Source organism: Castellaniella sp. (assembly GCF_034675905.1).
Taxonomy (GTDB): Bacteria; Pseudomonadota; Gammaproteobacteria; order Burkholderiales; family Burkholderiaceae_B; genus Castellaniella.
The window spans coordinates 115,344-173,014 of sequence record NZ_JAUCCV010000004.1; the positions used below are offsets into that span (position 1 = coordinate 115,344).

The 57,671-nt window shown below is 63.7% G+C and carries 43 protein-coding genes and 5 pseudogenes (2 of these 48 cut by a window edge); 28 read left to right on the forward strand and 20 right to left on the reverse strand.

What is annotated here, in order from left to right:
- The 3 genes from VDP79_RS05415 to VDP79_RS05425 form a co-directional block, all read left to right on the forward strand.
- Positions 1 to 189, forward strand: partial view of an ABC transporter substrate-binding protein gene (locus VDP79_RS05415; protein WP_323017206.1) — the 3' portion only. It extends 855 nt beyond the left edge of the window; only the last 189 of its 1,044 coding nucleotides appear in the window; its start codon lies beyond the left edge, outside the window; the stop codon is at positions 187 to 189.
- Positions 190 to 247: 58 nt separating this feature from the next.
- On the forward strand, positions 248 to 1,483 hold the full coding sequence (locus tag VDP79_RS05420) for an ABC transporter permease (protein ID WP_323017207.1): 1,236 nt from the start codon (positions 248 to 250) through the stop codon (positions 1,481 to 1,483).
- Positions 1,484 to 1,560: 77 nt separating this feature from the next.
- On the forward strand, positions 1,561 to 2,403 hold the full coding sequence (locus VDP79_RS05425; RefSeq protein ID WP_323017208.1) for an ABC transporter permease: 843 nt from the start codon (positions 1,561 to 1,563) through the stop codon (positions 2,401 to 2,403).
- Positions 2,404 to 2,438: 35 nt separating this feature from the next.
- Here VDP79_RS05425 and VDP79_RS05430 read toward each other — a convergent pair whose 3' ends face one another.
- From VDP79_RS05430 to VDP79_RS05450, 5 genes are all read right to left on the reverse strand, one after another.
- Positions 2,439 to 3,788, reverse strand: coding sequence for a tryptophan--tRNA ligase (locus tag VDP79_RS05430; RefSeq protein WP_323017209.1), 1,350 nt, complete (start codon positions 3,786 to 3,788; stop codon positions 2,439 to 2,441).
- 44 nt (positions 3,789 to 3,832) lie between these two features.
- Complete coding sequence (gene zapE, locus VDP79_RS05435) at positions 3,833 to 4,924, reverse strand: cell division protein ZapE (RefSeq protein ID WP_323017210.1); 1,092 nt, start codon at positions 4,922 to 4,924, stop codon at positions 3,833 to 3,835.
- A gap of 7 nt (positions 4,925 to 4,931) precedes the next feature.
- Complete coding sequence (gene lpdA / locus VDP79_RS05440) at positions 4,932 to 6,359, reverse strand: dihydrolipoyl dehydrogenase (protein WP_323017211.1); 1,428 nt, start codon at positions 6,357 to 6,359, stop codon at positions 4,932 to 4,934.
- A gap of 61 nt (positions 6,360 to 6,420) precedes the next feature.
- Positions 6,421 to 7,614, reverse strand: a complete 1,194-nt coding sequence (odhB, locus tag VDP79_RS05445; RefSeq protein WP_323017212.1) for a 2-oxoglutarate dehydrogenase complex dihydrolipoyllysine-residue succinyltransferase — start codon at positions 7,612 to 7,614, stop codon at positions 6,421 to 6,423.
- A 37-nt stretch (positions 7,615 to 7,651) separates the two neighbouring features.
- Positions 7,652 to 10,531 carry a 2-oxoglutarate dehydrogenase E1 component gene (locus VDP79_RS05450; protein WP_323017213.1) on the reverse strand — a complete coding sequence of 960 codons (2,880 nt, stop codon included), beginning with the start codon at positions 10,529 to 10,531 and terminating at the stop codon, positions 7,652 to 7,654.
- 308 nt (positions 10,532 to 10,839) lie between these two features.
- Between VDP79_RS05450 and VDP79_RS05455 the strand changes: the two genes are divergently transcribed.
- Positions 10,840 to 13,134: an NADP-dependent malic enzyme gene (locus VDP79_RS05455; RefSeq protein WP_323017214.1), complete on the forward strand. Its 2,295-nt coding sequence runs from the start codon at positions 10,840 to 10,842 to the stop codon at positions 13,132 to 13,134.
- Positions 13,135 to 13,223: 89 nt separating this feature from the next.
- Here the strand turns inward: VDP79_RS05455 and VDP79_RS05460 are convergent, their stop codons facing one another.
- From VDP79_RS05460 to VDP79_RS05495, 8 genes are all read right to left on the reverse strand, one after another.
- Positions 13,224 to 14,237, reverse strand: a complete 1,014-nt coding sequence (locus VDP79_RS05460) for an Ldh family oxidoreductase (RefSeq protein WP_323017215.1) — start codon at positions 14,235 to 14,237, stop codon at positions 13,224 to 13,226.
- A gap of 178 nt (positions 14,238 to 14,415) precedes the next feature.
- The gene (gltA, locus tag VDP79_RS05465) at positions 14,416 to 15,711 is read right to left on the reverse strand and encodes a citrate synthase (RefSeq protein WP_323017216.1); all 1,296 of its coding nucleotides are present in this window, start codon (positions 15,709 to 15,711) and stop codon (positions 14,416 to 14,418) included.
- Between the two features lie 16 nt (positions 15,712 to 15,727).
- Positions 15,728 to 15,991, reverse strand: coding sequence for a succinate dehydrogenase assembly factor 2 (locus tag VDP79_RS05470; protein WP_323017217.1), 264 nt, complete (start codon positions 15,989 to 15,991; stop codon positions 15,728 to 15,730).
- Positions 15,992 to 16,000: 9 nt separating this feature from the next.
- Positions 16,001 to 16,714, reverse strand: a complete 714-nt coding sequence (locus VDP79_RS05475) for a succinate dehydrogenase iron-sulfur subunit (RefSeq protein WP_322999653.1) — start codon at positions 16,712 to 16,714, stop codon at positions 16,001 to 16,003.
- A 13-nt stretch (positions 16,715 to 16,727) separates the two neighbouring features.
- On the reverse strand, positions 16,728 to 18,503 hold the full coding sequence (gene sdhA, locus VDP79_RS05480; protein ID WP_323017218.1) for a succinate dehydrogenase flavoprotein subunit: 1,776 nt from the start codon (positions 18,501 to 18,503) through the stop codon (positions 16,728 to 16,730).
- A 1-nt stretch (position 18,504) separates the two neighbouring features.
- Entirely contained in the window at positions 18,505 to 18,885 is a 381-nt protein-coding gene (gene sdhD, locus VDP79_RS05485; RefSeq protein ID WP_323017219.1) for a succinate dehydrogenase, hydrophobic membrane anchor protein, read from the reverse strand.
- Complete coding sequence (gene sdhC / locus VDP79_RS05490) at positions 18,885 to 19,298, reverse strand: succinate dehydrogenase, cytochrome b556 subunit (RefSeq protein WP_323017220.1); 414 nt, start codon at positions 19,296 to 19,298, stop codon at positions 18,885 to 18,887. Before sdhC ends, sdhD begins: the two co-directional genes overlap by 1 nt.
- A 69-nt stretch (positions 19,299 to 19,367) precedes the next feature.
- Positions 19,368 to 20,138 (reverse strand): GntR family transcriptional regulator, encoded by a 771-nt coding sequence (locus tag VDP79_RS05495; RefSeq protein WP_323017221.1) that lies wholly within the window; start codon positions 20,136 to 20,138, stop codon positions 19,368 to 19,370.
- 196 nt (positions 20,139 to 20,334) lie between these two features.
- On the opposite strand from VDP79_RS05495, the gene VDP79_RS05500 reads away from it, so the two are divergent.
- The 11 genes from VDP79_RS05500 (at position 20,335) to efp (ending at position 35,519) form a co-directional block, all read left to right on the forward strand.
- A complete protein-coding gene (locus tag VDP79_RS05500; protein ID WP_323017222.1) occupies positions 20,335 to 21,324 on the forward strand; it encodes a malate dehydrogenase in 990 nt (329 codons plus the stop codon).
- 190 nt (positions 21,325 to 21,514) lie between these two features.
- Positions 21,515 to 22,414, forward strand: coding sequence for a methylisocitrate lyase (prpB, locus tag VDP79_RS05505; protein ID WP_323017223.1), 900 nt, complete (start codon positions 21,515 to 21,517; stop codon positions 22,412 to 22,414).
- A 49-nt stretch (positions 22,415 to 22,463) separates the two neighbouring features.
- Positions 22,464 to 23,702, forward strand: a complete 1,239-nt coding sequence (prpC, locus tag VDP79_RS05510; protein WP_323017224.1) for a 2-methylcitrate synthase — start codon at positions 22,464 to 22,466, stop codon at positions 23,700 to 23,702.
- 88 nt (positions 23,703 to 23,790) lie between these two features.
- Positions 23,791 to 26,385 carry a Fe/S-dependent 2-methylisocitrate dehydratase AcnD gene (gene acnD, locus VDP79_RS05515; RefSeq protein ID WP_323017225.1) on the forward strand — a complete coding sequence of 865 codons (2,595 nt, stop codon included), beginning with the start codon at positions 23,791 to 23,793 and terminating at the stop codon, positions 26,383 to 26,385.
- Between the two features lie 17 nt (positions 26,386 to 26,402).
- Entirely contained in the window at positions 26,403 to 27,593 is a 1,191-nt protein-coding gene (gene prpF / locus VDP79_RS05520) for a 2-methylaconitate cis-trans isomerase PrpF (RefSeq protein ID WP_323017226.1), read from the forward strand.
- 76 nt (positions 27,594 to 27,669) lie between these two features.
- On the forward strand, positions 27,670 to 29,112 hold the full coding sequence (locus VDP79_RS05525; protein ID WP_323017227.1) for a bifunctional 2-methylcitrate dehydratase/aconitate hydratase: 1,443 nt from the start codon (positions 27,670 to 27,672) through the stop codon (positions 29,110 to 29,112).
- A complete protein-coding gene (locus tag VDP79_RS05530; RefSeq protein ID WP_323017228.1) occupies positions 29,102 to 29,416 on the forward strand; it encodes a GNAT family N-acetyltransferase in 315 nt (104 codons plus the stop codon). The genes VDP79_RS05525 and VDP79_RS05530 overlap by 11 nt, the downstream gene beginning before the upstream one ends.
- A 371-nt stretch (positions 29,417 to 29,787) precedes the next feature.
- Positions 29,788 to 32,373: a bifunctional aconitate hydratase 2/2-methylisocitrate dehydratase gene (gene acnB, locus VDP79_RS05535; RefSeq protein ID WP_323017229.1), complete on the forward strand. Its 2,586-nt coding sequence runs from the start codon at positions 29,788 to 29,790 to the stop codon at positions 32,371 to 32,373.
- 152 nt (positions 32,374 to 32,525) lie between these two features.
- On the forward strand, positions 32,526 to 33,728 hold the full coding sequence (locus VDP79_RS05540) for a DUF2863 family protein (protein ID WP_323017230.1): 1,203 nt from the start codon (positions 32,526 to 32,528) through the stop codon (positions 33,726 to 33,728).
- Between the two features lie 55 nt (positions 33,729 to 33,783).
- Positions 33,784 to 34,878 carry an elongation factor P maturation arginine rhamnosyltransferase EarP gene (earP, locus tag VDP79_RS05545; RefSeq protein ID WP_323017231.1) on the forward strand — a complete coding sequence of 365 codons (1,095 nt, stop codon included), beginning with the start codon at positions 33,784 to 33,786 and terminating at the stop codon, positions 34,876 to 34,878.
- 83 nt (positions 34,879 to 34,961) lie between these two features.
- Positions 34,962 to 35,519 carry an elongation factor P gene (gene efp, locus VDP79_RS05550; RefSeq protein ID WP_323017232.1) on the forward strand — a complete coding sequence of 186 codons (558 nt, stop codon included), beginning with the start codon at positions 34,962 to 34,964 and terminating at the stop codon, positions 35,517 to 35,519.
- A 4,503-nt stretch (positions 35,520 to 40,022) separates the two neighbouring features.
- Here the strand turns inward: efp and VDP79_RS05555 are convergent.
- The 4 genes and pseudogenes from VDP79_RS05555 to VDP79_RS05570 all read right to left on the reverse strand — a co-directional run bounded on the left by VDP79_RS05555 (position 40,023) and on the right by VDP79_RS05570 (position 41,854).
- A complete protein-coding gene (locus VDP79_RS05555) occupies positions 40,023 to 40,562 on the reverse strand; it encodes a hypothetical protein (RefSeq protein WP_323017233.1) in 540 nt (179 codons plus the stop codon).
- A gap of 100 nt (positions 40,563 to 40,662) precedes the next feature.
- A pseudogene (locus VDP79_RS05560) lies at positions 40,663 to 41,132 on the reverse strand (arsenate reductase ArsC).
- A gap of 10 nt (positions 41,133 to 41,142) precedes the next feature.
- Positions 41,143 to 41,520: pseudogene (locus tag VDP79_RS05565) on the reverse strand (glyoxalase/bleomycin resistance/dioxygenase family protein).
- Between the two features lie 6 nt (positions 41,521 to 41,526).
- Positions 41,527 to 41,854, reverse strand: a pseudogene (locus VDP79_RS05570) (ArsR/SmtB family transcription factor).
- A gap of 477 nt (positions 41,855 to 42,331) precedes the next feature.
- On the opposite strand from VDP79_RS05570, the pseudogene VDP79_RS05575 reads away from it, so the two are divergent.
- The 3 genes and pseudogenes from VDP79_RS05575 to VDP79_RS05585 form a co-directional block, all read left to right on the forward strand.
- Positions 42,332 to 42,662: pseudogene (locus VDP79_RS05575) on the forward strand (TrbG/VirB9 family P-type conjugative transfer protein); the annotation flags it as partial.
- Positions 42,659 to 43,896, forward strand: a pseudogene (locus tag VDP79_RS05580) (TrbI/VirB10 family protein). The pseudogenes VDP79_RS05575 and VDP79_RS05580, both read left to right, overlap by 4 nt.
- Positions 43,893 to 44,369, forward strand: coding sequence for a DUF2274 domain-containing protein (locus VDP79_RS05585; RefSeq protein WP_323017234.1), 477 nt, complete (start codon positions 43,893 to 43,895; stop codon positions 44,367 to 44,369). Before VDP79_RS05580 ends, VDP79_RS05585 begins: the two are co-directional and overlap by 4 nt.
- Before the next feature lie 37 nt (positions 44,370 to 44,406).
- Here the strand turns inward: VDP79_RS05585 and VDP79_RS05590 are convergent, their stop codons facing one another.
- The 3 genes from VDP79_RS05590 to VDP79_RS05600 all read right to left on the reverse strand — a co-directional run bounded on the left by VDP79_RS05590 (position 44,407) and on the right by VDP79_RS05600 (position 47,224).
- A complete protein-coding gene (locus VDP79_RS05590) occupies positions 44,407 to 44,904 on the reverse strand; it encodes a DUF1178 family protein (RefSeq protein ID WP_323017235.1) in 498 nt (165 codons plus the stop codon).
- Positions 44,905 to 44,906: 2 nt separating this feature from the next.
- A complete protein-coding gene (locus VDP79_RS05595) occupies positions 44,907 to 45,485 on the reverse strand; it encodes a thermonuclease family protein (RefSeq protein ID WP_323017236.1) in 579 nt (192 codons plus the stop codon).
- Between the two features lie 95 nt (positions 45,486 to 45,580).
- Positions 45,581 to 47,224: an isovaleryl-CoA dehydrogenase gene (locus VDP79_RS05600; protein WP_323017237.1), complete on the reverse strand. Its 1,644-nt coding sequence runs from the start codon at positions 47,222 to 47,224 to the stop codon at positions 45,581 to 45,583.
- 111 nt (positions 47,225 to 47,335) lie between these two features.
- Between VDP79_RS05600 and VDP79_RS05605 the strand changes: the two genes are divergently transcribed.
- From VDP79_RS05605 to VDP79_RS05650, 10 genes are all read left to right on the forward strand, one after another.
- Positions 47,336 to 47,716: a DUF423 domain-containing protein gene (locus VDP79_RS05605; protein WP_323017238.1), complete on the forward strand. Its 381-nt coding sequence runs from the start codon at positions 47,336 to 47,338 to the stop codon at positions 47,714 to 47,716.
- Positions 47,717 to 47,790: 74 nt separating this feature from the next.
- The gene (locus VDP79_RS05610; protein ID WP_323017239.1) at positions 47,791 to 48,834 is read left to right on the forward strand and encodes an adenosine deaminase; all 1,044 of its coding nucleotides are present in this window, start codon (positions 47,791 to 47,793) and stop codon (positions 48,832 to 48,834) included.
- Positions 48,835 to 48,839: 5 nt separating this feature from the next.
- A complete protein-coding gene (locus VDP79_RS05615) occupies positions 48,840 to 49,469 on the forward strand; it encodes a DNA-3-methyladenine glycosylase (protein WP_323017240.1) in 630 nt (209 codons plus the stop codon).
- Between the two features lie 189 nt (positions 49,470 to 49,658).
- The gene (locus VDP79_RS05620; protein ID WP_323017241.1) at positions 49,659 to 52,019 is read left to right on the forward strand and encodes a 4Fe-4S binding protein; all 2,361 of its coding nucleotides are present in this window, start codon (positions 49,659 to 49,661) and stop codon (positions 52,017 to 52,019) included.
- A gap of 56 nt (positions 52,020 to 52,075) precedes the next feature.
- On the forward strand, positions 52,076 to 53,983 hold the full coding sequence (gene nosZ, locus VDP79_RS05625) for a TAT-dependent nitrous-oxide reductase (protein WP_323017242.1): 1,908 nt from the start codon (positions 52,076 to 52,078) through the stop codon (positions 53,981 to 53,983).
- 4 nt (positions 53,984 to 53,987) lie between these two features.
- On the forward strand, positions 53,988 to 55,274 hold the full coding sequence (locus VDP79_RS05630; protein WP_323017243.1) for a nitrous oxide reductase family maturation protein NosD: 1,287 nt from the start codon (positions 53,988 to 53,990) through the stop codon (positions 55,272 to 55,274).
- On the forward strand, positions 55,271 to 56,173 hold the full coding sequence (locus VDP79_RS05635; protein WP_323017244.1) for an ABC transporter ATP-binding protein: 903 nt from the start codon (positions 55,271 to 55,273) through the stop codon (positions 56,171 to 56,173). Before VDP79_RS05630 ends, VDP79_RS05635 begins: the two co-directional genes overlap by 4 nt.
- The gene (locus tag VDP79_RS05640; protein WP_323017245.1) at positions 56,170 to 57,000 is read left to right on the forward strand and encodes an ABC transporter permease; all 831 of its coding nucleotides are present in this window, start codon (positions 56,170 to 56,172) and stop codon (positions 56,998 to 57,000) included. Before VDP79_RS05635 ends, VDP79_RS05640 begins: the two co-directional genes overlap by 4 nt.
- A complete protein-coding gene (locus VDP79_RS05645; protein WP_323017246.1) occupies positions 56,997 to 57,605 on the forward strand; it encodes a nitrous oxide reductase accessory protein NosL in 609 nt (202 codons plus the stop codon). Before VDP79_RS05640 ends, VDP79_RS05645 begins: the two co-directional genes overlap by 4 nt.
- Positions 57,602 to 57,671 carry the start of an FAD:protein FMN transferase gene (locus VDP79_RS05650; RefSeq protein WP_323017247.1) on the forward strand. The gene runs 929 nt beyond the window's last position, so only the first 70 of its 999 coding nucleotides appear in the window; it begins with the start codon at positions 57,602 to 57,604; its stop codon lies off the right edge, out of view. The genes VDP79_RS05645 and VDP79_RS05650 overlap by 4 nt, the downstream gene beginning before the upstream one ends.

The following is a 57,671-nucleotide window of genomic DNA, read 5'->3' on the forward strand; positions in this document are numbered from 1 at the left end:
GCCTACTCGCAGCACATCGCCTACGGCCCGGTCAGCAAGCAAGCCATCGGCATGCTCAGCCCGGACGTCCTGGCCAATGTGCCCAATTCGCCGGCCAACGCACGCAACGCCCTGTTCAATAATCTCGAATTCTGGACCGACCACGGCGAAGAACTCGAACAGCGCTTCACGGCCTGGGCCGCCCGCTGATCCCGCATACGGGGTGGCCTGATGGCCATCCCGTCCCTTTTCACGTCAGGATACTGCCATGGACACGACCTTTGACGATCCCGCCGCCATCCGGCGCTCGATGCAAGCCGCCCAGCGAAAGAAAACCTGGCGCGCGATGTTGCTGGTCGGCCCCCTGGCCGTATTCCTGCTGATTGTTTTCATCATCCCCATCGCATCCCTGCTGACGCGTGCCGTCGACAATCCCGAAGTCATCGACACCCTGCCCCACACGCTGCAGGCCCTGTCCGACTGGGACGGCAGCAGCCAGCCGCCGGATGCGGCTTTCCAGGCCCTGGCACAGGACCTGGGCAATGCCAAAAGCACCCCTGCCGCCGGCGAATTGGCGCGGCGGCTGAATTACGAAATCTCGGGCTACCGGTCGCTGATCTTCAAGACACTGCGCCGCCTGCCTTTTCCGGCCGCAGATGCGGCCGACGCGCGCACACGGCTGATCGACCTGGACAAGCGTTGGGCCGATCCCGCGTACTGGGCAGTCATCGCCAGCAACGATAAGTCCTGGACCCCCTACTACCTGCTGACCTCCCTGGACCTCAAACTGGACGCCAAGGGCAGCATCGTATCCGTCCCGCCGGACACTTCGGCCTTCCAGGAAATTTTTTCACGCACGTTCATCATCAGCGCAATCGTCACCCTGATCGCGCTCGCCCTGGGCTACCCCCTGGCTTACTGGATCACACGCCTGCCTAAACGCCGGGCGAATCTGGTCCTGATCTGCATCCTGATTCCCTTCTGGACATCCGTGCTGGTGCGCATCGCCGCGTGGGTGGTCCTGTTGCAACGCGAAGGCCTGATCAACAGCGCCCTGAGCGGACTGGGGCTGATCGATCAGCCGCTGCCCCTGCTCTTCAACCGCCTGGGCGTCTATATCGCCATGGTCCATATCCTGCTGCCCTTCATGGTGCTGCCCCTGTACAGCGTCATGCAATCGGTGCCGCCCACCTACCAGCGGGCCGCGATATCCCTGGGCAGCCACCCTTTCGCCGCTTTCTGGCGCATCTATGTCCCGCAAACCTACCCGGGCATCGCCGCCGGGTCCCTGCTGGTGTTCATCATCGCCATCGGCTACTACATCACGCCGGCCCTGCTGGGCGGCGCGGCGGACCAGATGATCAGCTACTACGTCGCCTATTTCACCAACCAGACCATCAACTGGGGCATGGCCAGCGCGCTGGGACTGATTCTGCTGGCAGGTACGCTGGTGCTCTACGCCTTGTACCGCAGGATCTCCGGCAAGGAACTGGCACTGAATTAACACACGGACCCCGAACATCGGAACCGCCGCCGGCCGCACGCCACGCGGTTCCCTCTTTGAAGGCCTGAAGGACGATCATGTTCAACCCGGAATTCCCCCCCTACCTGTCCCTGACCGAACGCATCTGGCATTACGCGCTGCGCATCCTGTGCGCGCTGATCCTGCTGTTTCTGCTGCTGCCGGTCCTGGTCATCATCCCCCTGTCGTTCAACCAGGGATCGATGCTGCTCTATCCGATCGACGGCTTTTCCTTGCGCTGGTACACGGCCCTGTTCCAATCCGACGAATGGGCAAGAGCCACCACCAACAGCTTCATCGTGGCCCCCGCCGCTACGGTGCTGGCGACCGTGCTGGGGACGCTGGCGGCAGCCGGCCTGCATCGCACGCAATTTCGCGGCAAGGGCTTGTTGATGTCGATTCTGATTTCACCCATGATCGTGCCGCTGGTCGTCACCGGCCTGGGCATCTATCTGTTTTTCGCCCCCTATGGGCTGGTCAACAGCTACACCGGCCTGATTCTGGCGCTGGCGGCGATCGGCGCACCCTTTGTGGTGACCACGGTATCCGCCACGCTACAGGGCTTCGACCCCAATCTGCTGCGCGCCAGCTACAGCCTGGGGGCCGGTCCCATCCGCACGTTCTTTCGCGTCACGCTGCCCATCATCGCCCCCGGCGTGATCGCCGGCGCCTTGTTTGCCTTTGCCACGGCTTTCGATGAAATCGTGATCACGCTGTTCCTGGCCGGCCCCGAGCAAGTCACGCTGCCGCGCCAGATGTTCACCGGCATCCGCGAAAACATCAGTCCCATCATCGCGGCGGTGGCAACCATCCTGATTCTGTTCTCAACCACCCTGCTGCTGGTGCTGGAATGGCTGCGCGGCCGGGCTGCTGCCAAAATGACTCAGGCGACCCCTCAATAACCGGAGCCGCCTGATAGGCACAGCCACAATATTGCCTAGAGTTGCGCCAGCGCCTGCCGGATCTGTTCCAGCTGCGCCGCCGGGCAACGCGCCCAGCATCGGCCATCGGATTCCAAACTGACCAGCCCCTGGGCATCGATCGGCATCACCGACAGATCCGCCTGGGCCAGCTGGCGGCCAAGCTGATTGAGCAACTTGGGATCCTCGAAGGGTTCGGACAGCAGCAGTTCAACACCATCGGCGGCAAACAGGCGCTGCCGGAAAAAACCATTCTCATCCCTGAAAGATGCCAACCGCGCCTTGTCAGCCTTGCCGGCACCGCTGGCTTTTTTAGCGCTGGGCGCCACGGCCGGCTGGCGCAGACCGACGGCCTCGCGCAAGCGATCCATCAAAGGCAGCGCCACGCGCCGCGCCTTGCTGGCGCCGGTCTGCAGAACGTCCTCGATGCGCTCGGGGTGCGCCATCAAGTCGGCGTACTGCGCCCGCATGGGGCCGATCTGAGCTTCAATCTGTTCGCACAGCGCCTGTTTGGCGTCCCCCCAGGCCAGCCCGCCTTCCAGGGCTGCGCGGAAATCGGCCGCCTGTGGATGACTGGAAAACGCCCGGTACAGCGTATACAGGGGCGAGCCCTCGGCATCCTTGGGTTCGCCCGGCAGCCGCGAATCCGTCACGATCTGCGCGACGGCAGCCTTCAGGGCCTTGGCGCCACCCTCGAACAGCGGGATCGTATTGTTGTAGCTCTTGGACATCTTGCGTCCGTCCAGGCCGGGCAGCGTGGCGACATCTTCGTCAATCTGGACTTCGGGCAGGATGAACAGGTCCTTGCCCCGGCCATACAGGTGATTGAAGCGCTGGGCGATATCGCGCGCCATTTCCAGATGCTGGATCTGATCGCGCCCCACCGGCACCCGATGCGCATTGAACATCAGGATGTCGGCGGCCATCAGCACAGGATAGGAAAACAGACCCATGGTGATGCCATCATCCGGATCGACGCCCTTGAGTCCGTTGGCGTCGACCGATGCCTTGTAGGCATGCGCCCGGTTCATCAAGCCTTTGGCGGTCACGCAGGTCAGCATCCAGCAGAGTTCCGGGATTTCCGGCACATCCGACTGGCGGTAAAACGTCACCCGGTCCGTATCCAGGCCGGCGGCGATCCAGGTGGCGGCGATTTCCATGCGCGACTGCGCCACGCGGGCGGGATCGGCGCACTTGATCAAGGCATGGAAATCCGCCAGAAAGAAAAAGGCGTCCACGCCCGGTTCGATGCTGGACTGGATGGCCGGGCGGATAGCCCCGGCATAATTGCCCAGATGAGGGGTGCCGGACGTGGTGATGCCGGTCAGAACCCGGCTGGTCGCCGGCGCATTCACGGAAGAATTCATCTGCATGCCTGATATTCGGATGGAAGGATGCCCGGCCGGGGGCCTTACAGCACCACAGCCGCCCGACGGGTCTCTGCCAGGTATTCCCGCGACTGCATCTCCATCAGCCGGGACACCGTGCGGGTAAACTCATTGGACATCGGACCCTGAGTATAAAGTTCATCGGCCGGACACTGGGCCGACAGGATCAATTTCACCTTGTGGTCGTACAGCACATCCACCAGCCACGTGAAGCGCCGCGCCTCGGATGCCTGACGCGGCGCCATGCGCGGCACGTCCGACACGATGATCGTCTGGAAACGATCCGCCAGATCCAGATAATCGTTTTGCGAACGCGGCGTGCCGCACAGGGCCATGAAATCGAACCAGACCACGGCCCCGGCCAGGGCCACGGCCTGGATTTCACGGTTCTCGATCAGCAGCACCGGCTTTTGTTCGGCCGTATCGGCCAATCGTTCAAACGCGGAACGCAGCTCGTCATACGTGGCGGCTACGATGGGTGTGATGTAGCTGCGCAATTGCGCCAGAGTGCGGCGGCGGTAATCCACCCCCGCATCCACATTCAGGATGTCCATTTTTTCCTGGATCAAGGCGATCGCCGGCAAAATCCGGTCACGATGCAGGCCATCGGGATACAGGGTGGACGGTTCGTAGTTCGACGTCATCACGAACGATGTCCCGTATTCGAACAACCGCAGCAACAGCCGGTACAGGATCATGGCATCGGCCACGTCAGAGACGTGGAATTCGTCGAAGCAGATCAGGCGATAGCGCTTGGCGATATTCCGGGCGACATGGTCCAGGGGGTCGGACTCGCCGCTGACGGCACGGATCTCCCGATGCACGCCGCGCATGAATTCATGGAAGTGCAGACGGACCTTGCGCTTGACGGGTACCGTCAGATAAAAAGCGTCCATCAGAAAGCTCTTGCCGCGCCCGACCCCGCCCCACAGATACACGCCCTGGGGCACATCCGGGTGCAGAAAGAGTTTCTTCAATCGGCTGGATCGCTGCCGCTTGAATTCGATCCAGTCGTCATAGTATTGCTGCAAGCGCACGACGGCTGCGTGCTGGGCTTCGTCTGCGACGAAGCCCCGTTCACGCAGCGCCTGCGCGTAATACGCGCTGACATCCATCGAACGACTACAGATTCAGCGTGCGCTTGTCCACCGCCAAAGCGGCTTCCTTGACGGCTTCGGACAGCGTCGGGTGCGCATGGCAGATCCGGGCGATGTCTTCGGCAGCGCCGCGGAATTCCATGATGGTGACGGCTTCGGCGATCAGTTCGGAGGCCATCGGGCCGACGATATGCACGCCCAGGACCTCGTCGGTCTTGGCGTCGGCCAGGATCTTGACGAAGCCGGTCGTATCGCCCAGCGCACGCGCGCGGCCATTGGCCATAAAGGGGAAAGATCCGGCCTTGTAGTCGCGGCCTTCGGCCTTCAGAGCCTGCTCGGTCTTACCGACCCAGGCGACTTCAGGCGAGGTGTAGATCACCCAAGGAATGGTGTCGAAATTGACATGCCCGTGCTGACCGGCGATGCGTTCCGCCACGGCCACGCCTTCTTCTTCAGCCTTGTGCGCCAGCATCGGGCCGCGCACCACGTCGCCCACCGCCCAGACATTGGCCAGATTGCTGCGGCAATCCTCGTCGACGACCACAAAGCCGCGCTCATCCAGCTTCAGACCCACGACATCCGCGCCCAGGCCTTGGGTATTGGGCACCCGGCCGATGGAGACGATCAGCTGATTGACGGAGAGCTTCTGTTCGGCGCCCGCGGCATCCGTGTACTGGATGTTGACGCCCTTGCCGGAGGCCTTGACCTCGCCGATGCGCACGCCGGTCTGGATGTCCAGACCCTGCTTGTTCAAGGCCTTCTGGGCTTCCTTGGCCACATCGCGGTCCACCGCGCCCAGGAAATCGGGCATGGCTTCCAGGATGGTGACTTCGGAACCCAGGCGACGCCAGACGCTGCCCATTTCCAGGCCGATCACCCCGGCGCCGATGATGCCCAGTTTTTTGGGCACGGCCGGGATGCGCAAGGCGCCGTCATTGGACAGGACATGTTCCTCGTCGAACGGCAGGCCCGGCAATTCGCGGGCGCTGGACCCGGTGGCCACGATGACGTGACGGCCTTCCAGGTCTTCTTCGGTTTTGCCGGCCACCTTGACGGACCAGCCGAAATCGGTCTTGGCCGCCAGCGAGCCGGTGCCGTGGAAAAAGGACACCTTGTTCTTTTTGAACAGGTACAGGATGCCTTCGTTGTTCTGCTTGACCACCGTATCCTTGCGACCGACCAGCTTGGCCAGGTCCAGGCTGACGCCCTTGGCCGTGATGCCGTGATCTGCAAAATGATGGTTCAGTTGTTCGTAGTGTTCGGACGACTGCAGCAACGCCTTGGACGGAATGCAGCCCACATTGGTGCAGGTGCCGCCAGGGGCGGGTTTACCGGCGGCGTTGGACCAGGCGTCCACGCACGCCACGGCCAGGCCCAGCTGGGCCGCGCGAATAGCGGCGATATAGCCACCAGGGCCGGCGCCGATCACGATTACATCAAATTGTTTTGCCATGCTTTTCTCTCAAAACGACGCACCCCGAAGGGTGCGTACTGGATACCATCGAAACCGCTGATCAGACGCTCAGCAACAGGCGCTGCGGATCTTCCAGGGCTTCTTTCATCGCAACCAGGGCCAACACGGCTTCGCGGCCGTCGATGATGCGGTGGTCATAGGATAGCGCCAGATAGTTCATCGGACGGATCACGACCTGGCCGTTTTCAGCCACCGGGCGATCCTTGGTGGCGTGAATGCCCAGGATAGCCGACTGCGGCGGATTGATGATCGGGGTGGACAGCATCGAGCCGAACACGCCGCCGTTGGAGATCGAGAACGTCCCGCCGGTCAGCTCATCCAGAGTCAGCTTGCCGTCCTGGGCGCGGCGACCGAAATCGGCGATCTGTTTTTCGATGTCGGCCAGCGACAGCTGGTCGGCATTGCGCAAGATCGGCACCACCAGGCCGCGCGGGCTGCCCACGGCCACACCGATGTCGAAATAACCGTGGTAGATGATGTCCTTGCCATCCACCGAGGCGTTGACGACCGGGTAGCGCTTGAGCGCCGCCACGGCGGCCTTGACGAAGAAGGACGTGAAGCCCAGCTTGACGCCGTGTTCCTTCTCGAAGGCTTCTTTGTATTTCTTGCGCAGGTCCATGATGGCCTGCATATTGACCTCGTTGAAGGTCGTCAGGATGGCGTTTTCAGTCTGCGACTGGATCAGGCGTTCGGCCACGCGGGCGCGCAGGCGGCTCATGGGCACGCGCTGTTCCGGACGACCGTCCAGGCTGACCGGCACCGGGGCCGCCGGCGTCGCAGGCGCAGGCGCCGCTGCCGCGTTCAGTGCATCACCCTTGGTGACACGACCGGCACGACCGGTGCCTTCGACCGTGGCGGGATCAATGCCCTTTTCGGACAGGATCTTGCCCGCAGCCGGCGATGCGGCCGAGGACTTGGCCGCAGGCGCAGCAGCAACCGGCGCAGCGGCAGCGGGGGCGGCTTCGACCTTGGCGGCAGCCGGTGCAGCCTTGGCAGCCGTATCGATACGCGCCAGGACTTCGCCCGAGGTCACGGTGCTGCCGTCGCCCTTGACGATCTCGGACAACACGCCCGAGGCAGGGGCCGGCACTTCCAGGACGACCTTATCGGTTTCGACTTCAATCAGGATCTCGTCGGCTTCGACGGCTTCGCCAGGCTGTTTTTTCCAGTTCAGCAAGGTGGCTTCGGAAATGGATTCGGAAAGCTGGGGAACGAGAACTTCGGTAATGGCCATAATATTTTCCGGTATATCTGTCTTTGAGTTTGTCGGTTTATTTGATCAGCGAAAAGCTTTTCAACTTAGGGGCGAAGGCTTGCTCGATCAGGGCGCGCTGCTGTTCCTGATGCTTTGCCATATAGCCCACTGCCGGCGACGCCGAGGCCTGACGGCCGGCATAGCCCAGTTTCTGGCCATCGTTCATGTTTTCGTACAGGTGATGCTGCACGTAGAACCATGGCCCCTGATTCTGGGGTTCGTCCTGCACCCAGACAAGTTCCTTTGCGTTTTCGTATTTCTGCAGTTCAGTCTGGAAGGACTTGTGCGCAAAGGGGTACAGCTGCTCGATACGCAGGATGGCCACGTCCTTGCGGCCTTGTTCATCACGCGCATGGACCAGATCGTAGTAGACCCTGCCGGAACACACCAGCACGCGCTGGACGTCCGCCGGCACGATATCGGCATTGGCCTCGCCCATCACCGGCTGGAAAGTGCCGGTCGCCAGATCGTCCAGGGAAGACGTTGCGCTCTTGTTGCGCAACAGCGATTTGGGCGTGAGGATGACCAGCGGCTTGCGGAATTGGCGGATCATCTGGCGGCGCAGCACGTGGAAGATCTGCGCCCCGTTGGTGGGCTGCACGACCTGCATATTGTTGTCGGCGCACAGCTGCAGGAAGCGTTCGATCCGGGCGGACGAGTGTTCCGGCCCCTGGCCTTCGTAGCCATGCGGCAACATCAGCACCAGACCGCAGGCGCGGCCCCATTTGGCTTCGCCCGACGCGATGAATTGGTCGATGACGACCTGCGCCCCGTTGGCGAAGTCGCCGAACTGGGCTTCCCAGATGGTCAGGATATTGGGTTCCGCCGTAGCGTAGCCGTATTCGAAGCCCAGCACGGCGGCTTCGGACAGCACCGAGTCGATGACCGTGAAAGGCGCCTGCCCGTCCGAGACATTTTGCAGCGGAATATAGGAACCCGCATCCCAGCGTTCGCGCTTTTGATCATGCAGCACGGCGTGGCGGTGCGTAAACGTGCCGCGCCCGGAATCCTGACCCGTGATACGGATGGCATAACCATTGGCCACCAGCGTGGCAAAGGCCAGGTGTTCGCCCATGCCCCAATCGATCGGGTGTTCGCCGCGCGCCATCGCCAGACGGTCATTCAGCAGCTTGTTCACCAAGGGGTGGACCGTGAAGCCTTCGGGCACTTGGGTCAGCTTTTCACCGATGCGGGTCAATTCAGCCAGCGGCACGCCGGTATCGGCATGATCGGTCCATTTGGCGCCCAGGAAAGGCGACCAGTCGGTGGCGTATTTGTTTTTGTAGTCAGTCAGGACGGGTTCGACCGTGCGCTGGCCGTCTTCCATCAGCTGGCGGTAATCCTTGACCATCTGGTCGGGCTCGCCCTCGGCCAGGGCGCCTTGGGCCACCAAGCGATCCGCGTACAGCTTGCGGGTGCCCGGATGGGTGCCGATGCTCTTGTACATCAGCGGCTGCGTCAAGGACGGGGTGTCCTGTTCGTTGTGGCCCAATTTGCGGAAGCAGACGATGTCCACCACCACATCATGGCCGAACTGCTGGCGGTAATCCAGCGCCAGTTTCGTGGCGAAGACCACGGCTTCGGGATCGTCGCCGTTGACGTGAAAGACCGGGGCTTCGATCATCTTGACCACGTCCGAGCAATACAGCGTGGAACGCGTATCGCGCGGATCGGAAGTCGTGAAGCCGATCTGGTTGTTGATGACGATGTGCAGCGTGCCGCCGGTGCCGTAACCGCGCGTCTGCGCCAGGTTCAGGGTTTCCATGACCACGCCCTGACCGGCAAAGGCCGCGTCGCCATGCACCAGCACGGGCAGCACCTGGTCGCCACGCTCGTCGGCGCGACGGTCCTGACGGGCGCGCACACTGCCTTCGACCACGGGATTGACGATTTCCAGGTGCGAGGGGTTGAATGCCAGCGACAAATGCAGCGGGCCGCCGCGCGTCGAGAGGTCGCTGGAAAAGCCGTTGTGGTATTTGACGTCGCCGTCGCTCAGGGCCTGGCTGTGCTTGCCTTCGAATTCGGCAAACAGGTCGCCGGGCATCTTGCCCATGATGTTGACCAGCAGGTTCAGGCGACCTCGGTGCGCCATGCCGACCACGATTTCCTGCACGCCGTTTTCACCGGCATGGTTGACGACCTCGTCCATGGAGGCGATGAAGCTTTCGCCGCCTTCCAGGGAGAAGCGTTTCTGACCCACGTATTTGGTATGCAGGAAGCGTTCCAGGCCTTCGGCCTCGGTGACTTGCTGCAGGATGTTGCGTTTTTGCTCGACCGTGAATTCCGGCACGCCCAGGGTGGATTCCAGACGTTCCTGGATCCAGCGTTTCACGGCCGGATCGGAAATGTGCATGAATTCCACGCCGATGTTGCGGCAATAGGTATCCTGCAAGGCCTTCAGGATGTCCCGCATGGTCATCGTGTCGGCTTTGGTGAAATAGGTATTCGTCGCCGAATAGATCTGATCCAGGTCGGCTTCGGACAGGCCGTAGAAGGTCGGGTCCAGTTCCGGAATGGCCGGACGGTCGCGGCGCTTCAGCGGATCGAGCTGGGCGATGCGGGAACCCAGCGAGCGATACGCCGCAATGATGGACTGGACATAGACCTGTTTGCCGGCGATGGCCAAGGCCTGATCGGACGCCTGGGCGGGCCGCACCTGAAAGGCGTTTTCGCGCGCCCGCAGGGCAAAGGAGGCAACGATGGGGGCATGGGCTTGATCGCGGGTCGCTTCGCGGCCATCTGCCGCGGGCTGGTGTTGCAGCTGATCAAAGTAGCTGCGCCACTGATCTGGAATGGAACCCGGATTATCGAGATAATCTTCGTAGAGTTCTTCTACGTAAGGCGCATTGGCGCCGAAAAGATAGGAATTAGACTGGAGTTCTTGTTCCGTGGACATTGTGCGCTTCACCTGGCGGGTGTTTCACCCGAACGATGCAGATTGAGAAACCTTCCGCGACACGGCCAGACCGGTTAGCGGATAGCAGGGGCAGAAGGCCGAAGTACGACGCCTTGCATAAGCCGTATTAAGGCTAAAGTATACCCGTGTTGCCACGCGGGTATAAACTGACCAGCCCAAAATGCCCGGTCAATACTCACTTTCACGAGATTGGCGTTGGTATTTACAAACACTTGTGCCGATCAGGCCTCGCCCGGGTTTGATTGCGACGACACCATATCAATAAATCAGCAGGAGCACTCGTCATCATGGATCTGAAAGATGATCGCGCCAAAATGGCGCTCGATTACCACGCATTCCCGACACCCGGAAAAATTTCCGTCGTTCCCACCAAGCCGCTGGCCAACCAGGATGACCTGACGCTGGCCTATTCGCCAGGCGTCGCCATCGCCAGCATGACCATCCATGCCGAAGGCGAAGCCGCCGCCGCAAAATACACGTCGCGCGCCAACCTGGTCGGCGTCGTGACCAACGGTACCGCCGTGCTGGGCCTGGGCAATATCGGCCCGCTGGCCGCCAAGCCCGTCATGGAAGGCAAAGGCTGCCTGTTCAAGAAATTCGCCGGCATCGACGTCTTCGATATCGAACTGAACGAACACGACCCGGACAAGCTGGTGGACATCATCGCCGCCCTGGAACCCACGCTGGGCGGCATCAATCTGGAAGACATCAAGGCGCCGGAATGCTTCTACATCGAAAAGAAGTTGCGCGAGCGCATGAAGATTCCGGTTTTTCACGACGACCAGCACGGCACCGCCATCATTTCATCCGCCGCCATCCTGAACGGCCTGAAAGTCGTCAATAAGGAAATCGGCAAGGTCAAACTGGTGTGCTCCGGCGCGGGCGCGGCCGCCATCGCCTGCCTGGATCTGCTGGTCAAGCTCGGCGTCTCGCAACAGAACATCTATGTCGTCGATTCACGCGGCGTCATCTGGCAGGGCCGCGACGAGCAGATGGAACCCAACAAGGCCCGCTATGCGCAGCGCACCGACGCCCGCACCCTGGCCGACGTCTGCCAGGGCGCCGATGTGTTCCTGGGCTGCTCGGCCCCCGGCGTCCTGACGCAGGACATGGTGCGCAGCATGGCGGACCGGCCCTTCATTCTGGCGCTGGCCAACCCCGACCCGGAAATCCGCCCGGAAGACGCCAAGGCTGCCCGCCCGGACTGCATCATCGCCACCGGCCGTTCCGACTATCCCAATCAGGTCAACAACGTCCTGTGCTTCCCGTTCATCTTCCGCGGAGCCATGGACTGCGGCGCTACCGTCATCAATGAAGAGATGAAGCTGGCCTGCGTCAAGGCGATCGCCGAACTGGCCGAGGCTGAAAGCAGCGCCGAAGTCGCCGGCGCCTATGCGGACCAGGACCTGAGCTTCGGGCCGGACTACATCATCCCCAAGCCCTTTGACCCGCGCCTGATCGTCAAGGTCGCCCCTGCGGTCGCCGAAGCCGCTGCCGCCTCCGGCGTGGCGCGCCGTCCCATCCAGGACATGGACGCCTACCGGCAGTCCCTGATGAGCATCGTCTACCACTCCGGCCAGCTGATGCGCCCCCTGTTCCAGCAGGCCAAATCCGCGCCTAAGCGCGTGATCTATGCCGATGGCGAGGACGAACGCGTGCTGCGCGCCGCCCAGACGGTGCTGGACGAACAGATCGCCCACCCCATCCTGATCGGCCGCCCCAGCGTGATCGACATGCGCATCCAGAAATTCGGCCTGCGCCTGATCCCCGGCCAGAATGTTGAAATCGTGGATCCGGAAGACGACGCCCGCTTCAACGAGACCTGGTCCGCGTACTACAAATTGCGTGGACGCGAAGGCGTGACGCCCGACATCGCCAAGGCCATGGTGCGCAAGCACAATTCCCTGATCGGGGTGATGCTGTTGCAGCGCGGTGACGCCGACGCCATGATCTGCGGGGTGGCCAGCCGCTTCGACAACCAGCTGAAGTACGTGCAGGAAGTCATCGGCCTGAAATCGACAGCCCGTACCTATGCAGCCATGAACGTGCTGATGCTGCCGACTCAGACGCTGTTCATCTGCGACACGCACGTCAACGAAAACCCTGACGCCGAACAGATCGCCGACATGACGATCCTGGCTGCGGAAGAAGTCCGCCGTTTCGGCATCGTGCCGAAAATCGCCCTGCTCTCGCACTCCAATTTCGGCAGCCGCCCCACGGCATCTTCCCTGAAAATGGCCGAAGCCCGTCGGCTGATCGCCGAACGCGCCCCGGACCTGGAGGTGGATGGTGAAATGCACGCGGACTCGGCCCTGTCCGAACCGATCCGCACCAAGGCCTACCCCGACACGACCCTGAAGGGGCCGGCCAATCTGCTGATCATGCCCAATCTGGACGCCGGGAACATCACCTACAACATGCTGAAGATGACCGGCAGCCATGGCGTGGCGATGGGCCCGGTGCTGCTGGGCGCAGCCCGCCCGGTGCATATCCTGACCACCAGCTCCACGGTGCGCCGCATCATCAACATGACGGCGCTGGCCGTGGTGGATGCACAGCAGGAATCCGGCGTGACCCTCTGACGCCGCCCCTGGCGCCTGCATCAGCAACAAGGCCCGGTTCTGCCGGGCCTTGTTGCTGATGGGCTAGGATGCCCCAATGAGCGGCGCGTTTACGCTGCTGGCGCCAGCGCCTGGATTTCCTGATACAGCGCGCGCGGCACGGCGATGCCCGCCTCGCGACTGCGCTGGCGGGCCGCATAGCGACGCTGAGACGGCAGGCGTGCTCCCTGGGATTCGATCGCATCGAACAGGCTCTCCGCACGAGCCGACGCCTCGGCCGGATCGCCGAACATGGCGGGATCGAAGGCCAGGATCAGTTCTCCATGACAAGGGGATGCCCCTGCCCCGGCGTCATAGCCCAATGACTCGCTGCTGAGCCAGTCCCCGATCAAGGCGCCCGCCATCAATTCCACCATCGTCGACAGCGCCGAGCCTTTGTGTCCGCCAAACGTCAGCATGGCGCCCGCCATGACGTCCAAAGGATCCGTGGACGGTTGGCCCTGGGCATCCACGCCGCAGCCAGCCGGCAGGGGCTGGCCGCTGCGTCGATGCAATTCCAGATCGCCCCGGGCGATGGCGCTGGTGGCAAAATCAAAGACATACGGATCCCGCCCGGCTCGGGGCCAGCCAAAAGCGATCGGATTGGTGCCCAGCGCCGGCCGGCGCCCGCCCGCCGGCGCCACCCAGGCGTGGCTGGGTGTCAGGGCCAGGGCAACCAGGCCGCGCTCTGTCAGGGCTTCGATTTCAGGCCACAGCGCGGCAAAATGCACGCAATGCCGGATGACCAGCGCCCCCAGGCCATGCCGGCGGGCCGCATCCGCCAGGGGATCCAGCCCGCATTCGAAGGCCAGCGGCGCAAAGCCGAAGTCCGCATCGACGCGGACGATCGCACCTGCTCCGTCCTGCAGGCGGGGCTGCGCCGCCACATTGACCTTGCCCTTGCCGATTGTCCGGACGCAATCCAGAATCCGGTACACGCCATGGGACTGGCAATCATCGCGCTGACCGGCCAGCACCACGCGGGTGATGGCGCCCGCATGCGCTTCGCTCAGGCCATGATGGCGCAAGACGCGCATGGACAGGGATTCGATTTCCTGGGGACTCAGATACAGCATGTCAGTCATGGGGCTTTCCTCCGTACAGCCAAACCTGCTGACGGTACACGCAAGCCACGGCCAGGGCAAGCCTGCAGCGTCTTTCGTCCCTGCCCCGCCTTGTCACGCGCCGTGCTGGTGGCTGCCCCATGAAAAACGGGCCTGACGGCCCGGTTTTCATGACGGCTGCTGTAATACCGCAGTCAGACTACTTGATGTCGCGCACCGCAGCGCCGGTGTACAGCTGGCGCGGGCGGCCGATCTTGTAGTTGGGATCGGACAGCATTTCATTCCACTGGGCAATCCAGCCAACCGTGCGGGCCAGGGCGAAGATCGCCGTGAAGAGCGACGTCGGGATGCCGATGGCGCGCTGCACGATGCCCGAATAGAAGTCGACGTTCGGGTAGAGCTTGCGGTCCACGAAGTACGGGTCTTCCAGGGCAATGCGCTCGACTTCCATGGCCAGCTTGAACAGCGGGTCGTTGTGCAGGCCCAGCGCGTCCAGCACTTCGCGGCAGGTTTCCTGCATCATCGTGGCGCGCGGGTCGTAGTTTTTGTAGACCCGGTGACCAAAGCCCATCAGGCGCACGCCCGAGTTCTTGTCCTTGACCTTTTCCATGAACTCGCCGACCTTGGCGATGCCGCCGTTGGCCTGGATGTTTTCCAGCATGTTCAGGCAGGCTTCGTTGGCGCCGCCGTGCGCCGGTCCCCACAGGCAGGCTACGCCGGCTGCGATCGCGGCAAACGGGTTGGTGCCCGAAGAACCGCACAGGCGGACCGTCGAGGTCGAGGCGTTCTGTTCGTGATCCGCGTGCAGGATGAAGATGCGATCCAGGGCGCGTTCGACGACTTCGTTGACCTGATAGTCGTCGCAAGGCGTGGCGAACATCATGCGCAGGAAATTGCCCGTATAGGACAGATCGTTCTTCGGGTAGATGAACGGCTGGCCCAGGGAATGCTTGTACGCCATGGCGACCAGCGTGGGCATCTTGGCGATCAAGCGAATCGCGGACACTTCGCGATGACGCGGATTGGTGATGTCCGTGGAGTCGTGATAGAAGGCCGACAAAGCGCCCACCAAGCCTGTCAGCACAGCCATCGGGTGCGCGTCGCGGCGAAAGCCCTGCAAGAAGGTATGCATCTGCTCATGCACCAGGGTGTGGTGCGTGACCAGATCATCGAAACCCTGCTTTTCCTGCTCATTGGGCAGTTCGCCGTTCATGATCAGATAGCAGATCGTCAGAAAATCACATTTCTGCGCCAGCTGGTCGATCGGGTAGCCGCGATACAGCAGCTGGCCCTTGTCACCATCGATGAAGGTGATGGCCGATTCGCAGGAAGCGGTCGCCATGAAGCCCGGATCGTAAGTGAACATCCCCGTCTGGCCGTAGAGCTTGCGAATGTCGATGACATTCGGGCCCACCGTCCCCTGGTATACGGGAAATTCAACCGACGGACTGCCATCGGAGAACGATAGCGTGGCTTTTTTATCGGATAGCTGCATGTGATTTTCCTTTAAGTTACAGCGCTTTCATTTGCTCAACGAGCCGTCGGATGTCGGGGGTGTCGTACACCCCGTCCAGATCCGACCGTCCTAACAGGACATCGAGCAATTCGTTGTCGCCCATTTCAAAAAGCTGTGTCAGCGCCCGAACATCGGTCTCGCTCAGGTGCGCTTCATGGAGATCCAGGAAGCGCGTGATGATGAGATCGTTTTCGAGCAGACCGCGGCGCGCCCGCCAGCGCAGACGTGCGCGGTCCAAATCAGTCAGATCGCCAGGCATGCGGGATTCCTATACCGTGCGCCGAACGAGCATTTCCTTGATCTTGCCGATGGCCGCCGAGGGGTTCAGCCCCTTGGGACAGACCTCGGTACAGTTCATGATCGTATGGCAGCGGAACAAGCGGTAGGGATCTTCGAGATTGTCCAGACGTTCGCCGGTGGCGCGATCACGGGAATCGGCGATGAAGCGGTAGGCCTGCAGCAGGCCGGCCGGGCCGACGAATTTGTCCGGGTTCCACCAGAAAGACGGACAGGCCGTCGAGCAGCAACCGCACAGAATGCATTCGTACAGGCCGTTGAGTTCCTCGCGTTCTTCGGGGGACTGCAGGCGTTCCTTTTCGGGCGGCGGTTCATCATTGATCAGGTAAGGCTTGATCGAATGGTACTGGTCGTAGAAGAACGTCATATCCACGATCAGGTCGCGCACCACGGGCAGGCCGGGCAGCGGCTTCAGAACGATGGGCTCGGTCAGGTCCAGCATATTGGTCGTGCAGGCCAGGCCGTTGTGCCCATTGATGTTCATGGCATCCGACCCGCACACGCCCTCGCGGCAGGAACGGCGCAGCGCCAGACTATCGTCGACGTCGTTCTTGATGCGCAGGATGGCGTCCAGCAGCATCTTGTCGGAAGGCTGCAGCTCGACTTCCAGTTTCTGCATGTAGGGCCGCTCGTCCTTGTCCGGATCGTAGCGGTAGATCTCGAATTTCACGATGCGTTTTGTCATGACGATATCCAGATTAGAAGGTTCGCGCCTTGGGCGGGATGGTGTCCACGGTCAACGGTTTCATGCGCACCGGCTTGTAATCCAGGCGGTTGTCCTGGGAGAACCACAAGGTGTGCTTGAGCCAGTTGACGTCGTCGCGATCCGGGTGCTCTTCGAGCGCATGGGCGCCGCGCGATTCCAGCCGGTTGGCGGCGGATTTCGCCGTGGCGCGGGCGACTTCGATCATATTGGTGACTTCCAGGGCTTCCAGACGCGCGGTATTGAAGACCTGGGACTTGTCCGAGTAATACATGTTCTCGACTTCGGGCGCCAGATCGTTGATGACCTGTTCGCCTTCCTTGAGAAGCTCCAGCTTGCGGAACACGCCGTAATGGCTTTGCATGGCCTGCTGCATCTTGTGGACGACATCCTGAGGCTTTTCGCCCGAGGTGCGGCTTTCCAGGCGATCCAGGCGATCCATCGACGCATTGATATCGGTATCGGGCAGAACCTGATGGCTGTGCTGCTTTTCCGGGTGCTGGTCGACGATGAAATTGCCCGCCGAGCGGCCGAACACGACCAGATCCAGCAGGGAATTCGTCCCCAGGCGATTGGCGCCGTGCACGGACGTGGCCGCGCATTCGCCGATGGCGTACAGGCCGTTGACGACTTTTTCTTCGCCGTTGACCAGGGTCATGACCTGACCGTGGTAGTTCGCGGGAATGCCGCCCATCTGGTAGTGGATGGTGGGCACGACCGGAATCGGATCCTTGATCGGATCGATGTTGGCGAACTTGATGGCGATTTCACGGATGGACGGCAGGCGCTTCATGATGGTCTCGGCGCCCAGGTGGTCCAGCTTCAGCAGCACGTGGCTGCCATCGCCGCAACCGCGGCCTTCCTTGATTTCCTGGTCCATGGAGCGGGACACGAAATCGCGCGGCGCCAGGTCTTTCAACTGCGGCGCATAGCGTTCCATGAAACGTTCGCCGTCCTTGTTCAGCAGGAAACCGCCTTCGCCGCGCACCCCTTCGGTGATCAGCACGCCCGCACCGGCCACGCCGGTGGGGTGGAACTGCCAGAATTCCATGTCCTGCAGCGGGATGCCGGCACGCGCCGCCATGCCCAGACCGTCGCCGGTATTGATGAAGGCATTGGTCGTGGCGGCCCAGATGCGGCCCGCGCCGCCGGTGGCCAGCACCGTGTGCTTGGCTTCCAGCACGTAGACGTCGCCGGTTTCCATTTCCATGGCTGTCACGCCCAGCACATCGCCATCGTTGTTGCGCAGCAGATCCAGCGCCATCCACTCGATGAAGAAATTGGTGCGGGCGGCGACGTTGCGCTGATACAGGGTATGCAGCATGGCGTGGCCGGTCCGGTCAGCCGCCGCACAGGCGCGCTGCACAGGCTTTTCGCCGAAATGGGACGTATGGCCGCCAAACGGACGCTGATAGATGGTGCCGTCGGGGTTGCGGTCGAACGGCATGCCGAAGTGTTCGAGTTCATAGACCGCGTTGGGGGCTTCGCGCACCATGAATTCGATCGAGTCCTGGTCGCCGAGCCAGTCGGAGCCTTTGACCGTATCGTACATGTGCCACTGCCAGTGGTCTTCGCTCATGTTGCCCAGCGAAGCGCTGACGCCGCCTTGGGCCGCCACGGTGTGTGAACGCGTGGGGAAGACTTTGGACAATACGGCAACCGACAGGCCGGCGTTGGAGAGCTGCAAGGCGCAGCGCAGGCCGGCTCCGCCGGCGCCCACGACCACCACATCGAACTGGCGGCGCGGGAGAGTTTTCTTGACAGCAGCCACGTTAGAGACTCCAGAGAATTTGAGCGAAGAAGACCACTGCCGCAACCAGCCAGAGAATGGTCAGAACCTGCAGAAACAGGCGCAGGCCGGCGGAGCGCACGTAGTCCATCCAGATGTCGCGCACACCGATCCAGGCATGCCAGGACAGCGACAGGAAGGCCAGAACGGCCAGCAACTGGCCCACCGGCAGCGTGCCGATCGTGAACGAAAAGAAAGCCCGCCAGGATTCGAAATTCAGGCTGGGGACAAAAATGGCGTACAACACCAGGGCCAGGGTATAGACCGCCATGATGACGGCGGTGGCTCGCTGCGCGATGAAATCGCGCGTGCCATAGTGCGCGCCGACAACCAGGCGCTTGCGACCGATGCGTTCTTGCGTCATTACAAGACTCCGAATAGTTTCAAACCGAACACGACGGTCAAGGCCAGGGCCACGCCGATCACCAGAGCGCCGGAACGCTGCGAAGGACCGCGATCATTGCCGATATGCAGATCCAGTGTCAGGTAGCGGATGCCGGCGCAGAAATGGTGGAAGTAGCCCCACATCAATACCAGCAGCACGATCTTACAGGCCGGGCTGGCGACCCATTCCTGCAGGGTGGCGAACGTCGCCGGCGACTGCACGCTGTGCGCGAACAGCGGCACCAGGATGATCGGCAGCGCCAGGAACAACAGCGCCCCGCTGACGCGGTGCAAGATGGATGCTTTGCCAGCGGGCGGCAGCTTGTAGCTCATGAGGTCGGTTAACCCCAGATTACGAAACTGCGGACGCGGCTTTTTGGCTGATTCAGACATGATGGCCTCGTAGTTGGATAGTGGAAGAATTTTTTCTGGATTCAAGCGGCATTTTCGCCGATCTGGGGGTCAATTCAAACTGTTGCGATAATGGTACCGTTCCGTCACGTAGTGACCGCGCCGTAATTCCATGGGCCGGTCGCCATACGTATAGGCGATGCGCTCGACCTGCAGCAGCGGGCTGCCGGATGCGATCTGCAGGAAATCAGCCTGCGCATCCGTGGCCGCCACGGCGCGGATTTTTTCCTCGGCCCGCACCATGCTGACGCCGAATTCGGTTTCAAACAGGGCGTAGACAGGTCCTTTGTAGCGCTGCAGGAATTCCAGGGTCAGGCCCTTGAAGGCGCTGCCGGGCAGCCAGATATCATCCAGGATGGTGGGGACATCGTCGAAGGACAATACGCGGCGCATATTGACCACCGCATCGCCCGCCCGCAAGTCCAGCGCGGCAGCGATATCGGCCGAAGCCTTGGTGCGCCGGCAATCCAGGATCTGGCTGCTGGATGCGGCCTGCTGGCCGTCATCGGGGCTGAGCCGCAGAAACCGGTAGCGGACCCGGGCTTCGTTGTGCGTGGCGACGAACGTGCCTTTACCCTGGCGGCGGATCAGCAGATTGTCGGCCGCCAGCTCGTCGATCGCCTTGCGCACCGTGCCCTGGCTGACCTGAAAACGGGCGGCCAGTTCCAGTTCGCTGGGAATGGCTTCGCCGGGTTTCCATTCGCCACGATCCAGTCCCTGCAGGATCAAGCCCTTGATCTGCTGATACAGCGGACTGAACGCGGCACTGTGCGAAGTGCGTCCTAGCGGCTGTTGGCGGTCGATCGAGGGGGTATCTGACATGTCGGACGAAGGTGCTGCAGGGTGGCCCGTGCTACAAAATGGAACTTCGGCATTTTCGCATTTCCACGTCAAGATGTCTAATACTCTTCTGTCTTATATAAGATATAAGACTCTTGACGCTGGGTGATGAAATACACTACTCTTTTCGGCGTTTTCGTACCCCCTGCATCCTCTCTCATCCTATCGGAGAATCACTATGTCCAAACCCGCCATGCGCGTCGCGATCACCGGCGCCGCCGGCCAGATCGGCTACGCCCTGCTATTTCGCATCGCTTCCGGCGAAATGCTCGGCAAGGACCAGCCGGTCATCCTGCAACTGCTGGAAATTCCTGACGAACGGGCCCAGAAAGCCCTGCAGGGTGTGATGATGGAGCTCGACGACTGCGCCTTCCCGCTGCTGGCCGGCATGAGCGCCCACAGCGATCCGCGCACCGCCTTCAAGGACGCCGACATCGCTTTGCTGGTGGGCGCCCGCCCGCGCAGCAAAGGCATGGAACGCAAGGACCTGCTGCAGGTCAACGCCCAGATCTTCACGGCTCAGGGCAAGGCCCTGAACGAAGTCGCCAGCCGCAACGTCAAGGTGCTGGTGGTCGGCAACCCGGCCAACACCAACGCCTACATCGCCATGAAGTCCGCCCCGGATCTGCCGGCCAAGAACTTCACCGCCATGCTGCGTCTGGATCACAACCGCGCGCTGTCGCAACTGGCGACCAAGACCGGCAAGGCCGTGGCCGACATCGAAAAACTGGTCGTGTGGGGCAACCACTCGCCCACCATGTATCCGGATACGCGTTTCGCCACCATCGGCGGGCAATCCGCGCAGTCGCTGATCAATGATCAGGCCTGGATCGCCGACACGTTCATCCCGACCGTCGGCAAGCGCGGCGGCGCCATCATCGAGGCCCGCGGCCTGTCGTCGGCGGCTTCCGCCGCCAATGCCGCCATCGATCACATCCATGACTGGGTGCTGGGCACGAATGGCAAATGGGTCACCATGGGCATCCCGTCCGACGGTTCCTACGGCATCCCCGAAGGCATCATCTACGGCGTGCCGGTCACGACCGCCAATGGCGAATACACGCGCATCAGCGGCCTGGAAATCGACGCCTTCTCGCGCGAGCGCATGGACCACACCCTGAACGAGCTGCTGGAAGAGCGCGACGGCATCGCCGATCTGCTGAAGTAAGCACGTCCCCCGGCGGCGCGCTTTCCGGCCGAAAGGCCGCAGATGCGCCGCCGAATGTCCAGCCGATGACAGACAGGGATGCCCTGCAGGCACAGAATGCCGATAGCATCGACTGGAATCCCGCCCCACCCGGGCGATCTCTGCCGCGCATCGGGTCTGCCCGGCGCGGCCGCACACCGGAGCGCCGTTCATGACTCGTCCCGCCTCTCCCGGCGCCTTGCTGCGCCAGGCTCTCATCGAAGAATCCCCCTTGCAGATCATCGGCGCCATCAACGCCAATCATGCGCTGCTGGCCAAACGCGCCGGTTATCGCGCCATTTACCTCTCGGGCGGCGGCGTCGCCGCCGGCTCGCTGGGTCTGCCCGACCTGGGCATCAACACCCTGGACGACGTGCTGACTGACATCCGCCGTATCACCGACGTCTGCGACCTGCCGCTGCTGGTGGACATCGACACAGGCTTCGGGCCGTCGGCGTTCAACATCGCCCGCACGGTCAAATCCCTGATCAAATTCGGCGCCGCCGGCTGTCACATCGAAGACCAGGTCGGCGCCAAGCGCTGCGGCCACCGCCCCGGCAAGGAAATCGTCAGCACCCAGGAAATGGCCGACCGCGTCAAAGCCGCCGCCGACGCCCGCACCGACAGCGACTTCTACCTGATCGCCCGCACCGACGCGATTGCCGTCAGCGGCGTGGATGCGGCCCTGGAGCGCGCCCATGCCTGCGTGGAAGCCGGCGCCGATGCGATCTTCGCAGAAGCATCCTATGATCTGGAAACCTATGCCAAATTCGCTCAATCGCTAGGCGTGCCCGTGCTGGCGAACATCACCGAATTCGGCAAGACCCCCTTGTTCACGGTGCAGGAACTGGCGGGCGCGGGCGTGGGCATCGTGCTCTACCCCCTGTCGGCCTTCCGCGCCATGAACAAGGCGGCTGAAACCGTCTACGAGGCCATTCGCCGCGACGGACACCAGCACAATGTGGTCGACCTGATGCAAACGCGCGAAGAACTCTACGACCGGATCGGCTACCACCGCTACGAATCGCAGCTCGACGCCCTGTTTCAGCAAGGCAAGGGCAAGGCGTCCTGATCCGGGCCGCACCGACCGATATTCATTCCGTCACTCAAGGAGATTTCTGATGGCGACACGAAAGACTGCATCCACGAAGACTGCATCCTCGAAGGCGGCTACGGCGCCCCGCAAGCCTGCAAACAGCAAGACCGCCCCCGCCACGCCCGCTCCCGGCTTCAAGCCCAAGAAATCCGTCGCCCTGTCGGGCATCGTGGCCGGCAACACGGCCCTGTGCACCGTGGGCCGCAGCGGCAACGATCTGCACTATCGGGGCTACGACATCCTGGACATCGCCGACACCTGCGAATTCGAGGAAGTCGCCCACCTGCTGATCCACGGCAAACTGCCGACCAAGGCCGAACTCCAGGCCTACAAGGCCAAGCTGCGCCGCCTGCGCGGCCTGCCCGCCCAGGTCCAGGTGGCCCTGGAAGCCCTGCCCGCCGCCAGCCATCCCATGGACGTGATGCGCACCGCCGCGTCGGCGCTGGGCTGCGTGCTGCCCGAAAAAGATGACCACAATCTGCCCGACGCCCGCGACATCGCCGACCGCCTGATGGCCAGCTTGGGTTCGGCCCTGCTGTACTGGTATCACTACAGCCACAACGGCCGCATCATCAATGTCGAAACCGATGACGACAGCATCGGCGGCCACTTCCTGCACCTGCTGCACGGCGAGACCCCGTCCGCCGAATGGGTGCGCGCCATGCACACATCGCTGATCCTGTACGCCGAACACGAATTCAATGCATCCACCTTCACCGGTCGCGTGATCGCCGGCACAGGGTCGGACATGTATTCCGCCATCACCGGGGCTATCGGCGCACTGCGCGGCCCCAAACACGGCGGCGCCAACGAAGTCGCCTTTGAAATCCAGAAGCGCTATGACACCCCGGACGAAGCCGAGGCCGACATCCGCCGCCGCGTCGAGGCCAAGGAAGTCGTGATCGGCTTTGGCCACCCGGTCTATACCGTTTCCGATCCGCGCAACCAGGTCATCAAGGCCGTCGCCCAGCGCCTGTCCAAATCCGCGGGCTCGATGAAAATGTTCGACATCGCCGCGCGCCTGGAATCCGTCATGTGGGACGCCAAGAAAATGTTCCCGAACCTGGATTGGTTCTCGGCCGTGTCCTATCACATGATGGGCGTGCCCACCGCCATGTTCACCCCCTTGTTCGTGATCGCCCGCACCGCCGGCTGGTCGGCGCACATCATCGAACAGCGCATCGACAACAAGATCATCCGCCCGACGGCCAACTATGTCGGTCCGGAAGATCAGAAATTCGTTCCGCTCGCCAAGCGCCGCTGACGGCCCCCGGGATCAGGCTGTACGCCACGGCCTGATCCCATTCCTATCGCAGCCCTTGCCGCTCATTACCTGACAGATTCTGGACGCCATGAACACTGCACACCGCAAGCCCCTGCCCGGCACTCAGCTGGACCACTTCGACACCCGCGCGGCCGTCGAAGCCATCGAACCCGGCGCCTACGACAAACTCCCGTACACGTCGCGTGTCTTCGCCGAAAACCTGGTGCGCCGCTGCGATCCTGCCATCCTGACCGCTTCGCTCAAACAGCTGATCGAACGCAAGCGCGACCTGGATTTTCCCTGGTTTCCCGCCCGGGTGGTGTGCCACGACATCCTGGGGCAGACCGCGCTGGTCGATCTGGCCGGACTGCGCGAAGCCATTGCGGCAAAAGGCGGCGATCCCGCGCAGGTCAATCCCGTGGTACCGACCCAGCTGATCGTCGACCACTCGCTGGCCGTCGAACATGCCGGTTTCGATCCGAACGCCTTCAACAAGAACCGGGCCATCGAAGACCGCCGCAACGATGACCGCTTCCATTTCATCAACTGGACCAAACGCGCATTCAAAAACGTCGATGTCATCCCGCCGGGCAACGGCATCATGCACCAGATCAATCTGGAACGGATGTCGCCGGTGGTGCATGCCCTGGACGGCGTGGCCTTTCCGGATACGCTGGTGGGTACGGACAGCCACACGCCGCACGTCGATGCCTTGGGCGTGATCGCCATCGGCGTCGGCGGCCTGGAGGCCGAAAGCGTGATGCTCGGACGCGCATCCTGGATGCGCCTGCCCGACATCATCGGCGTCGAACTGACCGGCAAGCCGCGACCGGGCAGCACCGCGACCGATCTGGTGCTGGCATTGACCGAGTTCCTGCGCAAAGAAAAAGTGGTGTCGTCCTACCTGGAGTTCTACGGCGAAGGCGTCGCCCACCTGACCCTGGGCGACCGGGCCACCATCTCGAACATGACGCCGGAATATGGCGCCACGGCGGCGATGTTCTATATCGACCAGCAAACCATCGACTATCTGCGCCTGACCGGCAGGCAGGACGAGCAGGTCAAACTGGTGGAAACCTACGCCAGGCACACCGGCCTCTGGGCCGACAGCCTGGCAGCCGCCGAATATGAACGCGTCCTGCGCTTCGACCTGTCCGGCGTCGGTCGCAACATCGCCGGCCCCTCGAACCCGCACAGCCGCATTCCGACATCTGAACTGGCCGCCAGAGGCATTGCCGGCACGGTGGAAAACGAACCCGGCCTGATGCCGGACGGCGCCGTCATCATCGCCGCGATCACCAGCTGCACCAACACCAGCAACCCGCGCAACGTCATCGCCGCCGGTCTGCTGGCACGCAACGCCAATGCGTTGGGCCTGACGCGCAAACCCTGGGTCAAGTCTTCACTGGCGCCCGGCTCCAAAGCGGTTCAGCTCTATCTCGAAGACTCCAGGCTGTTGCCGGAACTCGAAAAGCTGGGCTTTGGCATCGTCGGTTTCGCCTGTACGACCTGCAACGGCATGAGCGGCGCGCTGGACCCGAAAATCCAGGCGGAAGTCGTCAGCCGCGATCTGTACTCTACCGCCGTGCTGTCGGGCAATCGCAACTTCGACGGCCGCATCCATCCCTATGCCAAGCAGGCGTTCCTGGCATCGCCCGCCCTGGTCGTCGCCTACGCCATCGCAGGCACCATCCGTTTCGATATCGAAAAAGACGCACTGGGCCTGGACCAAGACGGCAAGCCGATCACCCTCAAGGACATCTGGCCGTCCGACGAGGAAATCGACGCCATTGTCGCCGCCAGCGTCAAGCCCGAGCATTTCCGCCAGGTGTACGAGCCCATGTTCGCCCGCGACCTCATGGCCAGCGGGCAGACCAGTCCCTTGTACGAATGGCGCTCCATGAGCACCTACATTCGCTGCCCGCCCTACTGGGAAGGCGCCTTGGCCGGCGAGCGCACGCTGACCGGCATGCGCCCCCTGGCGGTCCTGGGAGACAACATCACCACTGACCACCTCTCGCCGTCCAATGCCATTTTGCCGGACAGCGCCGCGGGCGAATACCTGGCCAAAATGGGCTTGCCGGAAGAAGACTTCAATTCCTATGCCACCCACCGCGGCGATCATCTCACCGCACAGCGGGCAACTTTTGCCAACCCCAAACTCCTGAATGAAATGGTGAAGGACGACGGCCGGATCAGGCAGGGGTCGCTGGCGCGCATCGAACCCGACGGCAAGGTCACCCGCATGTGGGAAGCCATCGAAACCTACATGGAACGCAAGCAGCCGCTGATCATCGTCGCGGGCGCCGATTACGGCCAGGGCTCGTCGCGCGACTGGGCGGCCAAGGGCGTCCGTCTGGCGGGCGTGGAAGCCATCGCCGCCGAGGGCTTCGAGCGCATCCACCGGACGAATCTGGTCGGCATGGGCGTACTGCCGCTGGAATTCCAGCCAGGCACGACGCGGCACACGCTGGGCATCGACGGCACCGAGACATTCGACGTGTCCGGCGCCTGCACCCCGCATGCCACGCTGACGTTGATCATCCACCGCAAAAACGGCGAACGTGTCGACGTGCCGGTTATCTGCCGCCTGGATACCGCCGAAGAAGTCTCGATCTACGAAGCCGGCGGCGTGCTGCAGCGTTTTGCGCAGGACTTCATCGAATCGGCCGCAGCCGTCTAGACCACAGGAAACAGCGCATGGCTCACCCCCCTCAAGTCAAAATTCCCGCCACCTATATGCGCGGCGGGACCAGCAAAGGCGTGTTCTTTCGCCTGCAGGACCTGCCCGACGCCGCGCAGTCGCCCGGCGCGGCGCGCGACGCGCTGCTGCTGCGCGTGATCGGCAGCCCGGACCCGTATGGCAAACAGATCGATGGCATGGGCGGGGCGACTTCCAGCACCAGCAAGACGGTCATCCTGTCCAAAAGCAGCCGGCCCGATCACGACGTCGACTATCTGTTCGGCCAGGTCGCCATCGATCAGGCCTTCGTGGACTGGAGCGGCAACTGCGGCAATCTTTCGGCGGCGGTGGGGCCTTTTGCCATCAGCGCGGGACTGATCGACGCGGACCGCATCCCCCAAGACGGCATGGCCACCGTGCGCATCTGGCAGGCGAACATCGGCAAGACCATCATCGCCCATGTCCCGATGACGCAAGGCGCCGTCCAGGAGACCGGCGACTTCGAGCTCGACGGCGTGACCTTTCCCGCCGCGCAGGTGCAGCTCGAATTCATGAACCCGGCCGCCGAGGAAGAAGGCGCGGGCGGCTCGATGTTCCCCACTGGCAATCTGGTCGACGAACTGCAGATCCCGGGCATCGGCGCCCTGAAGGCCACCCTGATCAACGCCGGCATCCCCACTATCTTCATCAACGCCGACGATGTCGGCTACACCGGCGCCGAGCTGCAGGACGCCATCAACAGCGATGCCAAAGCCCTGGCCATGTTCGAGACCATCCGCGCGCACGGCGCGCTGCGCATGGGCCTGATCGCGCACCTCGACGACATCGCCCAGCGCCAGCACACGCCCAAGATCGCGTTCGTCGCCCCCGCAGCAGCCTATGTATCGTCCAGCGGCAAAGCGATCCACGCCCAGGATATCGACCTGCTGGTGCGCGCGCTATCGATGGGCAAGCTGCACCACGCCATGATGGGGACGGCAGCCGTGGCCATCGCCACTGCAGCCGCCATTCCCGGAACGCTCGTGAACCTCGCAGCTGGCGGGGGTGAACGCAACGCTGTATGCTTTGGTCATCCCTCCGGCACCCTGCTAGTCGGGGCGCAAGCCCAGCGACAAGACGGCGATTGGGTCGTCAACAAGGCTCTCATGAGCCGCAGCGCCCGTGTACTGATGGAGGGATGGGTGCGCGTACCCGGCGACGCGTTTTAATGTTTTCAATGCCAGGCCTGCTTGATCGACAGCATCGAGCAGCAGACATGCAGCCAAAAGAAAGGTCCGCATCACTATGCAATCCAATGTCCGCCCCGCTCCCGACCAGGTTCTGGTCGATATCGTCGACTATGTCCTGAACTACACCATCCAGAGCGAACTCGCGCTGGATACCGCACGCAACTCGCTGATCGATACACTGGGCTGCGGCCTGGAAAGCCTGGAATACCCGGCCTGCCGCAAGCTGATGGGTCCCATCGTGCCCGGCACGGTGGTCCCCAACGGCGCCAAAGTCCCCGGCACGCAATTCCAGCTGGACCCGGTCCAGGCCGCCTTCAACATCGGCTGCATGATCCGCTGGCTGGATTTCAACGACACCTGGCTGGCCGCTGAATGGGGTCACCCGTCCGACAATCTGGGCGGCATCCTGGCGACGGCCGATTGGCTGTCGCGCAACGCAGTGGCCGCCGGCAAGGCGCCGCTGACCATGCGCGCCGTGCTCGAAGGCATGGTCAAGGCCCACGAAATCCAGGGCTGCATCGCCCTGGAAAATTCCTTCAACAAGGTCGGTCTGGATCACGTGGTCCTGGTCAAGGTCGCCTCGACCGCCGTGGTGTCCCAGATGCTGGGCCTGTCGCGCGACGAGATCATCAATGCCGTGTCCCTGGCCTGGGTGGACGGGCAAAGCCTGCGCACCTACCGCCACGCCCCCAATACGGGCAGCCGCAAATCCTGGGCGGCGGGCGACGCCACCAGCCGCGCCGTGCGCCTGGCCCTGATGGCCCGCACCGGCGAAATGGGCTATCCGTCCGCCCTGAGCGCGCCGGTCTGGGGTTTCTACGATGTGTCATTCAAGGGCCAGCCCTTCAAATTCCAGCGTCCCTACGGCAGCTACGTGATGGAAAACGTGCTGTTCAAGATCTCCTTCCCGGCTGAATTCCATTCGCAGACCGCCGTGGAATGCGCCATGGACATCCATGACAAGCTGAAATCCCTGGGCAAGACCGACGCCGACATCAAAAAGATCACGATCCGCACCCACGAGGCCTGCATCCGCATCATCGACAAGAAAGGCCCGCTGCACAATCCGGCCGACCGTGATCACTGCATCCAGTACATGGTGGCGGTGCCCCTTATCTTCGGTCGTCTGACGGCAGCCGACTACGAGGACAGCGTCGCCACCGACCCGCGCATCGACGCCCTGCGCGACAAGATGGTCTGCGTGGAAGACCCTGCCTTCACCACCGACTATCACGATCCCGAAAAGCGCTCGATCGCCAACGCGCTGACGGTGGAATTCAATGACGGCACGAAGCTCGATGAGCTGGTCTGCGAATACCCCGTCGGCCACAAGCGCCGCCGCCAGGAAGGCATCCCGCTGCTGGAAGCCAAGTTCCGCAAGAACCTGACGCGCCAGTTCCCGGAACGCCAGCAGCAGCGCATCCTGGATGTGTCCCTGGATCAGGCCAAACTCGAGGCCATGCCGGTGCACGAATACGTGGATCTGTATGTCATCTGATGCCACCACCTCCGGCGCCGCTGCGACGGCGCCCCGTGCCATCCGCCATAACGAGGCCGCTCACCGCTTCGAATTCACGGAAAACGGCCAGCTGTGCGTACTGGATTACGAGCTGGACGGTACGGTCGCGTCTTTCATCCATACCGGGGTGCCTGTCCCGGTCGGCGGGCGCGGCATCGCGGCTGACCTGGTGCGCTTCGGGCTGGACACCGCCCGGGCGCGCGGCTGGACGGTCCGTCCGGTATGTTCGTATGTCGAGGCTTATGTGCGGCGGTATCCGGAATATCAGGATCTAGTGGACTGACGGGCCGCACGCGCACGCCCGTGGCGGCGGTGTTGGTGCGGGCGCCGCCACTGGCTCAGACTATTCCATACGGCATATGGAATGCCAAATTTTGACTGACCATCACAAACGAGCCCAAGGAACGCCACAATTCTCGTCAATCGTCGTTGTCAGGTGTTTGGGGACACTGTTGGAGCCCAAATCCACACACCCGGCGCAGCCGCCAAGTCGCGACCGGTGTCCCCGAACACCTGACAACGACGATGAGCTCCGACTCAAAAACCCCACGTTCAAACGCCGACTCTTATATCTTATATAAGACTGTTGCCTGAATGATGCTTCTTCTTTAAAATGATGCCGTTCACCAACCCTCTCTCCTGGGGCATCATTTCATGCTGGATTCCTACCGCACCGAAGCCGCCGCTCGTGAAGCCATCGGCGTATCACCCCTTCCCCTCACGGCCCAACAGACGGCCGACCTGATCGAACTGCTGAAAAATCCGCCAGCTGGCGAAGCGCAATTCCTGCTGGACCTGCTGACGCACCGCGTCCCTGCCGGCGTAGACGACGCCGCTCAGGTCAAGGCGTCTTACCTGGCCGCCGTTGCTCTGGGCAAGGAAAACTGTCCGCTGATCGATGCCAAGCACGCCACCGAGCTGCTGGGCACCATGCTGGGCGGCTACAACATCAGCGCCCTGATCGAACTGCTGGACCACGCCGACCTGGCGCCGGTCGCCGCTGAAGGCCTGAAAAAAACCCTGCTGGTCTTTGATGCCTTCCACGACATCGAGGAAAAAGCCAAGGCAGGCAATGCCCAGGCCCAGGCCGTGCTGCAAAGCTGGGCGGATGCGGAATGGTTCACCAGCCGTCCCGAAGTCCCGCAAAGCCTGACCATGACCGTCTTCAAGGTCACGGGCGAAACCAATACCGACGACCTGTCCCCGGCGCCCGACGCCTGGAGCCGCCCGGATATCCCCCTGCACGCGCTGGCCATGCTGAAGAACCCGCGCGACGGCATCACGCCCGACGCCGCCGGTCAGGTCGGCCCGATCAAACTGCTGAACGAACTGAAAGCCAAGGGCCATCTGGTCGCCTACGTGGGCGACGTGGTGGGTACCGGGTCTTCGCGTAAATCGGCGACCAACTCCGTCATCTGGCATACCGGCGAAGACATCCCCTTCGTGCCTAACAAGCGCTTCGGCGGCGTCTGTCTGGGCAGCAAGATCGCCCCGATCTTCTACAACACCATGGAAGATTCTGGCGCCTTGCCCATCGAACTGGATGTGTCCGCCATGAATATGGGCGACGTCATCGAACTGCGCCCCTACGAAGGCAAGGCCCTGAAAAACGGCCAGGTCATTTCCGAGTTCCAGCTCAAATCCGACGTGCTGCTGGACGAAGTCCGCGCCGGCGGCCGCATTCCGCTGATCATCGGTCGCGGCCTGACCGCCAAGGCCCGCGCGGCACTGGGTCTGCCGCCCACGACGCTGTTCCGCCTGCCCGAATCCCCCGTCGATACCGGCAAGGGCTATTCGCTGGCGCAAAAACTGGTCGGTCGCGCCTGCGGTCTGCCCGAAGGCCAGGGCGTGCGCCCCGGCACCTATTGCGAACCGCGCATGACCTCGGTCGGCAGCCAGGACACCACCGGCCCCATGACCCGCGACGAACTGAAGGACCTGGCCTGCGTCGGCTTCTCGGCCGACCTGGTGATGCAGTCCTTCTGCCACACCGCCGCCTATCCCAAGCCCGTGGACGTCAAGACCCACCACGAACTGCCCGCCTTCATCAGCACGCGCGGCGGCGTGGCCCTGCGTCCGGGCGACGGCATCATCCACTCGTGGCTGAATCGCATGCTGCTGCCCGACACCGTCGGCACGGGCGGCGACTCGCACACCCGCTTCCCGATCGGCATCAGCTTCCCGGCCGGTTCCGGCCTGGTGGCCTTTGCCGCCGCCACCGGCGTCATGCCGCTGGACATGCCCGAATCCGTACTGGTGCGCTTCAAGGGTGAAATGCAGCCCGGCGTCACACTGCGCGATCTGGTCAACGCCATTCCGCTGTACGCCATTAAAAAAGGCCTGCTGACGGTCGAAAAGAAAGGCAAGAAGAACATCTTCTCCGGCCGTATCCTGGAAATCGAAGGGCTGCCGAACCTGAAGATCGAACAGGCCTTCGAACTGTCCGACGCGTCCGCCGAACGTTCCGCCGCGGCCTGCACGGTGCGTCTGAACAAGGAACCGATCATCGAATATCTGAACAGCAACATCACGCTGCTGAAATGGATGATCGCCAACGGCTACCAGGATGCCCGCACCCTGGCCCGCCGCATCAAGAACATGGAAGCCTGGCTGGCCAACCCGCAACTGGTCGAACCCGATACCGACGCCGAATACGCCGCCGTCATCGACATCGATCTGGCCGACATCCACGAACCCATCGTGGCCTGCCCGAACGACCCGGACGACGTCAAGACGCTATCCGACGTGGCCGGCACCGCCATCGACGAGGTCTTCATCGGCAGCTGCATGACCAACATCGGCCACTTCCGCGCCGCCGCGACCTTGCTCAAGGGCAAGCGCGACCTGCCCTCGAAACTGTGGGTGGCGCCGCCCACCAAGATGGACGCCAGCGAACTGACCAAGGAAGGCCATTACGGCACCTTTGGCACCGCCGGCGCCCGCATGGAAATGCCGGGTTGTTCGCTGTGCATGGGTAACCAGGCCCAGGTGCGCGAGGGCGCCACGGTGTTCTCGACCAGCACGCGGAATTTCCCCAACCGTCTGGGGAAAAACGCCAACGTGTTCCTGGGGTCTGCCGAAATGGCTGCGATCTGCTCGGGTCTGGGCCGCATCCCCACCCGCGAGGAATACCTCGAGGCCATGGGCTTGCTGGCCAAGGACAGCCAGGACATCTACCGCTATATGAACTTCGACCAGATCGAAGACTTCACGACGGTGGCCAACACGGTCGACGCCTGACCTTGCTGGATGCCCCGGCTATTACCGGGGCCGCCCACGCAGCCCCGGTTCTCCGGGGCTTTTTTTCTACCTTCCGTCAGCCTCCCGATCCGCCCGAACGGACGCGGTACACTAGGGATCCGCTTTTATCCGTCTCTTTCTTTCGGTTCTGCATGCCACCCCGTTCCCGATCTTCTGCCCTGTCCCGGACGTCGCTTTCTCTGATCGCCCTGGCCGAGGCTCTGTCCCAATCCGGCAGCCAGCTGGAGGACCGCTGGTGGCAGCAGCAACTGGGCGAAGCCCTGGACAAGGCGCTGGGCGCCCGCCAGGGGCATACGGTAGAGACCGCGCTGGATCATCTGCTGGATCAGCGTTCCCCTGCCTACGAACTCTTGGTTGAACAGGCCGAGGCCCGTTCCGAATCCCTGACTTTCACCCATCAGGACCAGGCGTACGAAGCGCTACTGATTTCCGCCCCCCTGCTGGCCTGGACCCGCTATCAATTGCCCGCCGGCCAGCTGTCCCCTCAACACCAACAGCAGCTGGGCGATCTGATGCGCACGGCGGTGCTGACGCCTGACACCCGCCTGCAGCTGCTGCCCGAACTGATCCGCTTCGATCAACTGCCGCAATCGTTTCGCGAAACCCGCAGCTGGGTGCAGGCAATGGCTCAGCATGCCCTGGGGGCGCGGCGCGACCTGCCCGTGGTCCGTACGGCCGATACGCCCGAAGATCTGCTGGCCGACGCCTATTTCCTGATGGGCGTCGCCATCGTGCCCAAGGGCCAGGCGCTGTTCCAATGGCAATCCGCCCCCCCCGACCAGCTGCCCAACCGTGAATCGGTCACTGCGCTATGGGCCGAAGGCTGCGCCCGGATCACCGAGCCTCTGTTCACCGGCTGTCTGACCGAATATCTGCCGCCGGAGGCCTTCTACACCAGCACCCGGCAGGCGGACCAAGGCATCCGCCCGCTGACCCTGAAAGCCGCCATTACCTGGCTGCAGACCGCTGCCCACATTCCCGGCGCCGACCTACGGGCCGCCATCGTCGCCTGCGGCGAGCAGGCGATCGAGGAATACCGCATCGGTTTCTGCACCCGCCAGAACAACGACGTCATCTACGGCTGCGTCTGGCCCTCGCTCAGCCGCGAGGAATCGATCCCGGACCAGGGCGCCGACGATCAGGTCGATACCTGGGATACCCTGGCTGCCTTGCTGCGCGAATCCGGCATTCAGGACGTGCGTCGCCTGCCCGGCCTGCAAGCCATGGAATTCTGTGAAGACTGTGGCACACCATACTTCCCCAATATGCTGGGCGAGATGCAACACCCGGAACTGCCCGAGGAAATCGATCCCGAGCCCGTGCAGTTTCACTGATACTGCTGCTGCAGCTGCCGGGCGCGGCTGACCCAGCTGAGACCGCGCAACGCCGATGAATGCCCTGACCTTTGATATTTTCTGCCGTGTCGTCGATAACTACGGCGATGCGGGCGTGTGCTGGCGCCTGGCACGCCAATTGGCCGCTTTGGGCCAGACGGCACGCCTCTGGATCGACGACCTGCCTACCTTGACACGCCTGGCGCCCGGCCTCGATCCGGCGGCGGACCGGCAAACCGCGCACGGGGTGCAGATCGGCACCTGGCATGTCGCCGAACAGACGTCTCCCCCGGCGCACGGCATCGTGATCGAGGCCTTCGCCTGCAATCTGCCGGCCCGCTATCAGGCCGCGATGGCGGCGCACCACTGCCTCTGGATTAATCTGGAATACCTCAGTGCTGAATCCTGGGTGGAAGGTTGCCACGGCCTGCCGTCCCCGCAAGCCAACGGCGTCCCAAAATATTTTTATTTTCCCGGGTTTGTCCCAGCCACCGGGGGGTTGCTGCGGGAAACGCATCTGCTCGACCATCGGCGGCGGACACAGGTACAGGATCGACGCCGGCGCCTGCAATCGCTGACGGGCCTGCAGACTGACGCATTGCCTGACGACGCCCGCGTGATACTGCTGTTCTGCTATCCGGATGCTCCCTGGGCGGGCTTGCAAGCCGCGCTGGCGCAACAAAGCACGCCGACATGGCTGCTGGTTCCCGGCCAAATCCCTGCCGGCCTGCAAAGCCAGGGGGCGTTGCAGGTCATGCCTATCCCCTTTGTGCCGCAGGCCCGCTTCGACGAACTGTTGTGGTGCTGCGACCTGAATTTCGTGCGCGGCGAAGACTCTCTGGTCCGCGCCCTGTGGGCGGGCGTGCCGCTGGTCTGGCAGATCTACCGGCAGGACGCCGAAGCGCACCTGGACAAACTCGATGCCTGGCTGGATCGCGCCCGATGGCCGGCTCCTGTCCAGGCGCTGATCCGCGCCTGGAACCGCCAGGACGCCGCCGGCGTACAGCATTCCCTGGCGCAAGCCCTGCGCCCGGACGGCTGGCGCACCTGGCAGACCCGCGCCGCCGCTTGGTCCGAGGAGCTGGCAGCCATGCCTGATCTGGCCCGCAATCTACTGAGCTTTTGCCAGAAACGCCTGCAGAAGAGTTAGAATAGACAGTTAATTTTTTTCTGCTTTGCCTCGACACGCGTTTTTCATGCTCGGGGCACATCAATCCCCGGAGTTTTACCGCTATGAAAATCGCCCAAGAACTGCGCGTTGGCAACGTCGTGATGGTGGGTAATGACCCCCTGGTGGTCCAAAAGGCCGAATACAACAAGTCAGGCCGCAACTCTGCCGTCGTCAAGCTGAAGTTCAAGAACCTGCTGACCGGCAGCGCCAGCGAATCCGTCTACAAGGCCGACGAAAAATTCGAACAAGTCGTGCTGGACAACAAGGAATGCACCTATTCCTATTTCGCCGACCCGATGTATGCCTTCATGGACGAAGAATACAATCAGCACGAAGTCGAAGCCGACAGCATGGGCGACGCCCTGAACTACCTGGAAGAAGGCATGACCGTCAGCGTCGTCTTCTACGAAGGCCGCGCCATTTCCGTGGAACTGCCCACCATCATCGTGCGTGAAATCTCCTATACCGAACCCGCCGTCAAGGGCGACACGTCCGGCAAGGTCCTGAAGCCCGCCAAGATCAACACCGGCTACGAATTGGCCGTGCCGCTGTTCTGCAATATCGGCGACAAGATCGAAATCGACACGCGCACCAACGAATACCGCAGCCGCGTGATGTAATCACGCCGCTGCGCCGGGGCTTCGATCGCCGCATCGGACCCCGCCATAAAAAAACCGGAAGCGCTTAAGTCTTCCGGTTTTTTTATTTAGGTGACTCAGTCCGATGTGGCTACGCCACAGCTAAGAGGTTTAATAATGGGGTACATATGCCGGGCTCTGAATGCCCGGCTTCCCTCGGCTCTCGAGGCTCTGGGAGGGCTCGAGGAGTAGGTAGATAAGTCAAGCGGAGATGGGCACACCCAAGCGCAAGCCATGAGCTGGCGCCCTTGTTCGGTTTGTGAAGATCGCGGGGTGAAGGTGTTATGCTAGACCGAACGAACGCGGGAGGACGAAGCCGGCCCTGGGCCTGTTGGGAGCTGACCGTTGAACAGGCCGTGCTGGGAGGAAGGCTGGCCGGGCGCGGGGGGGATCGGAGGGAAAGGCCGAGGACGCCAGGCACCCACGTGAGGAGGTGAAGAAGTCATGGAGGACACTCAAGAAGGAACAAGCCAGCACCGAGGGCTATCAAGGCGTAGACGCTGATCATGCTGCTGGGGAAGAAGGTACGACGGAAGGGCCGGACGGCGGGCTGAGGAGAAACTATAAAGAGACGAGGCGAACAAGGCGTTCGACTGGAAGAGTACATGGCGGAGGTGTGGGGCTATGGCCGACGGCACCACCTGCCGCCATGCCCGGCCCTGCCGGCAAGTCCACCCATTAAGCGACGACGACATGGGAAGCTGTTCCGGAGCTGAAAGAGAGGTGAAGGGCTTGAGCTACGTATCCCTCTGGCGATTCGTGAATGAGCGGCGCGCTCGAAAGTCACGTGAATGGGAAGGGTCGATCTGGAGAATGGCGCGTCGTGGCCGACAGCAAGACGGGGAGTCAAGCCATGAGCGAGGAAGCCACCGGCTGCTTCGACGGCACGAGACAGGAAGGCAACCCGGCGCGGCACGCACCGGGAGCACCGACACAGGCGAATATACGGGGTGGGCGCGGCTCAAGGGGGGGGCGACGACGGGGGACGCAGGCACCGCCACGCTCTGGACGACATTGCAATAGGTATCCCGGTCAAGGCGGCATGGGGACGGCGCACAAGACGGGGTAGCGTGAACGAGGACGATCCAGGGGAGGGGGAAGGGGGAAGGGCAAGGGATCCGGGCAGCAGCTCCTGGGAGGGACAGATGACAGGCGCGGTCACGGGCATCGCAGCAGCGCGGGCGCTGCTGGGCGCATGGGCACTGGAGGCAGCGGAAGCCGCCGCCGACGGTGAATAGGAGCTGACGAGCTCCTGGCGCAGGCAGGTCACACGAGGTTGGACGGGGGGGGCGCTATGGAAGGAAGCGCCCCCTGGGGCGAGTTGGTGAAGGAGTACGGAGCAGGGAGAGAACGCGCCGCATGGTGCAGGCCCACCTCCCCGACGAGAGATTCGACACTGATAGAGATGGCTGGCGCCTTCATGTGTCCGGAGAGGCAGGGGCGGAGAGGGAGGCGAACGCGGAGCGGCGCACGCGGGAACGGACTCGAGCTGACGAGGACGGTGCTGTCCAAAAGGGGGGGCGCAAGGAGTGGCGAAGTGGGATGCGAGGAGGGGGTCGGGGCTCTGCTTTGGGGCTGCGGGACACTTGGAGGAGGGTTGGAGGGGGTCAGGAAATGGAATTTGCGGAGGGGCGCGGGTTAGCTTGGGGGAGAAGCGATCAAATGAGGGAGGACCGCGCGTTTCAACGAAGTGGGGGTAGTGGAGAGAGTTGAAGGTGGCGAGTTAAGGGGCTTTAAGGGAAGATGGAGTGGGGGGGGAGGAGCGGAGGAGCGTGGGGATCTGAGGAAGAGGGAGAGCGAATGTGGAGTGGAAAGTGGGACGGGAGACGGGGGAGGGGGGTGGTGGAGGGTTGAAAGGAAGAGGGGGAGTTGAGGGGGCAAGGACAACGAGAGGAAGAGGGGCGTGGCGTGGCGGGGTGCGGGCTGCGCGCGCCGGGGGGCGGCTTTGCCCCGCGCCCGGGGGGCGTGCTGCTTGCCCAAAAAGTGGTGAGTGGGGGGTGTGGGGGTCGTGTCTCCGGGGGGAAGGGGGGCGTGCATGCGCTGGTGGGGGGGACCCCGCGTTGGTGCGGGGGCCGGGGGAAGGAGGGGCACGCTGTCGAACTGTCCTTTGGGGGGGTGCGCGAGAAGGGCGCGGGGGGGACAAAGGAGGGAGAGGCCGAGAAAGAGAGGGGTGCGTCGTTCAGTCGGGTGGCGGTAAGGAGACGAGCGCAAGGGGGGAGAGAAGTCTTGTGTGCTGTTCTTGGGAGAGGCGAAAGGAGGGGCACGAGGCGGTGGGAGGGAAGGAGGCGTGGGGCGGGGGGGGGGGGAGGGAGGCGTGGGGGTGGGGGGGCGGGGGGTGGGCCGGGGGTCGGCGAGGGGGCGGTGTGCGGGGGCAGCGCTGTTGAGCGGGGGGGCTTGGGCTTTCCGGGTGAGGCACAGGGGCACGGGGGGAGGTGACGGGGGGGGGGGCTCGGGTGGGGAAGGGGGGGGGGGGGCGGATGGTGGGGGGGGGCGCGTGGGGGGGGGGGGGGACGTCTGGGGGGTTGGGGGGGGGGACCCCCGGGGAAGGGAGGGGGGGGGGGGGGGGGAGGGGGCGGGGGGGGGGGGGGGGGGGGGAGGGGGGGGGGGGGGGGTGGGGGGCGGGGGGGGGGGGGAAAGGGGTCTAGGGAGGTCGGGGAGGGGCTGGGGTTGCCGTGGTGCCCGGCGGGGGGGAGGGAGCACGCGAAGGCGAAGAGGTGAGGGGTGACCAGATGGGGGGTTGAGAGGTGGGGTGCGGCAAAGCATTAAGGTCGTCCTGGTGGATGATAAGGTGTGCCGGAGCCCGCACGCCGGCCGCCCGGGCGAGCGTTTAACGTTGGGGGGGGTGTTTTAAGTATTCGATGGGTGGTCGGCTGGGAAAAGAGAGGGGGGGGGGGAGGGGGGCGGGTTAGGGGGGGGTTGGGGAAGGGGGGGGGGGGGGGGGCAGGGGGGTGGGGGGGGGGGGGGAGGGGGGGAGGCGTGGGGTGGTGGGGGGGGGGGGAGAAGAAGGGGAGGAAAAGGGGGGGCGGGGGGGGCGGGCGGTCGGGGGGGGGGGGGGGGAGGGGGGGGGGGGGGGGGGTGGGGGGGGGGGGGGGGGGGGGGGAGGGGGGGTGGGCAAGAGGGGGGGGGGGGCGGGGGGGCGGGGGCGGGTAAAGGGGGGCGGGGAGTGGTGTGGGAGAGGCAGGGAGGGAGCGGAGAGGATGCCAGGCGGGCGAAAACAGAGGTGGAGCGTCTAGGAAGGAGGGCGTGGCGTGTTAGATGAAGCGCTTGGGGGTGTCGTGTTCATGAGGTTTTCGTTGCCAAAGCCGAGGTCGGCTCTTGGAGGGGACGCAGCATGGCGTCGGGCATGGGGCCACGGCGTCGATTTCCCGCAACTCGTTGGGGGGGGAGAGGGGGATGCGGGGCGGCGCCACGCTGTGAACGATCCAGGCCCACGGCTCGATGCCCGCGGGGGGTGTTGAGGTTGGCGCTCAGCAGGGCGTGGTTTCGGCCAGGGTGCAAGAGCACCTGGTCTGCTCGGGTCTGCAACTGCATAGGGTCGTGAAAGAACGCCCGTCTCACCCATCTGCGGGGTGCGGGTGGGGGGGGGTCGAGCAGAGAAGGTGTGGCGTGGGGGGTGTCCCCCGACTTTCTGCCCGGGGGGGGGGCGGAGGCGGTGAGGGCGAGCGCGGCCAGAAGGGGGCGGGGTGCGCGCCGGTGTCCATCAATGTGGCGTAGGTGGGGCTTTGGGGGTCGAGGGTGAGAGAGATTGGGAAGCGACCTTCAGGTGTCGGCAGTGCGCAGGGGTCGGAGGTGGTGAGTGCACGGGCAGCCCCGGCCCGCCAGCTCACGGCAATGGCGGCGGCCAGCGTGGTCTTGCCCACGCCCCCTGCCCATCACATGACCAGACCGGCCCTCGGCAGCGACTTCATCGACCAGGGGGAAAGTCCGGTGCATTGTCTGGTCGGGCAGTCGATGGCATCGGCGCCTACGGGCGTCGGTATGACCAGCAGATGGCGCAGGCGTCGAGGCCACGAGGTTGACGGCTTGAGCGCGATCTGTCGAGGCAAGCCGGAGGACAGACGGATGGCGGCAGCGTAGCCTGCTCTTTTTCGTAGATGGAGCGGCAAGCGTATCGGTTTCGGCCTCGCTGGCAGGAAATCGCGTTGATGACCAGGTGTTGCTGGCGGCCGATAGCGGCCAGTTCTTATGGGTGGGGCCGCCTCGCGCAGCGTGGGGCGCTGCGCAGGGCAACGACTGGGTGGAAGGGTCGGCCAACGCCTCTACCGCAGCCTTGTACTGATGGCTGTTTTCCAGGCCCGCCAGCGGCCCCGGCCGACGCTCGCCTTGCCTGCTTCCAGGCCCCCATGGCCCGGGTTGCAGAGGGGTGGTGTGGCGGTAGGGGCTGTGGAAATGGGGCGTATCTGCGTGCGCCGCACGGTCAGAGGGCCGTGAATCTCGAAGGCGGCGTTTCCGTGGTGCAGGCCCCGAAGGGTTCTCGTGCCATCCCTACCGCTCGGGCCACGCTCGCTGGGCCGACTTGCGGTCAGGTACGTTGCGCGGCTGCCTGGGGTCGTTTCCAGTGCCCATGATTCGGCAGGCGGATCGTCGGTGTGGTTTCCGTGCGTTCGCCGCCTGCCCCACGTTGGGCCGGGTCGGTACTGAGAGCAGCCAGCTTGCCTGGGGCAGTTGGGCCGTTGCGAGGCGATGGAGGTCTTGCCGCGCCCCTGCGGTGAAAAACAGGGGAGGCGGTGGGTCAGAAGTGCATGGGATTCTGTTCAGAGGCGGCCGCCAGGGAGGTTTTGGGTGGCGAGGCTTCGGGCGCCTCGATGCCGCCAGCGGGTCAATTCGCTTCGGCTGGGGTGCGGCCGGCCAAGGCCCCTCCCTCGACCAGACAGGGGCGCGCCTTTGGCCCGAGCGTTGCAAAAAGCCTTTCACGTCGGGTTTTCGGCGAAGAGGGGTTGTGTGCCAGGTTGAAGCGTTCGACCTGGCACCGTTTTGCTTGGCCCAATCCACATCGGCGGCGAAGTTCACCAAGTTTTGATCCACTTCAACGCCACATACGCCAGTGCTGCAACATAGGCCGGGTCGAAATCTGGATGTTTGGCATGGGGTGTCCTTTAAATTGGTTGTTGATGAGTGACGCTCTTCACTCTTGGCCGATGTTTCGCTGGTTGAGCGACATGGCGTCAGGCGTTGAGTGGAGCGAGAGAAAAGCTGATGCGGCGGCGCAAGATCAGCGCGGCATCCTTGAAGTTTGGTCGTTGTTTTCGTGCCTCGACGGCTGCCGGATCGGGCCGCCCCAGTGAGCCGATACCGGCTTGCCCGGCCAAAACGGGCACGCCTCGCCAGCGGCGTTGCGAGACGGTAAAAATGAAGTCGAACACCGGCGCCCCCGGCGCTACGAACTCATCCCAGTTTGTGCGGTAGCCAGTCGTTGGCATGTGCAGCCTCTCCAGCGTGGCGAGCGCCAGCGGATGCACTTCGCCCTGGGCTGGCTACCTGCCGAGTCGCCCGAAGCGCCCTTGGCCCAGTTTGTTGAGGATGCCTTCGGCGAGGATGGAGCGTGCGGAATTGCCGTGCAGATGAACAGTGCGTTGTTGCGGCCTCTGTGGTCATGGTGTGTTTCTCAAAGAGGAAGAAGGGGGCTTGCTGTGCAGAAGCCGGTGCGGTGATCGGTGTCGTGTGAGGCCGCTTCATGGAAGACCGGGATGCTGCCTAACGTGTGGAAGTGCTCCCAGGCAATACCCTGCGGATCGGTGACCCAATGCTTCTCGTGGTGCGTAGCAGAGGTGGTGTGCCTTCGTCGAGCAACTTCATGTCGGCGGTGTGCGCGGAGTTTCAGGGCGGCCGTTCCTCGGCGTCGTCGGTCTGGTGCCAGGTGGTCGATGCCGGTTGTGCGGGTGGAGATGGCGAAGTTGACCGGCGGGTCTTCGAGCATCCACTTCGCGTAGTCGCCTTCGACGCGCGCAGGCTGCGCCGCGAATAGTTGGGAATAGAAGCCGATGCGCGGTTAAGTCATGGTGAGGTGGACGTGGAAGCGCTTCATGGAGAGTTCTTTCAGAGGAGGACAGGTGGAGGGAGATTCAGTGCTTCGCATACGCCGCCCTGGCGGTGTCGGTCATGTAGCCAAGCAGACTGTTCTCTGCGCGAAGTCGGCGCGATAGATCAGGTTGCGCCCTTGCTGTTCGATGGTGAGAGGCGCGTGAGCCGCTCCTTCAGATGGAAGGACAGAGAGTTGCGGGCCACGTCGGCTGGTCGGCCAAGACGCTGGGCGTCAGCCCCTCGGGGCCTGCGACGACCAGGGCGCGGAACACGCGCAGGCGTTGGGTGTGGGCCAGGGCACCGAGGGCGGAAACAGCTTGATCTTCGTTATGGTTCGATAATACACATTTTAATCATTGTGCAGAAACCAGCAAACAGAACCTCGTGCCGCCGTCGGGTTCGCGGGCTATGTCCCGCGCTTCGTGTCGAATCACGGCCATCCGGCTATGCCCCCTGGCGCCTCCGACCTGGGTGCTCTGCTCGCCTAAAACCGACGCATATGGAGGTGCAAGGGGGCGGTCTTGCTGTTCCCTTCATCGTGCCACGGCGTGCTCGCCGTCAAGGGCTGCGCGCCGATGGCGCTTGCGTCCTGGCGGCCGTCGTTGCCCCCTGGCTGCGCTGCGCCGTGCCACGAAAGGGTCGGGCAATTCCGCCCGGCAACCCTTAGGAGTTCACCATGAACAACGCACTCTCACTGACGGCAGCGGTGTGCTGTGGCAGGCCGCGAATCGCTGGAGCCCGGACTTCGATCGGCGCCCGTGGTCAAGCTGTTCAGCCGGATCGCCAGCGCCGCCGCGCCGTGTCGGCGGCGCTGGAGGATCCGCTTCCGTTACGCGGTATGGGCAGCACCCGCCGTGGAAGCCGCTGCGTGCCTTCGATGACGGCGAGAAGGTCTATATCCAGTTTCCGGCGGGCATTGCCCAGGGCGAGTGCCGCCGCTGTTCGTCATCGGTGTGAGGGCGACGGGCAACTGGTGAACTATCGTTTCCGCTCGCCGTATACACGTGGTCGCCTGTTCGGCGCGGCCGAACTGGGCTGGGCGGCGATGGCGGCGACGTGGTGCGGATCGAGCGCACCGATGGCGTGGCGCGGAGGAAGCCATGAGCCAGGATGACACTCCCGCCTCGCCGCTCCGCCGGCAGGAAGGTGGCGCCCGAGGCTGTGGCGCTGCGTGCCCAGCCGCGTCCGGTCCGCGCCTGACCGGCGCACGCTGGCCATCCTCGCGGGCGGCCTGTCGGTCGCCGTGGGGGCCACGATGGTCGCTGCCCGCAGCGGCGCGGTACGGGCGAGCAAACCGGCTTTACAACGTCGATCGCGTCTCGAAGTCCGAAGGGCTGGATGCGCTACCGACGGACTACTCGAAGCTGCCGCCAGCCTTGCCGCCGATGTACCCGAGCTGGGGCCGCCGCTGCCGGGCGATCTCGGCCCGCCATCGTGAAGTCGCAGCGCCGGTGACGCCGCCTACGCGGCTCCCGGCCACGACCCGAACGATGCGCTGCGAAGGAGCCGAAGCTGCCGCAGCATCGTCCGGCTCCGCTCGGGTGCGAGGCGGCCGCGCCGGTCGCAAGTCGCAGGCCGCCACTGCGCCGGGCTTCGCCGCCAATGCGGCGTTCGACCCGATGGCCGCCGGGCCGGCCTCGACGGCGGCCCAGCCTGCCGACCGACCGCCGTGCAGACCGGAAGACCAGAAGGAGGCTTTCCTGAAAGGCGGCTCTACGGAAACCCGCAATTCCGGCAACCTGACCCTGCCGGCTTCGCCGTATCAGGTCATGGCCGGACGGTGGTCGCCGGAGCGCTGGTGACGGGCATCAAGTCGGATTGCCCGGCGACGTGATCGCCACTGGAAGAGCCGGTCTATGACACGGCCACCGGGCGTTTCCTGCTGATCCCGCAGGGTTCGCGCATCCTGGGCAAATACAACAGCCAGGTCAGTTACGGGCAGAGCCGCGTTCAGTCGTTGGAATCGGATCATTCTGCCGGCAGTCTTCGTTGACGCTCGACAATCTGGCGGCGCAGATCCGGCGGTATGCCGGCCTGGAAGACGATGTGGACTACCACTGGGGCCGCATTTTGCCGGTGCGGCGCTGACGACCCTGCTGGGGTTGGCGCCGAGTGGCCGCGCCGGAGAATCGACAAGATGGCGATCGCGTCTCATTGCCGGGCGTGACAGTTACAGGACACGGTGAATCAAATCGGCCAGGAAGTGACCCGGCGCAACCTCAACATCCAGCCCACCTTGACCCAACGGCCCGGCCTGCCGGTGCGGATCATCGTCAACCGCGACTTGGTGTTACGGCCGTACCAGCCGCTATTCTTCAATCGGGGGACTTCACGATGAGCACAACCAAGAAGCTGCGGCTGGGGCCGCTGCCCAAGACCGAAGCGTCAAGCTCACCTTTGCCTGCCCGGCCAGTCTTAACCGACCTCGACCGCTACGCCGCGCTGCACGCGCAGGCGTATGGGAGGAGTGATGCGGCGACACTGATCCCGCACATGCTGGAAGCGTTCATGGCGGGGGATCGGGGATTAGAAAAGGAGGGGCAGGCAAGGCCGCCCCGCCGAAGCCGAGTTGACGATGCGACGCCTCTACCATCCGCCCACGATGAAAGCGCAGCCCAAGGGCTGCGCTTTCGCTTTGAGCGGTGGCTTGCGTATGATGGCGGTGCGACCTTGCCCGCTCCGCCGCTCCTGGCTTGCTCCGCGAGCGCCTATGCGGCACCTAGCTCAAAACGGGTAAGAGCACACCGAGGCCGAAGTCTGGCCTACCTATTGCCCCACAAGACCTTTCGTACCGTTGCATGTCCGCACTAACGACTTGACAGCGGACATTTTTTATGGCCGACGTCGCCTACTGCAGCCGGTCGTCGTCCAGGATATCGGGAATCGGCATGATGGAAATACCGTCCTCGACCAGTTCACGGCATTCTTCGACGGATGCCGTGCCGCGGATCGGGCGTTCCTCGATTTCACCGCTGTGCATGCGGCGGGCTTCGTCTGCGAAACGGACGCCGACATCGTCGCTTTGGCGCACGATGCTGCGGATCTGACGCAGGACTTCGGCCTGCAAGCGCACCAATTGACCGCTGGACGGCGCGGCCACAGCGGCCCGCCCCTGGACTGCTGGCGATTCGTCCGCAGCGGACGCCGACGCGGACGCCGGGCTGTGCCTCAGGTGGCTGATATTCAGATGCGGCGCCGAGACGCGGCGCGTGATCTGGTCGCTATGGCAGACCGGACAGCGCACCAAACCCTGCTCCCGCTGGTTGTCGTAGCTTTCCTGGGAAGCGAACCAGCCTTCGAAAACGTGGTCATGCTCACACGCGAGATCAAATACTTTGAGTGCCATGATCAGCAAATGGGGGTTGAGTGCCCGGTTTCAAGCGCTTTCCAGCATTTCCAGCGCCATTCCCAAGGCGGGACGGGTTTCAGGTCACGCCACAAACCCAGGCGCTGCTGGCGCGCCTGGCGCTCCAACTCGGGCAGCCCGGCATCGCGCAGATACTTGCCCTTGCCCTGCTGGTTGGCCCAGGCCATGCCGTCCGCCACCATCAAGCGATTCGCCAAGCGACCGTCCGGCAGCGGCACATCGCATATTTCACGCCCATACTGATCTTGTTCATAGCAACGCAGCGTCAGCGTCTTGCCTGCCACCAGATCCGCCAGCGCCTGGCGCGCCGCCTGCCCATAAGGCTGCCCCGGCTGCGCGCGCCCATGCCCGGTTTCAGGCGCGTCGATACTGGCCAGCCGGACACGCTGTCGCTGACGCCCCACCAACAGCGTCAAGGTATCGCCATCGGCCACCTGGACGACCCGTCCGGACAAGGCATAGGTTCGGGCCGCCGACGCCCCCGACCAGACCAGCGGGCCGGCGACGCAGACCAGCAGCGTCAGGCAGTGGCGGCGATAAGAGACAAGAAAATTCAGCACAGGAATCGGGATAAAAAAACAGGCTGCAACACAGAGCAGCCTTGGGGAGTCCATTGTAATGGAGCCTGGAAAAACAGGCTGCCGCCTACCCGCATTCAATCCGGCCAGGCTCGCTGCAGCAGGACATCGGACGCCAAACTCAGGGCCTGGGCCCCATAGACGCGCCCGCCGCCGCCGGCCAAGCGGCTGTCGACAAACGCCCGCGACACGGGCGCCGGCGCATGCCGCAGCAGCAAATCCGCCTGCACCAGCAAGACCAGATCCTGGGCAATCTGCCGGGCCTGAGCCTGCTGCTGTTCGGCCTCCAGTCGCAGATGGCGCAACAGACGATCCGCCGCCGCCCGCAGGGCGGGCTCGTCCGCATGCGCGCGCGCCAGGGCGTCGATTTCCTGGGCAACGGGTTCAGCTTCCTGCCGGGCGGCCCGCAGCACATCCAGGCACATGACGTTGCCCGAGCCTTCCCAGATGGAATTGACCGGGGCCTCGCGATAGAGCCGCGCCATCGGGCCGTCTTCTATATAGCCGTTGCCGCCCCAGACTTCCATGCATTCAGCGGCGGCCTCGATCGTGCGCTTGCAGACCCAGAACTTGGACGCGGGGGTAAGGATGCGGCGCAGGGCTTGTTCCGCCGCATGTTCCGGGTGATCGAAGGCCCGTGCCAGACGCAGGGCCAGCGTCGTCGCGGCCTCGCTTTCCAGCGCCAGATCGGCCAGCACCTGGCGCATCAGGGGCTGTTCAATCAGCCGACGGCCAAAGGCCCAGCGATGACGGGCATGATGGATGGCCTGAACAACTGCCTGGCGCAACAAGGCCGCGCTGCCCAGCACGCAGTCCATGCGCGTATAGGACGCCATTTCCACCAGGGTGGCGATGCCGCGCCCGGTTTCGCCCACGCGCCGGCCCAGCGCCCCGGAAAACTCGACTTCGGCGCTGGCATTGGACCGGTTGCCCAGCTTGTCCTTCAGACGCTGGATATGGACTGCGTTACGCCGCCCCCCATCCAGCCAGCGCGGCACATAAAAGCAGGAATGCGCATCGCCGTCGCGAGCCAGCATCAAGTGGGCGTCGGACGTGGGCGAGGAAAAGAACCATTTGTGCCCGGTCAGCCGGAACCAGCCATCGCCAACTGGTGCGGCCCAAGTGGTATTGCTGCGCAGATCGGACCCCCCCTGTTTTTCGGTCATGCCCATGCCGATCATCATGGATTGCTTGTCCGCCACGGGCTGATCCCGCGCATCGTAGCGGCGACCGGCCAGCCTGGGCTGAAGATCGGCGAACCAGGATTCGCGAGCCAGCAGGGGAATGGCGGCGCTGGTCATGGTGATCGGACATAGCGAACCGGCTTCAACCTGGCCATGCATCAGATAATGTGCGGCGCGGGCCACATGAGCGCCCGCCGCCGGTGCAATCCAGGCACTGCTGTGCATGCCCTGGGCAAAGGCCAGCGACAGGAATTCAGTCCAACCGGGATGAAAATCAACCGCATCGACCCGATGGCCGGTGCGATCGAATGCCCGCAAGACGGGAGACGCCCGGTTGACGTCCGCCGCCAGTCGCGCCAGATCGGACTGCCCCAGGCGCCGCCCCCAGGATTCCAGGTCGGCCTCGTGCGACTGGGCGCCTTCGCGCCGCACCCCTTGCGTCAGCGCGACATCCGTCAGAAACAGATTGCAGTCGGGCAGATCGGGCGCCTGGTTTTCCACCTGATGCGTCCCTGATGACAGGTCTTGAACATCCATGTCGAAGCCCCTCGAATACGCGCAACGTCACGAACCAGTCTACCTGCGATTTCCAATGGCGGACAGGCCCCCGATACAATCGGGGTACACCGATCCCAGGAGCTCTCCGCCATGACACCTCGTTTTCTGATCCTCTGCGGCGCTCTTGTCCTGGCGCTGGGCGTAGCGACCGGTGCATTCGGCGCGCACGGTCTGCGCCGCCTGGTCGCCCCTGAGCTGCTGGAGACCTGGCGCACGGCAGCGCATTACCAGGTGGTCCACGGGCTCGGACTACTGCTGATCGCTGCCCTGTGGTCCCGCCTGGCGCCCGCACCCGCCGCCTGGGCAGGCGGTCTGATGCTGGCTGGCATGCTGATTTTCAGCCTCAGCCTGTACGCGCTGGTCCTGACCGGCATCCGCACACTGGGGGCTGTCACCCCGATCGGCGGCCTGCTGCTGATCCTGTCCTGGCTGGCGCTGGCGCTGGCCGCCTGGCGCGGCGCCGCCGCCTGAACCTCTCCGCCGAGCCAGATCCGCCCGGGCTGCAGTCCTATAATGAACTCCCGTTCCTCCTGACCGGAATCCACATGCCTCACCTTCCCTCGGACACCCCCTTGCGTGACTGGCTGCGCGCGCTGCCCAAGGCAGAGTTGCATCTGCACATCGAGGGCACGCTGGAACCCGAACTGATGTTCGCGCTGGCCGAACGCAACGGCGTGCCGCTGCCCTACGCGGACGTGGATGCCGTGCGCCAAGCGTATCAGTTCACCGACCTGCAGTCCTTTCTGGATCTGTACTACGCGGGCGCCAGCGTCCTGATCACGGAACAGGATTTCTACGACCTGACCATGGCCTACCTGCACCACGCTCAGGCCGATGGCCTGGCCCACGTCGAACTGATGTTCGATCCGCAGACCCATACGCACCGGGGCATCGCCATCGAGACCGTGTTCGCAGGGCTGGCCCGCGCGCTGCGCGAAGCCCGCGGCACGATGGGGATCAGCGGCTATCTGTTGCTCAGTTTCCTGCGCCATCTCAGCGAGGAAGACGCCTTTGCAACCCTGAACGCCGCCCTGCCCCTGCGCAGCCAATACGATGATCTGTGGGTCGGCATCGGCCTGGATTCCTCCGAACGGGGCAATCCGCCGGAAAAATTCGCCCGAGTGTATGCCCGCTGCGCGGAGCTGGGCTTTCATCTGGTCGCCCATGCCGGAGAAGAAGGGCCGGCGGACTACGTCCGCTCAGCCCTGGAAATCCTGAAAGTCGCCCGCATCGACCATGGCGTGCGCAGCAGCGACGACCCGGATCTGCTGCAGGAACTGATCCAGCGCCGCATTCCCCTGACGGTCTGTCCGCTATCCAATCTGAAACTGGGTGTCGTGCGCGATCTGTCCGAACACAATCTGGCCCGTCTGCTGCGGGCGGGCGCCATGGTGACGATCAATGCCGACGACCCCGCCTATTTCGGCGGCTACGTGCTGGACAACTACGTCGCCAGCGCCCAGGCCCTGGACCTTTCCCATGACGAGCTGGTGACCTTGGCGGCCAACAGCCTGCAGGCGTCTTTCCTGCCCGCCGCCGACAAAACCCGCCTGCTGGATCAACTGGCGGCCGCGGCCAGCCGGGGTTGAACGGCATGCCCCCTGCCGTCAACCTCGACAAACTGAAACTGCCCGCCGATGCCATCCAAGGCGAATGCCGGCGCCTGGATCGCGCTTTTTACGACCGCCCCGCGCTGACTGTCGCCCCTGATCTGCTGGGCCATCTGCTGGTCCACGCCAGTCCTGACGGCCTGCGCATGGGCCGCATCGTGGAGGTCGAAGCCTATCTGGGCCCCACCGATCTGGCAGCCCACACCTCGCGCGGGCGCACCGCCCGCACCCGCGCCATGTTCGGCCCGCCGGGCCATGCCTACGTCTACCTGATCTACGGCATGTACCACTGCATCAATGCCGTCACCGGCCCCGAAGGCAGCGGCACCGCCGTGCTGCTGCGGGCGCTGGCGCCGGTCGCCGGGCTGGCTGCCGCCACCAACGGCCCGGGGCGTCTGTGCAAGGCCATGGACATCACGCTGGATCATTACGGCATCGATCTGTGCGGCGACACGCTCTGGATCGCCCAGGACGAATCCCCTCGGCCAGCCAATATCACCGCCAGCCCCCGGATCGGGGTGGACTATGCCGGGGAATGGGCCGACAAGCCGCTGCGCTTTCACATCGACGGCCACCCAGCCGTCAGCCGGCGACCCGGCAAGAAAAAGAAATAACAAGGCCCCCACGCCGCACCGGCTGACGCGTGCTGGCTGTCCACCGTTCCGTCGCCGATTCAAACGGTTAATTTGATATAGATCAAGGGTTTTCTCAGTCCAGCCTGCTGGCTTGATCTGGCGCAAGACAAGGGTTTCCCCTAGCCCGTACGATGACGCCGTCCTCGACTGTCATCCGCCCTTGCCATCATGCGCCTCGTCAGCCAGATTTCCGCCTTTGTATCCTGTTTTTCCTTCCGGCTTCATCTGGCGCTCTGGCTATCCGCCTGCCTGATGGCGATCCCTGCCGGCGCCACGGCCCAGTCCCAGACAGGCGGCAAGTACCAAGCCTACCAGTTCGGGCAAAGCGGTACGGCGCTAGGCTCAGGCCCCCGGTTGGGCGCCTTTCTGCAGAAAATCACCCCTGAGCAGATTTTCCCTGGCGCTGATCGCATCGGCCCTGCCGAAGGCAAACCCACCATCGCCCGCGCCTATGCAAAAGACACGCTGCTGGGCTACGTCTACCTGACCACTGACATCGTCAATACACGCGGCTATTCCAGCAAGCCTATCGACACCCTGATCGGACTCTCGCTGGACGGCCAGATTGTCGGCGCCAAGCTGGTGGAACACCACGAGCCCATCGTGCTGATCGGCATCCCCGAGGCCAAGGTCGATACCTTCATCCAGGGCTACATCGGCAAGAACTATGTCAAGGAACCGCCGCGTCCCGGCGCACCGCCGCCGGTGGACATCATCAGCGGCGCCACCGTCACGCTGATGGTGATCGGCGACAGCATCACCCGATCCGTCATGGCGGTGGCGCGCGACTACGGCATCGGTCGCAGCGGCCCTGCCCAAGCCGCCCCCGTCGAGCAACGCGCCATCGACCTGGAAAAAACCGAGACGGAATCCTGGGATGCGCTGCTGGCGTCCGGCGCCGTCGGCCAGCTGCACGTGAGCGTCGCCGACGTCAACCAGGCCTTTGAAAAGACCGGACGCGCCGAGGCGATGGACAAGCCCGAAGCCGGCGAACCCGGCGACACGTTCATCGACCTGTATGCCGCTCTGGTCAGCGTGCCCTCCATCGGCCGCAGCCTGCTGGGCGATGCGGAATACCAATACCTGCGCGAACGGCTGGCTCCCGGCCAATCGGCGATTCTGGTCGCCGGCAATGGCCGCTACTCCTTCAAAGGATCCGGCTACGTGCGCGGCGGCGTCTTTGATCGCATCGAAGTCGTCCAGGAAGAACACAGCTTCCACTTCACCGATCTGGATCATCAGCGCCTGGCCGACCTGATGGCCGCCGGCGCCCCCCGCCTGCGCGAAATCGCCCTGTTCACCGTGCCGTCGGATGCGGTCTTTGACCCGGTTGCGCCCTGGCGCCTGCAGCTCGCTGTCCAGCGGGTGCTCAACGTCAAGGAAAAGGCCTTTACGACGCTGAATCTGAACTACACCTTGCCGGGCAGCTTCACCAAGATCAGCGCGGCGGCCAGCCCCCCCGTGGCTGACACGGCATCCGGAACAGCCGCTCCGACGGCGCTGGAGCAGGCACAGGCCGAACTCGACGCCGCGCCCGCCCTCTGGAAGCAGATGTGGGCGGCCAAGACCGTGCAGATCGTGATCATTTCGATCGCGCTGCTGACGCTGATCGCCGTGTTCTTCTTCCAGGACCAGCTGACCAAGCACGAAGTCTTCTACAAACGCTTTCGCACGGTGTTTCTGCTGTTCACCCTGTTCTGGATCGGCTGGTACGCCCAGGCGCAGCTGTCGGTGGTCAACGTCCTGACCTTCACCACGGCGCTGCGCACCGATTTCAGCTGGGAATATTTCCTGATGGACCCCATCGTGTTCATCCTGTGGATCGCCACGGCCTTCTCCCTGATCTTCTGGAACCGGGGGGCTTTCTGCGGCTGGCTATGCCCCTTCGGCGCCCTGCAGGAACTGAGCAACAATCTGGCCAAACGCTTGCGCGTGCCGCAGATCAAGGTGCCCCATGGCGTGAACACCCGCCTGGCCGGCCTGAAATACATCATCTTCCTGATCCTGTTCGGCATTTCGCTGTACGAGCTGGGATTGGCTGAAAAATTCGCGGAAATCGAACCCTTCAAGACGGCCATCATCCTGAAGTTCATCCGCGACTGGCCTTTCGTCATCTTCGCCGTCGTCCTGGTGTTGGCGGGCCTGTTCATCGAACGCTTCTACTGCCGCTATCTGTGCCCTATGGGCGCCGCCCTGGCGATTCCCGCCAAGCTGCGCATCTTCGACTGGCTGCGCCGCTACAAGACCTGCGGCAATCCCTGCCAGCTGTGCGCCGTGGAATGCCCCGTCCAGGCCATCAATCCGGAAGGCGACATCAACCCGAACGAATGCATCCAGTGCCTGAACTGCCAGATGCTGTACCACCACGAAAAACGCTGCCCGCACCTGATTCAGAAAAACGCCAAGCTTCGGCGCCACAAGGCGCCGCCGCCGGACGCCGGACTGCCGGGCGAGACCATCGTCAGCCGCAAGCCCACCGTCCGCCCCCGCGAGACCAGCGCATCACAACCCGTTTCATCGAACCCATAGCGCCCTACCCCGGCACATCCGCCGGGGCGCTATGAACACCACCCTGGGAGAACTCCATGTCCGACCAACACAACGATAAGCCTGGCCTGAGCCGACGCGGCTTTCTCGGCACGGCTGCCTTTACGGGCGCCGCAGCCGTCGGCGCCACCCACCTGACGGCCAATGCCAAGGACGACCCGAAGAAAAAGGGCCATCAAAGCGTCGAAGTCGCCCCGGGCGAACTCGATGAATACTATGCCTTCAATTCCGGCGGCCAATCGGGCGAAGTCCGCATTCTGGGCTTGCCGTCCATGCGGGAACTGATGCGTATTCCGGTCTTCAATATGTGCAGCGCCACGGGCTGGGGCCGCACCAATGAAAGCATCAAGATCCTGACCGAAGGCCTGACGCCGGCCACCAAGGCCTACGCCGACTCCATCGGCGGCGTCCTGCCCAACGGCGACGCCCACCACCCGCACATGTCCTTTACGGACAATACCTATGACGGGCGCTACATCTTCATCAACGACAAGGCGAACACCCGCGTGGCGCGCATCCGCTGCGACGTGATGAAGACCGACAAGATCACCGAAATCCCCAATGCCGACGGCATCCACGGTCTGCGCCCGCAGCGCTATCCGCGCACCGGCTACGTCTTTTGCAACGGCGAACACATCGTGCCGCTGCCCAACGACGGCAAGGTCATGGACGACCCGAAGAAAAACTTCTGGGCCATCTACACCGCCTTGGATGGCGACACCATGAAAGTCGCCTGGCAGGTGCTGGTGGACGGCAATCTGGACAACGGCGACGCCGACTACCAGGGCAAATACTCCTTCGCCACCTGCTACAACTCCGAAAAAGGCCTGTCCGTCACGGAAATGTCAGCCAACGAGCAGGACTGGGCGGTGGTGTTCAACATCAAGCGCATCGAAGAAGCCGTCAAGAACGGCGACTTCAAGGAAATGAACGGCGTACCCGTGATCGATGGGCGCAAGGGGTCGAAGTACACGCGCTACATCCCGGTGCCCAATTCGCCGCACGGCTGCAACGCTGCACCCGACGGCATCCACGTGGTGTTCAACGGCAAGCTCTCGCCCACCGTCACCGTCATCGACGTGCGCAAGCTGGACGATCTGTTCGACGACAAGATCAAGGAACGCGACGTGGTCGTGGCCGAACCGCAGCTGGGCCTGGGCCCCCTGCACACGGCCTTCGACGGCCGCGGCAACGCCTACACCACGCTGTTCATCGACAGCCAGATGTGCAAATGGAACATCGAAAAGGCCAAGAAAGCCTACCAGGGCGAAAAGGTCGACCCGATCATCCAGAAGCTGGACGTGCACTACCAGCCCGGCCACAACCACACCACCATGGGCGAAACCAAGGAAGCCGACGGCAAGTGGCTGGTGTCGCTGAACAAGTTCTCCAAGGACCGGTTCCTGAATGTCGGCCCGCTGAAGCCTGAAAACGACCAGTTGATCGACATTTCGGGCGACGAGATGAAGCTGGTGCACGACGGCCCCAGTTTTGCCGAGCCGCACGACATGCTGCTGGTGCACCGCTCCAAGGTCCGCCCCAAGCACATCTGGGACCGTGACGACCCCATGTGGGACGATGCGCGCAAGCAGGCGGAAAAGGACGGCGTCACGCTGGAAGGCGGTTCGACCGTGATCCGCGATGGCAACAAGGTCCGCGTCTACATGGTCGCCATCGCCCCCGTCTTCAGTCTGCCCAGCTTCGAAGTGAACGAAGGCGATGAAGTCACGGTGATCGTCACCAATATGGAACGCATCGAGGACCTGACGCACGGCTTCACGCTGACGGGCCACGGGATCGCCATGGAAGTCGGCCCCCAGGCGACGTCGTCGGTCACGTTCAAGGCCTCGCGCCCCGGCGTGCACTGGTACTACTGCCAGTGGTTCTGCCACGCGCTGCACATGGAAATGTCGGGCCAGATGTACGTCAAGCCGAAAAAGGCCTGATGCCATGAAGGTCTGCACTGCCCCGCGCTTCGGCGCAGCCCTGTCGGCTGCGTTGATCCTGGCCGCCGCCTGCGGGGCGGCGCAGGCGGCGGTCATCGATATTCCTGCGGGCGCCCGTCTGCAGGATGCCATCGAGGCCGCCGCGCCCGGCGACGTACTGCGCCTGGCACCCGGCGATTATCCGGGCAATCTCTTGATCGACAAACCCCTGACGCTGGAAGGCCCGCCCGAACGCGACGCCCGCATCCTGGGTGAACGCCAGGGCCGGACCATCTGGATCCAGGCGCCCGACGTCACGATCCGACACCTGACCATCCGCCATTCCGGCCTGAGCCTGCCCGATATGGATGCCGGCGTCTTTCTGGACAAGACCGCCGCCCAGGCCCACATTGCCGACAACGATATCCTGGATAATTCGGTCGGAGTCTACCTGTGGGGTGCGCGCGACGCCCTGGTGGAAAACAACCGCATCGTGGGCAATACCGGCCTGCGCGTCAACGAACGCGGCAACGGCGTCACGGTCTGGAACGCGCCCGGATCGAAAGTCACAGGCAACGATATTTCAGAAGGCCGCGACGGCATCTTTTCCAACAACAGCCGGGAAAATGTCTTCAGCGGCAATACCTTTCATCACCTGCGCTACGCCGTGCACTATATGTATACCAACGACAGCGAGGTCAGCGGCAACATCTCGCGCGGCAATGAAATCGGTTACGCCATCATGTTTTCCCGCCGCCTGACGGTGCGCGACAACATCGCCGTCGACAGCGCACACCAGGGCTTGATGCTCAATGCCACGGATGATTCCCGCATCCAGGGCAATGTGGTCGTCGGTGCGGAAAAATGCGTCTTCATCTATAACGCCAATCTGAACGAACTGGCCGACAACCATTTTCAGGATTGCGGCATCGGCGTGCATTACACCGGATCCGAAGGCAACCACATTTACGGCAACGCCTTCGTCAACAACCAGAACCAGGTCAAATACGTCGGCACCCGCTATCTGGAATGGTCGCTGAATGGCCGCGGCAATTACTGGTCGGACCTGTCCGCCTTCGATCTGGACGGCGACGGCATCGGCGACACCGCCTACCGGCCCAACGGCCTGATCGATCAAGTCATCTGGCGCGCGCCCAGCGCACGCCTGCTGCTCAACAGCCCCGCCGTCACGATCGTGCGCTGGGCTCAATCGCAATTCCCCGCTATTTTGCCGGGCGGCGTCATGGACAGCGCTCCCCTGATGACCCCTCCCGTTTCACCCGCCTGGAAGCGCTACGAGGCCATGCCATGACTGTGACAGCCCCGCCCATCGACCTTCGCCGCGTGACCAAGCGCTACGGCGCCCTGGCTGCCGTGGATGACGTCAGCCTGTTCCTGGAACCCGGCGAATGCGTCATTCTGGCCGGCCATAACGGCGCCGGCAAAAGCACCCTGATCAAACTGATTCTGGGCCTGATCCGGCCGGAATCCGGCACCGTGCGCGTACTGGGCGATCTGGCCGCCAGTCCCGCCGCCGCTCGCGGCCGCCGCCTGATCGGCTATCTGCCGGAAATCGTAGCGCTGCACCCCTCGCTGACGGGCGCTGAAACCCTGGCCTTTTATGCACGCCTGAAAGGCCTATCCGTCCAGAGCAACGCCGCCCTGCTGTCCCGCGTGGGTATCGCCGAAGCCGCCAAACGGCGGGTCGGCGGCTATTCCAAAGGCATGCGCCAGCGCCTGGCCCTGGCACAGGCGCTGCTGGGCAAACCACGCATCCTGCTGCTGGACGAACCGACGACGGGCCTGGACCCCGCCTCGCGCCTGCTGTTCTACGACATCGTGCGCGAACTGCGCGACGCAGGCACCGCCATTTTGCTGTCCACCCATGCGCTGGCCGAACTGGAAGGCCAGGCCGATCGCGTCATCGTCATGCAAAAGGGCCGCAAGATCGCCGACGGCAGTCTGAGCGATCTGCGTCGGGACGCCGGCCTGCCGGTGCGCATCCGCCTGACGCTGGACCAGGAACCCATCCAGGTCCCCGAAGGCTGGCGGCGCATCAGCGCGCACCGCCTGGAACTGACCTGCCCCGCCGCCGACAAACTGCAGCATCTGCGCGACGCCCAGACGCTGCCCCACATCCGCGACATCGAACTGGAACAGCCGGGGCTGGACGAAATGTACGCACACTTTCTACGCCGGGAGGACGCATGAACCCGACCCTGATCCTGATTCAGAAAGAAATCCGCGATGGCTTGCGCAACCGCTGGGTGCTGGCGATCGCGCTGCTGCTGGCCATGCTGGCCCTGTCGCTGGGATTTCTGGGCAGCGCACCCACCGGCACCGTCAAGGTCGATCCCCTGACGGTAACGGTCGTCAGCCTGTCGAGCCTGTCGATCTTCCTGGTGCCGCTGATCGCCATGCTGCTGTCCTACGACGCCATCGTTGGCGAAATCGACCGGGGCACGATGAACCTGCTGCTGAGCTACCCGATCTCGCGCCCCCAGGTGATGGCGGGCAAGTTCTGCGGCCATCTGGTCATCCTGGCGCTGGCCATCGGCGCTGGCTACGGGCTGGCGGGCCTGGCGCTGCAACTGGCCTTCGGCGGCCTGGACCCGGCGGCCTGGGGACCTTTCGCCCTGCTGATCGCCGCCAGCATCCTGTTGGGCGCCGCCTTTCTATCCCTGGGCTACCTGATCAGCGCCCTGGTGCAGGAACGGCAGACGGCCGCCGGCATCGCCATCGGCGTCTGGCTGTTTCTGGTGGTGATCTACGACATGGGCTTGCTGGGTGTTCTGGTGGTCGACCAGGGACGCACGATCACCGAGCCGATCCTGAACGCCATCCTGCTGCTGAACCCCACCGACGTCTACCGCCTGCTCAACCTGACCGGCCACGAAAACATCGCCATGTTCGCCGGCATGGCGGGCCTGAGCGGCCAGGCCAGCCTGTCCACCCAGGCGCTATTGCTGGCCCAGACCCTGTGGATCCTCATTCCGCTGGCGCTGGCATCCTGGGCATTCAAGCGGAGGGCGCTATGACGACGGACACGATTGCTTTCAGCCGCTACGCCACTGCCAGGCGCGGACGGCGCTTGCTGGGCGGGCTTGCGCTCAGCCTGCTGCTGGGCGCCTGCGGCGGGGGCGGCATCGATGCCGGCCCGCCTCCGGCCCCCCATACGATGAACGAACAGGCCGTCGGCCACTATTGCGGTATGAATCTTTATGAACACGTCGGCCCCAAGGGCCAGATCCTGCTGCGCGATCAGGATGCCGCCGTCTGGTTTTCCACGATCCGCGAGGTCTTCGCCTACACGCTGCTGCCGGAGGAACCCAAGACCATTGTCGCAATCTACGTCCAGGACATGGGCCAGGCGGACAAACAGGGCAATCCCCCGACGGACGCCTGGATCGACGCGCGCAATGCCCATTTCCTGATCGAGAGCCGCGCCGTCGGCGGCATGGGCGCGCCCGATGCCCTGCCCTTCGCCCAGGCGGAAGACGCCCAGGCCTATCAGCAACAGTACGGCGGGCGCATCGTCGGTTTCCAGGACATGCCAGAGGACTATGTCCTGCGCTATCTTGAACCCGCCCCTGCCGCCGATGCGGGCGCACTGACTTCCTTCATGACCGGAGAACGCTCATGACATCCGCCACCCGCCGCCGTTTTCTGGGCATCGCCGCCGCCAGCGCCGCCCTGCTGGGCGCCTCGC

Excerpts from the sequence above, each read along its gene's own strand:
- VDP79_RS05475 (WP_322999653.1), bottom strand. The coding sequence starts at position 16,714 with ATGACAAAACGCATCGTGAAATTCGAGATCTACCGCTACGATCCGGAC.
- earP (WP_323017231.1), top strand. The coding sequence starts at position 33,784 with ATGAATGCCCTGACCTTTGATATTTTCTGCCGTGTCGTCGATAACTAC.
- VDP79_RS05470 (WP_323017217.1), bottom strand. The coding sequence starts at position 15,991 with ATGCCTGGCGATCTGACTGATTTGGACCGCGCACGTCTGCGCTGGCGG.
- prpF (WP_323017226.1), top strand. The coding sequence starts at position 26,403 with ATGGCTCACCCCCCTCAAGTCAAAATTCCCGCCACCTATATGCGCGGC.
- VDP79_RS05605 (WP_323017238.1), top strand. The coding sequence starts at position 47,336 with ATGACACCTCGTTTTCTGATCCTCTGCGGCGCTCTTGTCCTGGCGCTG.
- prpC (WP_323017224.1), top strand. The coding sequence starts at position 22,464 with ATGGCGACACGAAAGACTGCATCCACGAAGACTGCATCCTCGAAGGCG.
- nosZ (WP_323017242.1), top strand. The coding sequence starts at position 52,076 with ATGTCCGACCAACACAACGATAAGCCTGGCCTGAGCCGACGCGGCTTT.
- efp (WP_323017232.1), top strand. The coding sequence starts at position 34,962 with ATGAAAATCGCCCAAGAACTGCGCGTTGGCAACGTCGTGATGGTGGGT.
- VDP79_RS05425 (WP_323017208.1), top strand. The coding sequence starts at position 1,561 with ATGTTCAACCCGGAATTCCCCCCCTACCTGTCCCTGACCGAACGCATC.
- VDP79_RS05530 (WP_323017228.1), top strand. The coding sequence starts at position 29,102 with ATGTCATCTGATGCCACCACCTCCGGCGCCGCTGCGACGGCGCCCCGT.
- VDP79_RS05615 (WP_323017240.1), top strand. The coding sequence starts at position 48,840 with ATGCCCCCTGCCGTCAACCTCGACAAACTGAAACTGCCCGCCGATGCC.
- VDP79_RS05500 (WP_323017222.1), top strand. The coding sequence starts at position 20,335 with ATGTCCAAACCCGCCATGCGCGTCGCGATCACCGGCGCCGCCGGCCAG.
- prpB (WP_323017223.1), top strand. The coding sequence starts at position 21,515 with ATGACTCGTCCCGCCTCTCCCGGCGCCTTGCTGCGCCAGGCTCTCATC.
- VDP79_RS05630 (WP_323017243.1), top strand. The coding sequence starts at position 53,988 with ATGAAGGTCTGCACTGCCCCGCGCTTCGGCGCAGCCCTGTCGGCTGCG.
- VDP79_RS05450 (WP_323017213.1), bottom strand. The coding sequence starts at position 10,531 with ATGTCCACGGAACAAGAACTCCAGTCTAATTCCTATCTTTTCGGCGCC.
- VDP79_RS05610 (WP_323017239.1), top strand. The coding sequence starts at position 47,791 with ATGCCTCACCTTCCCTCGGACACCCCCTTGCGTGACTGGCTGCGCGCG.
- VDP79_RS05645 (WP_323017246.1), top strand. The coding sequence starts at position 56,997 with ATGACGACGGACACGATTGCTTTCAGCCGCTACGCCACTGCCAGGCGC.
- VDP79_RS05495 (WP_323017221.1), bottom strand. The coding sequence starts at position 20,138 with ATGTCAGATACCCCCTCGATCGACCGCCAACAGCCGCTAGGACGCACT.
- lpdA (WP_323017211.1), bottom strand. The coding sequence starts at position 6,359 with ATGGCAAAACAATTTGATGTAATCGTGATCGGCGCCGGCCCTGGTGGC.
- VDP79_RS05540 (WP_323017230.1), top strand. The coding sequence starts at position 32,526 with ATGCCACCCCGTTCCCGATCTTCTGCCCTGTCCCGGACGTCGCTTTCT.
- VDP79_RS05640 (WP_323017245.1), top strand. The coding sequence starts at position 56,170 with ATGAACCCGACCCTGATCCTGATTCAGAAAGAAATCCGCGATGGCTTG.
- VDP79_RS05420 (WP_323017207.1), top strand. The coding sequence starts at position 248 with ATGGACACGACCTTTGACGATCCCGCCGCCATCCGGCGCTCGATGCAA.
- zapE (WP_323017210.1), bottom strand. The coding sequence starts at position 4,924 with ATGGATGTCAGCGCGTATTACGCGCAGGCGCTGCGTGAACGGGGCTTC.
- VDP79_RS05590 (WP_323017235.1), bottom strand. The coding sequence starts at position 44,904 with ATGGCACTCAAAGTATTTGATCTCGCGTGTGAGCATGACCACGTTTTC.
- VDP79_RS05455 (WP_323017214.1), top strand. The coding sequence starts at position 10,840 with ATGGATCTGAAAGATGATCGCGCCAAAATGGCGCTCGATTACCACGCA.
- VDP79_RS05635 (WP_323017244.1), top strand. The coding sequence starts at position 55,271 with ATGACTGTGACAGCCCCGCCCATCGACCTTCGCCGCGTGACCAAGCGC.
- VDP79_RS05460 (WP_323017215.1), bottom strand. The coding sequence starts at position 14,237 with ATGACTGACATGCTGTATCTGAGTCCCCAGGAAATCGAATCCCTGTCC.
- sdhC (WP_323017220.1), bottom strand. The coding sequence starts at position 19,298 with ATGTCTGAATCAGCCAAAAAGCCGCGTCCGCAGTTTCGTAATCTGGGG.
- acnD (WP_323017225.1), top strand. The coding sequence starts at position 23,791 with ATGAACACTGCACACCGCAAGCCCCTGCCCGGCACTCAGCTGGACCAC.
- VDP79_RS05525 (WP_323017227.1), top strand. The coding sequence starts at position 27,670 with ATGCAATCCAATGTCCGCCCCGCTCCCGACCAGGTTCTGGTCGATATC.
- VDP79_RS05430 (WP_323017209.1), bottom strand. The coding sequence starts at position 3,788 with ATGAATTCTTCCGTGAATGCGCCGGCGACCAGCCGGGTTCTGACCGGC.
- VDP79_RS05620 (WP_323017241.1), top strand. The coding sequence starts at position 49,659 with ATGCGCCTCGTCAGCCAGATTTCCGCCTTTGTATCCTGTTTTTCCTTC.
- sdhD (WP_323017219.1), bottom strand. The coding sequence starts at position 18,885 with ATGACGCAAGAACGCATCGGTCGCAAGCGCCTGGTTGTCGGCGCGCAC.
- gltA (WP_323017216.1), bottom strand. The coding sequence starts at position 15,711 with ATGCAGCTATCCGATAAAAAAGCCACGCTATCGTTCTCCGATGGCAGT.
- VDP79_RS05585 (WP_323017234.1), top strand. The coding sequence starts at position 43,893 with ATGAGCACAACCAAGAAGCTGCGGCTGGGGCCGCTGCCCAAGACCGAA.
- acnB (WP_323017229.1), top strand. The coding sequence starts at position 29,788 with ATGCTGGATTCCTACCGCACCGAAGCCGCCGCTCGTGAAGCCATCGGC.
- odhB (WP_323017212.1), bottom strand. The coding sequence starts at position 7,614 with ATGGCCATTACCGAAGTTCTCGTTCCCCAGCTTTCCGAATCCATTTCC.
- VDP79_RS05600 (WP_323017237.1), bottom strand. The coding sequence starts at position 47,224 with ATGGATGTTCAAGACCTGTCATCAGGGACGCATCAGGTGGAAAACCAG.